This window comes from Bradyrhizobium sediminis (assembly GCF_018736085.1).
Taxonomy (GTDB): Bacteria; Pseudomonadota; Alphaproteobacteria; order Rhizobiales; family Xanthobacteraceae; genus Bradyrhizobium; species Bradyrhizobium sediminis.
Map to the genome: position 1 here is coordinate 5,400,780 of NZ_CP076134.1, position 56,154 is coordinate 5,456,933.

At 64.6% G+C, this 56,154-nt stretch carries 54 protein-coding genes (2 of these 54 running past the window's edge); 13 read left to right on the plus strand and 41 right to left on the minus strand.

The window, feature by feature from the left end; all coding sequences use genetic code 11:
• Nucleotides 1-389, plus strand: the 3' portion of a protein-coding gene (locus tag KMZ29_RS25855; protein WP_215624418.1) for a cupin domain-containing protein. The gene continues 37 nt to the left of window position 1, outside the view; the window shows 389 of its 426 coding nt (coding positions 38-426); the start codon falls outside the window, past its left edge; the stop codon is at nt 387-389.
• A 97-nt stretch (nt 390-486) separates the two neighbouring features.
• Here KMZ29_RS25855 and yddG read toward each other — a convergent pair whose 3' ends face one another.
• The 3 genes from yddG to KMZ29_RS25870 all read right to left on the minus strand — a co-directional run bounded on the left by yddG (nt 487) and on the right by KMZ29_RS25870 (nt 3,583).
• Nucleotides 487-1,359, minus strand: a complete 873-nt coding sequence (gene yddG, locus KMZ29_RS25860; RefSeq protein ID WP_215621814.1) for an aromatic amino acid exporter YddG — start codon at nt 1,357-1,359, stop codon at nt 487-489.
• A 148-nt stretch (nt 1,360-1,507) separates the two neighbouring features.
• Complete coding sequence (phbB, locus tag KMZ29_RS25865) at nt 1,508-2,233, minus strand: acetoacetyl-CoA reductase (protein ID WP_215621815.1); 726 nt, start codon at nt 2,231-2,233, stop codon at nt 1,508-1,510.
• A gap of 171 nt (nt 2,234-2,404) precedes the next feature.
• Entirely contained in the window at nt 2,405-3,583 is a 1,179-nt protein-coding gene (locus tag KMZ29_RS25870) for an acetyl-CoA C-acetyltransferase (protein WP_215621816.1), read from the minus strand.
• A 419-nt stretch (nt 3,584-4,002) separates the two neighbouring features.
• Between KMZ29_RS25870 and phaR the strand changes: the two genes are divergently transcribed.
• Nucleotides 4,003-4,614 carry a polyhydroxyalkanoate synthesis repressor PhaR gene (gene phaR, locus KMZ29_RS25875; RefSeq protein ID WP_215613807.1) on the plus strand — a complete coding sequence of 204 codons (612 nt, stop codon included), beginning with the start codon at nt 4,003-4,005 and terminating at the stop codon, nt 4,612-4,614.
• 324 nt (nt 4,615-4,938) lie between these two features.
• On the opposite strand, the gene KMZ29_RS25880 is transcribed toward phaR, so the two are convergent.
• Both KMZ29_RS25880 and KMZ29_RS25885 read right to left on the minus strand, forming a co-directional pair.
• Complete coding sequence (locus KMZ29_RS25880) at nt 4,939-5,979, minus strand: IS110 family RNA-guided transposase (RefSeq protein ID WP_215621526.1); 1,041 nt, start codon at nt 5,977-5,979, stop codon at nt 4,939-4,941.
• Nucleotides 5,980-6,173: 194 nt separating this feature from the next.
• Nucleotides 6,174-7,865 carry a bifunctional diguanylate cyclase/phosphodiesterase gene (locus tag KMZ29_RS25885; protein WP_249779790.1) on the minus strand — a complete coding sequence of 564 codons (1,692 nt, stop codon included), beginning with the start codon at nt 7,863-7,865 and terminating at the stop codon, nt 6,174-6,176.
• Nucleotides 7,866-8,193: 328 nt separating this feature from the next.
• Here KMZ29_RS25885 and KMZ29_RS25890 point away from each other — a divergent pair, with 328 nt between their 5' ends.
• The gene (locus KMZ29_RS25890) at nt 8,194-8,499 is read left to right on the plus strand and encodes a hypothetical protein (RefSeq protein WP_215621818.1); all 306 of its coding nucleotides are present in this window, start codon (nt 8,194-8,196) and stop codon (nt 8,497-8,499) included.
• 9 nt (nt 8,500-8,508) lie between these two features.
• Here the strand turns inward: KMZ29_RS25890 and KMZ29_RS25895 are convergent, their stop codons facing one another.
• The 3 genes from KMZ29_RS25895 to mtgA all read right to left on the minus strand — a co-directional run bounded on the left by KMZ29_RS25895 (nt 8,509) and on the right by mtgA (nt 10,293).
• Nucleotides 8,509-9,135 carry a hypothetical protein gene (locus KMZ29_RS25895; protein ID WP_215624419.1) on the minus strand — a complete coding sequence of 209 codons (627 nt, stop codon included), beginning with the start codon at nt 9,133-9,135 and terminating at the stop codon, nt 8,509-8,511.
• A 147-nt stretch (nt 9,136-9,282) separates the two neighbouring features.
• Nucleotides 9,283-9,468 (minus strand): 50S ribosomal protein L32, encoded by a 186-nt coding sequence (gene rpmF / locus KMZ29_RS25900; RefSeq protein ID WP_027540899.1) that lies wholly within the window; start codon nt 9,466-9,468, stop codon nt 9,283-9,285.
• 147 nt (nt 9,469-9,615) lie between these two features.
• A complete protein-coding gene (gene mtgA, locus KMZ29_RS25905; protein ID WP_215621819.1) occupies nt 9,616-10,293 on the minus strand; it encodes a monofunctional biosynthetic peptidoglycan transglycosylase in 678 nt (225 codons plus the stop codon).
• 242 nt (nt 10,294-10,535) lie between these two features.
• On the opposite strand from mtgA, the gene KMZ29_RS25910 reads away from it, so the two are divergent.
• Complete coding sequence (locus tag KMZ29_RS25910) at nt 10,536-11,459, plus strand: polyprenyl synthetase family protein (RefSeq protein WP_215621820.1); 924 nt, start codon at nt 10,536-10,538, stop codon at nt 11,457-11,459.
• Nucleotides 11,460-11,490: 31 nt separating this feature from the next.
• Here the strand turns inward: KMZ29_RS25910 and KMZ29_RS25915 are convergent, their stop codons facing one another.
• Entirely contained in the window at nt 11,491-13,263 is a 1,773-nt protein-coding gene (locus tag KMZ29_RS25915) for a caspase family protein (RefSeq protein WP_215621821.1), read from the minus strand.
• A 481-nt stretch (nt 13,264-13,744) separates the two neighbouring features.
• Here KMZ29_RS25915 and KMZ29_RS25920 point away from each other — a divergent pair, with 481 nt between their 5' ends.
• Nucleotides 13,745-14,119, plus strand: a complete 375-nt coding sequence (locus KMZ29_RS25920) for a nuclear transport factor 2 family protein (RefSeq protein WP_215604029.1) — start codon at nt 13,745-13,747, stop codon at nt 14,117-14,119.
• A gap of 154 nt (nt 14,120-14,273) precedes the next feature.
• On the opposite strand, the gene ispG is transcribed toward KMZ29_RS25920, so the two are convergent.
• The 3 genes from ispG to KMZ29_RS25935 all read right to left on the minus strand — a co-directional run bounded on the left by ispG (nt 14,274) and on the right by KMZ29_RS25935 (nt 17,335).
• A complete protein-coding gene (gene ispG, locus KMZ29_RS25925) occupies nt 14,274-15,560 on the minus strand; it encodes a flavodoxin-dependent (E)-4-hydroxy-3-methylbut-2-enyl-diphosphate synthase (RefSeq protein ID WP_215621822.1) in 1,287 nt (428 codons plus the stop codon).
• Nucleotides 15,561-15,870: 310 nt separating this feature from the next.
• On the minus strand, nt 15,871-16,812 hold the full coding sequence (locus KMZ29_RS25930; RefSeq protein WP_215621823.1) for a DMT family transporter: 942 nt from the start codon (nt 16,810-16,812) through the stop codon (nt 15,871-15,873).
• Between the two features lie 37 nt (nt 16,813-16,849).
• The gene (locus KMZ29_RS25935; RefSeq protein WP_215613816.1) at nt 16,850-17,335 is read right to left on the minus strand and encodes a Fur family transcriptional regulator; all 486 of its coding nucleotides are present in this window, start codon (nt 17,333-17,335) and stop codon (nt 16,850-16,852) included.
• Between the two features lie 236 nt (nt 17,336-17,571).
• On the opposite strand from KMZ29_RS25935, the gene KMZ29_RS25940 reads away from it, so the two are divergent.
• Genes KMZ29_RS25940 through KMZ29_RS25950 form a run of 3 tightly spaced genes read left to right on the plus strand, consistent with a single transcriptional unit; the run spans nt 17,572 to nt 20,779 of the window.
• Nucleotides 17,572-18,054, plus strand: coding sequence for a MarR family winged helix-turn-helix transcriptional regulator (locus tag KMZ29_RS25940; RefSeq protein WP_215621824.1), 483 nt, complete (start codon nt 17,572-17,574; stop codon nt 18,052-18,054).
• Nucleotides 18,047-19,213 carry an HlyD family secretion protein gene (locus tag KMZ29_RS25945; protein ID WP_215621825.1) on the plus strand — a complete coding sequence of 389 codons (1,167 nt, stop codon included), beginning with the start codon at nt 18,047-18,049 and terminating at the stop codon, nt 19,211-19,213. Before KMZ29_RS25940 ends, KMZ29_RS25945 begins: the two co-directional genes overlap by 8 nt.
• Nucleotides 19,214-19,219: 6 nt before the next feature.
• Nucleotides 19,220-20,779 carry a DHA2 family efflux MFS transporter permease subunit gene (locus KMZ29_RS25950; protein WP_215621826.1) on the plus strand — a complete coding sequence of 520 codons (1,560 nt, stop codon included), beginning with the start codon at nt 19,220-19,222 and terminating at the stop codon, nt 20,777-20,779.
• Nucleotides 20,780-20,782: 3 nt separating this feature from the next.
• On the opposite strand, the gene KMZ29_RS25955 is transcribed toward KMZ29_RS25950, so the two are convergent.
• The 13 genes from KMZ29_RS25955 to pobA all read right to left on the minus strand — a co-directional run bounded on the left by KMZ29_RS25955 (nt 20,783) and on the right by pobA (nt 33,167).
• Nucleotides 20,783-21,169 carry a FixH family protein gene (locus KMZ29_RS25955; protein ID WP_215621827.1) on the minus strand — a complete coding sequence of 129 codons (387 nt, stop codon included), beginning with the start codon at nt 21,167-21,169 and terminating at the stop codon, nt 20,783-20,785.
• Nucleotides 21,166-22,107: a branched-chain amino acid ABC transporter permease gene (locus KMZ29_RS25960; RefSeq protein ID WP_215621828.1), complete on the minus strand. Its 942-nt coding sequence runs from the start codon at nt 22,105-22,107 to the stop codon at nt 21,166-21,168. Before KMZ29_RS25960 ends, KMZ29_RS25955 begins: the two co-directional genes overlap by 4 nt.
• Nucleotides 22,092-23,006, minus strand: a complete 915-nt coding sequence (locus KMZ29_RS25965) for a branched-chain amino acid ABC transporter permease (RefSeq protein WP_215621829.1) — start codon at nt 23,004-23,006, stop codon at nt 22,092-22,094. The genes KMZ29_RS25960 and KMZ29_RS25965 overlap by 16 nt, the downstream gene beginning before the upstream one ends.
• Nucleotides 23,007-23,022: 16 nt before the next feature.
• Nucleotides 23,023-23,742: an ABC transporter ATP-binding protein gene (locus KMZ29_RS25970; RefSeq protein WP_215624420.1), complete on the minus strand. Its 720-nt coding sequence runs from the start codon at nt 23,740-23,742 to the stop codon at nt 23,023-23,025.
• 8 nt (nt 23,743-23,750) lie between these two features.
• The gene (locus tag KMZ29_RS25975; RefSeq protein ID WP_215621830.1) at nt 23,751-24,500 is read right to left on the minus strand and encodes an ABC transporter ATP-binding protein; all 750 of its coding nucleotides are present in this window, start codon (nt 24,498-24,500) and stop codon (nt 23,751-23,753) included.
• Nucleotides 24,475-25,404 (minus strand): branched-chain amino acid ABC transporter permease, encoded by a 930-nt coding sequence (locus KMZ29_RS25980; protein WP_215621831.1) that lies wholly within the window; start codon nt 25,402-25,404, stop codon nt 24,475-24,477. Before KMZ29_RS25980 ends, KMZ29_RS25975 begins: the two co-directional genes overlap by 26 nt.
• A 9-nt stretch (nt 25,405-25,413) precedes the next feature.
• The gene (locus KMZ29_RS25985) at nt 25,414-26,304 is read right to left on the minus strand and encodes a branched-chain amino acid ABC transporter permease (RefSeq protein WP_215621832.1); all 891 of its coding nucleotides are present in this window, start codon (nt 26,302-26,304) and stop codon (nt 25,414-25,416) included.
• A gap of 242 nt (nt 26,305-26,546) precedes the next feature.
• Entirely contained in the window at nt 26,547-27,746 is a 1,200-nt protein-coding gene (locus tag KMZ29_RS25990; RefSeq protein ID WP_215621833.1) for an ABC transporter substrate-binding protein, read from the minus strand.
• A 277-nt stretch (nt 27,747-28,023) separates the two neighbouring features.
• Nucleotides 28,024-29,463 (minus strand): 1-acyl-sn-glycerol-3-phosphate acyltransferase, encoded by a 1,440-nt coding sequence (locus KMZ29_RS25995; RefSeq protein WP_215621834.1) that lies wholly within the window; start codon nt 29,461-29,463, stop codon nt 28,024-28,026.
• A gap of 178 nt (nt 29,464-29,641) precedes the next feature.
• A complete protein-coding gene (locus tag KMZ29_RS26000; protein WP_215621835.1) occupies nt 29,642-30,583 on the minus strand; it encodes an alpha/beta fold hydrolase in 942 nt (313 codons plus the stop codon).
• Nucleotides 30,584-30,710: 127 nt separating this feature from the next.
• Nucleotides 30,711-31,550: a class III extradiol dioxygenase family protein gene (locus tag KMZ29_RS26005; protein ID WP_215621836.1), complete on the minus strand. Its 840-nt coding sequence runs from the start codon at nt 31,548-31,550 to the stop codon at nt 30,711-30,713.
• A gap of 3 nt (nt 31,551-31,553) precedes the next feature.
• Complete coding sequence (locus tag KMZ29_RS26010) at nt 31,554-31,907, minus strand: protocatechuate 4,5-dioxygenase subunit alpha (protein WP_215613825.1); 354 nt, start codon at nt 31,905-31,907, stop codon at nt 31,554-31,556.
• Between the two features lie 87 nt (nt 31,908-31,994).
• Nucleotides 31,995-33,167 (minus strand): 4-hydroxybenzoate 3-monooxygenase, encoded by a 1,173-nt coding sequence (gene pobA / locus KMZ29_RS26015; protein WP_215621837.1) that lies wholly within the window; start codon nt 33,165-33,167, stop codon nt 31,995-31,997.
• A gap of 90 nt (nt 33,168-33,257) precedes the next feature.
• On the opposite strand from pobA, the gene KMZ29_RS26020 reads away from it, so the two are divergent.
• Nucleotides 33,258-34,127, plus strand: a complete 870-nt coding sequence (locus KMZ29_RS26020; RefSeq protein ID WP_215621838.1) for a helix-turn-helix domain-containing protein — start codon at nt 33,258-33,260, stop codon at nt 34,125-34,127.
• Between the two features lie 762 nt (nt 34,128-34,889).
• Here the strand turns inward: KMZ29_RS26020 and KMZ29_RS26025 are convergent.
• The 12 genes from KMZ29_RS26025 to pcaF all read right to left on the minus strand — a co-directional run bounded on the left by KMZ29_RS26025 (nt 34,890) and on the right by pcaF (nt 46,354).
• Nucleotides 34,890-35,849 (minus strand): Gfo/Idh/MocA family oxidoreductase, encoded by a 960-nt coding sequence (locus KMZ29_RS26025; RefSeq protein WP_215621839.1) that lies wholly within the window; start codon nt 35,847-35,849, stop codon nt 34,890-34,892.
• A 1-nt stretch (nt 35,850) separates the two neighbouring features.
• A complete protein-coding gene (locus KMZ29_RS26030; RefSeq protein WP_215604048.1) occupies nt 35,851-36,705 on the minus strand; it encodes a class III extradiol dioxygenase subunit beta in 855 nt (284 codons plus the stop codon).
• Nucleotides 36,705-37,094, minus strand: a complete 390-nt coding sequence (gene ligA / locus KMZ29_RS26035; RefSeq protein ID WP_215604049.1) for a protocatechuate 4,5-dioxygenase subunit alpha — start codon at nt 37,092-37,094, stop codon at nt 36,705-36,707. The genes KMZ29_RS26030 and ligA overlap by 1 nt, the downstream gene beginning before the upstream one ends.
• A 13-nt stretch (nt 37,095-37,107) precedes the next feature.
• On the minus strand, nt 37,108-38,052 hold the full coding sequence (locus tag KMZ29_RS26040) for an amidohydrolase family protein (protein WP_305855081.1): 945 nt from the start codon (nt 38,050-38,052) through the stop codon (nt 37,108-37,110).
• Entirely contained in the window at nt 38,049-38,972 is a 924-nt protein-coding gene (locus KMZ29_RS26045; RefSeq protein ID WP_215621840.1) for a DUF1932 domain-containing protein, read from the minus strand. The genes KMZ29_RS26040 and KMZ29_RS26045 overlap by 4 nt, the downstream gene beginning before the upstream one ends.
• 6 nt (nt 38,973-38,978) lie before the next feature.
• Nucleotides 38,979-39,674, minus strand: a complete 696-nt coding sequence (ligK, locus tag KMZ29_RS26050) for a 4-carboxy-4-hydroxy-2-oxoadipate aldolase/oxaloacetate decarboxylase (protein ID WP_215621841.1) — start codon at nt 39,672-39,674, stop codon at nt 38,979-38,981.
• A gap of 1 nt (nt 39,675) precedes the next feature.
• Nucleotides 39,676-40,704 carry an amidohydrolase family protein gene (locus KMZ29_RS26055; RefSeq protein WP_215621842.1) on the minus strand — a complete coding sequence of 343 codons (1,029 nt, stop codon included), beginning with the start codon at nt 40,702-40,704 and terminating at the stop codon, nt 39,676-39,678.
• A 4-nt stretch (nt 40,705-40,708) separates the two neighbouring features.
• Nucleotides 40,709-41,845, minus strand: a complete 1,137-nt coding sequence (locus KMZ29_RS26060) for a 4-oxalomesaconate tautomerase (RefSeq protein WP_215621843.1) — start codon at nt 41,843-41,845, stop codon at nt 40,709-40,711.
• A gap of 348 nt (nt 41,846-42,193) precedes the next feature.
• Entirely contained in the window at nt 42,194-43,099 is a 906-nt protein-coding gene (locus KMZ29_RS26065; protein WP_215621844.1) for a LysR family transcriptional regulator, read from the minus strand.
• Nucleotides 43,100-43,105: 6 nt separating this feature from the next.
• Nucleotides 43,106-44,068: a Bug family tripartite tricarboxylate transporter substrate binding protein gene (locus tag KMZ29_RS26070; protein ID WP_249779791.1), complete on the minus strand. Its 963-nt coding sequence runs from the start codon at nt 44,066-44,068 to the stop codon at nt 43,106-43,108.
• Nucleotides 44,069-44,145: 77 nt separating this feature from the next.
• Nucleotides 44,146-45,039, minus strand: a complete 894-nt coding sequence (locus KMZ29_RS26075) for a dioxygenase family protein (protein WP_215621846.1) — start codon at nt 45,037-45,039, stop codon at nt 44,146-44,148.
• Between the two features lie 106 nt (nt 45,040-45,145).
• A complete protein-coding gene (gene pcaF / locus KMZ29_RS26080; protein ID WP_215621847.1) occupies nt 45,146-46,354 on the minus strand; it encodes a 3-oxoadipyl-CoA thiolase in 1,209 nt (402 codons plus the stop codon).
• A 205-nt stretch (nt 46,355-46,559) separates the two neighbouring features.
• Between pcaF and mutS the strand changes: the two genes are divergently transcribed.
• Nucleotides 46,560-49,289 carry a DNA mismatch repair protein MutS gene (mutS, locus tag KMZ29_RS26085; RefSeq protein ID WP_215621848.1) on the plus strand — a complete coding sequence of 910 codons (2,730 nt, stop codon included), beginning with the start codon at nt 46,560-46,562 and terminating at the stop codon, nt 49,287-49,289.
• 130 nt (nt 49,290-49,419) lie between these two features.
• On the opposite strand, the gene KMZ29_RS26090 is transcribed toward mutS, so the two are convergent.
• Nucleotides 49,420-50,217, minus strand: coding sequence for a hypothetical protein (locus tag KMZ29_RS26090; RefSeq protein ID WP_215621849.1), 798 nt, complete (start codon nt 50,215-50,217; stop codon nt 49,420-49,422).
• Between the two features lie 154 nt (nt 50,218-50,371).
• Nucleotides 50,372-50,881, minus strand: coding sequence for an OsmC family protein (locus KMZ29_RS26095; RefSeq protein ID WP_215621850.1), 510 nt, complete (start codon nt 50,879-50,881; stop codon nt 50,372-50,374).
• Between the two features lie 270 nt (nt 50,882-51,151).
• Between KMZ29_RS26095 and KMZ29_RS26100 the strand changes: the two genes are divergently transcribed.
• On the plus strand, nt 51,152-53,944 hold the full coding sequence (locus KMZ29_RS26100) for a [protein-PII] uridylyltransferase (RefSeq protein WP_215621851.1): 2,793 nt from the start codon (nt 51,152-51,154) through the stop codon (nt 53,942-53,944).
• A gap of 13 nt (nt 53,945-53,957) precedes the next feature.
• Here the strand turns inward: KMZ29_RS26100 and KMZ29_RS26105 are convergent, their stop codons facing one another.
• Nucleotides 53,958-54,491: a methylated-DNA--[protein]-cysteine S-methyltransferase gene (locus KMZ29_RS26105; RefSeq protein WP_215621852.1), complete on the minus strand. Its 534-nt coding sequence runs from the start codon at nt 54,489-54,491 to the stop codon at nt 53,958-53,960.
• 126 nt (nt 54,492-54,617) lie between these two features.
• On the opposite strand from KMZ29_RS26105, the gene KMZ29_RS26110 reads away from it, so the two are divergent.
• On the plus strand, nt 54,618-54,980 hold the full coding sequence (locus KMZ29_RS26110) for a DUF1304 domain-containing protein (RefSeq protein WP_215621853.1): 363 nt from the start codon (nt 54,618-54,620) through the stop codon (nt 54,978-54,980).
• Between the two features lie 69 nt (nt 54,981-55,049).
• On the opposite strand, the gene KMZ29_RS26115 is transcribed toward KMZ29_RS26110, so the two are convergent.
• Nucleotides 55,050-55,475 carry a DUF1330 domain-containing protein gene (locus KMZ29_RS26115; protein WP_215604064.1) on the minus strand — a complete coding sequence of 142 codons (426 nt, stop codon included), beginning with the start codon at nt 55,473-55,475 and terminating at the stop codon, nt 55,050-55,052.
• Nucleotides 55,476-55,616: 141 nt separating this feature from the next.
• Between KMZ29_RS26115 and KMZ29_RS26120 the strand changes: the two genes are divergently transcribed.
• A protein-coding gene (locus tag KMZ29_RS26120) for a transglycosylase domain-containing protein (RefSeq protein ID WP_215621854.1) crosses the window boundary here: on the plus strand, nt 55,617-56,154 show its start. It continues 1,718 nt past the right edge of the window; only the first 538 of its 2,256 coding nucleotides appear in the window; the start codon lies at nt 55,617-55,619; its stop codon lies beyond the right edge, outside the window.

Sequence of the window (56,154 nt, forward strand, 5' to 3'; positions counted from 1 at the left end):
TGAAGCCGCACCCCGAGGGCGGGCACTATCGCGAGACCTTTCGCGATACCCGCGTCGACGCCGACGGACGATCCGCATCCACCGCGATCTATTTCCTGCTGGCGCGCGGCGAACGCTCGCACTGGCACCGCATCGACGCGGTCGAGACTTGGCATTATTACGCCGGCCACGCACTGACCCTGCAGATCGCCGATAATGCGGATTGGCGCACCGTCCGGCTCGGCTCCGATCTCGCCGCCGGCGAGCTGCCGCAGGTGGTCGTGCCGGCGCAGACGTGGCAATCGGCGGAAAGCGCTGGCGACTGGACGCTGGTCGGATGCACCGTTGCGCCCGGATTCGATTTCGCAGCATTCGAACTGGCGCCGAAGGGCTGGATGCCCGCGGGCTAGAGCCTTTTCCCTTCCGATTGAATCGGAACGGGGCTCTACTTTTTGTTTCGACGCGCTTTCTTCACGCGAACCGGTATCCACTTCGCTTGAAAACGCTCTAACGTCGCCGCGCGAACATGTCCTTCGCCGCGATCAGACCGCCGCCGGCGATCAGGATTGCGGCGATGGCGATGTTCGCACTCGGCCGGGCAAAACCCGCCAGAATCAGAAACGCGGTCGAGAGCAGCGGCGTCGCGTAGGACGCCGCCCCCAGCACGCGGATGTCGCCGCGCTTCATCCCGATGTCCCAGGCATAGAATGCAGCGCCGACCGGGCCGACGCCGAGCGCTGCGATCGCAAGCCACTGCACCGTCGTGTCCGGCCAGACCGTGACCTCGACCAGCCCATGCACCGCAGCCGCAAGCAGCGCGGTCGCCGCGCAAAAACCCGCCACCGCATCGGTCGGCACCGCCTTGAGCTTGCGCGACATCACCGAATAGGCCGCCCACACGAAGGCCGCGACGAAGGCCGCGATCAGGCCGGGCAGTTGGCCGGGCGCGAAATCGACGCTGCTGTTTCCGACAAACAGCAGCACCGTGCCAGCAAGGCCGAGCAAGGCACCGATAATGTGGTGCGGCAAGAGCCGTTCGCCGGGGAGGACGGCGGAAAACACCACAATCAGGAGTGGCCACAGATAATTCAGGAGACCCGCTTCGGCCGGCGGCGCAAAGCGCAGCGCCAGGAAATACAGCGCGTGGTAGCCGAACAGGCCGCCGATCCCGACGAGCCACGCCGTGGACGGCTGCCGTAGCGCGCGCATCGCTTCCGGCCGCCCGATCCAGGTCAGCGCTCCGACCAGCGCGCCGACCGCAAACGTCATGGCGGCGAGCTGGAACGCGGGAATTTTCCCGGTCGCCACCGTCAGCACGGCCAGCAGCGACCACATCAGGATTGCGGTCAGTCCGATCAGGGTAGCGGTGCGTGGGGTCATTTATCTTGTCATTCCGGGGCGCGCGCGCAGCGCGAACCCGGAATCTCGAGATTCCCCGATGTGCAATTGCACATCTGAGGTCTGGTGCTGACGCACCATCCCGGAATGACGGCGCCTGGATGGCTTCCTCGCAATGACGGAAGTCACATCACACCATGTACTGGCCGCCGTTGACCGTCAGCGTCGAGCCGGTGATGCCGCCGGCCTCATCGGCGGCGAGGAACACCACGGCGCGGGCGATTTCCTCGGGCTCGCCGAGGCGGCCGGTCGGGATCAGCGGCAGGATGTTTTTCTCCAAAACCTCCTTCGGCACTGCCTGCACCATCTCGGTGTTGATGTAGCCCGGACAGATCGCGTTCACGGTGATGCCGCCCTTGGCATTCTCCAGCGCGAGCGCCTTGGTGAAGCCGATGTCGCCGGCTTTGGCGGCCGAATAATTGACCTGGCCGAACTGGCCCTTCTGGCCGTTGATCGAGGAGATGTTGATAACGCGGCCGAACTTGCGCGCGCGCATGCCCTCGATCACCTGACGGGTCATGTTGAACAACGAGCCGAGATTGGTGTTGATGACCGTATTCCACTGCTCCAGCGTCATCTTGTGGAACGCGCCGTCCTTGGTGATTCCGGCATTGTTGACCAGCACGTCGACCGGACCGAGCTCGGCCTCGACCTTCTTGATACCGGCGGCGCAGGCGTCGAAGGAACTGACGTCCCACTTGTAGACGGGGATACCGGTCTCTGCCTTGAATTTCTCCGCCGCCGCATCATTGCCGGCGTAGCTGGCGGCCACTTTGTAACCGGCAGCCTTCATTGCCTTGCTGATCGCAGCGCCAATGCCCCGCGTTCCCCCCGTCACCAACGCAACACGTGCCATGTCGAATCCTTCCCTTGGCGCTCTTTGACCTGCTTTTGTTTAGCTTCGAATTAAGCGGGCCGATTGACGAACATCAAGAAATAAAACGCCCGGCATCGAGGCCGGGCGCTTCATCTTAAGGATAAGCCACGCAATTGCGAGATGATCTTTTCATCACACTGCGCTGCAAGTCTAGTCGCGTGCGATGCACATCGCGATGCCCATACCGCCGCCGATGCACAGCGTGGCGAGGCCCTTCTTGGCGTCGCGCTTCTGCATCTCGTGCAGCAGCGTCACCAGCACCCGCGCGCCGGAGGCGCCGACCGGGTGACCGATCGCGATCGCGCCGCCATTGACGTTGACCTTGGAGGTGTCCCAGCCGAGGTCCTTGTTGACCGCGCAGGCCTGCGCCGCGAAGGCTTCGTTGGCCTCGATCAGATCGAGGTCGCCGATATTCCAGCCGGCCTTCTTCAACGCGGCGCGCGACGCCGGGATCGGGCCGGTTCCCATGATCTTGGGATCGACGCCGGCCTGGCCCCACGACACGATGCGGCCCAGCACCTTCTTGCCTTCCTTGGCCGCCTGCTTCGCGGTCATCAGCACCACGGCGGCGGCGCCGTCATTGATGCCCGACGCGCTGCCGGCGGTGACGGTGCCGTCCTTCTCGAACGCCGGCTTGAGCTTGGCCATCGCATCGAGCGTCGCGCCATGGCGGGGATACTCGTCATCGCTGACGATGATGTCGCCCTTGCGGGTCTTGATGGTGACGGGGACGATCTCGTCCTTGAACTTGCCGGCCTTCTGCGCGGCCTCGGCCTTGTTCTGCGAAGCGACGGCGAATTCGTCCTGCTGGTTGCGGGTGATCTGGTACTGCCGGGCGACGTTCTCGGCGGTATTGCCCATGTGGTAGCCGTTGAAGGCGTCCCACAAGCCGTCTCTGATCATGGTGTCGATGAACTCGACCGGGCCCATTTTGGTGCCGCCGCGCAGATACTGCGCGTGGGGGGCCATGCTCATGGATTCCTGGCCGCCGGCGACGACGATGTTGGAATCGCCGTTGAGCAGCGCCTGGTAGCCCAGCGCCACCGTGCGCAGGCCCGAGCCGCAGAGCTGATTGACGCCCCAGGCCGGGCTTTCCACCGGGATGCCGGCGGCGATCGAGGCCTGGCGGGCCGGGTTCTGGCCCTGCGCCGCGGTCAGGATCTGCCCCATGATGACCTCGGAGACGCGGCCCGGCTCGATCCCGGCGCGCTCCAGCGCGGCCTTGATGGCGACGGCGCCGAGATCGTGCGCGGGCGTGGTGGCGAAGGCGCCGTTGAAACTACCGACCGGGGTGCGGGCAGCGGCGACGATGACGACATCGTCTGACATGGACATCTCCTGAGGTTGAGCTTTTTGGGGCTTGAGGGCGTGGGTGGCGGACGCCGGATTGGCAGGCCAGTCTCCTAGCTCATCCTCTTAACGTAGTTGAGGCATGTCAATCGGCCAGAGGACGGAATCTTGCCGCGGCGCACTCAAAATGACGTCCGGGCATTTTCAGGCAAAGCGGAAGCCGGTTGGCCGTCAGAAAAATGGCTACCTTAGATTGCGCGTCGCCTAACCGCAAAACCGGCAACCGCGGACCAAGCGCTGCACATTCCTGAGCAGTGCCTATGCCTTGGAATTAACCGTGGCGCACAAAACGGTAGCCGAACCGCATTGAAAATGCTTACTTTGCTGCGATGCGTTGCTCGTCTGCCCTTCGGCGATGCCGTCGGGTTCCCTTGTCCTCGGTGTGCATTGTGTGAGCCATGGCGAAATCAGACCAACCCACCACGATCAAGAAATACGCGAACCGGCGGCTCTATAATACCGGCACCAGCACCTATGTGACGCTCGAGGATCTCGCAGCGATGGTGAAGGAGGGCGAGGACTTCCTCGTCTACGACGCCAAGACCGGTGACGACATTACCCGCTCGGTGCTGGCGCAGATCATTTTCGAGCAGGAAAACAAGGCCGGCCAGAACCTGCTGCCGACCACCTTCCTGCGGCAGCTGATCCGGTTCTACGGCGACAGCATGCAGATGGTGGTGCCGAAGTATCTCGAGCAGTCGATCGACACGCTGACCCGCGAGCAGGAAAAGTTCCGCAAGCAGCTGACCAATACCTTCAGCGGCACGCCCTTTGCTCCCTTGGAGGAGCACGTCCGCCGCAACATGGAATTGTTTCAGCAGACGTTCTCGATGTTCAAGCCGTTCGTGCCGCCGCGCGCCGGGGCCGCAGCCGAACCCGAGAAGGCGCCGGAGCCGGCGCCCGACGCAGACAATATCGACGACCTGCGCCGTCAGATGAAGGACATGCAGGAACGGCTCGAGCGGATGTCGAAAGAGCCGAAGAAGGAAGAGCCGAAGAAGGAAGAGTAGTTTCTTCCTTTGTCGTGTCTGCACGGGAATTTCTCCGCGTGTCGTCCCCGCGAACGCGGGGACCCATATGTGGACGGCCCCCGTGCCACAAGAGTTTTTTGAGGTCTGATCGGATCGCTTGCATCCATATGTCCGGCCTGTTGGTGCGGTCGCTTGGACCGCTGGCCAAGATGGCTTCCGCGACGCGAGTTCCAAACAACCACACGACCTGTCTTGGGCCAATGGGTCCCACGGATTGTCTCGCACCTCGGATCGATCGATCCTACCATCTGCTCCTCTTGCAGCTCCGGCTCAGCCGATAAGACGAACTTACCGGCTGATCTCTTAGGCGGCTGACGCCGATGCCTCAGACATCCGCGCGCCGTCGTAATTATCCCCCGTAACCATCAGTTTCCAGGCGATGCGGGCAATCTTGTTGGCGAGCGCCACCGCCGCGAGTTTTGGCGGCTTGCGCTTGAGCAAAGCGATCAGCCAGGGCGATGGATGGCCACGGCCGTACTTCGCCTGCTGAATCACGGCGGTCGCTCCTGCCACCAGCACGCTGCGCAACCTCTCATCGCCGGCACGGGTGATCTTGCCGAGCCGGGTTTTGCCGGCAGTGGAGTGGTCTTTCGGGGTCAGTCCGAGCCAGGCCGCAAAATGCCGGCCCGAGGAGAAGGCACGCGGATCAGGCGTCTTCATCACCAGCGCCGTGGCGCCGATCGGCCCGACTCCTGGAATCTTCGCCAAGCGCCGGCTATCGGCATTGCCGCGGTGCCAGGCCCTCAGCCTGGCTTCGATTGCCTTCAACTCTCCCTGCAACTGCGCGTACTCGCGGCCCTGGACCGCAAACGACTCGCGCGCCAGCGCCGGCACGCTGTCATCTTGCGCGATGCCAGCTAAAAGCGGTTCGATCTTGTCGAGGCCCTTGGCCACCGCAAGGCCGAACTCTGCCGCATAGCCCCGGATCATATTGCTGAGCTGGGTGCGACGGGCGACCATCTGCTCGCGGAGACCTGCCAGCATCAAAGCTGCCTGCTGCTCGGCCGTCTTCACTGGCACAAACCGCATCGTCGGTCGGCCCATCGCTTCACACAGCCCCTCGGCATCTCGCCCGTCGTTCTTGTTCCGCCTGACGTAAGGCTTCACGTGTTGCGGCGCGATCAGCTTCACCTCGTGGCCGAGCTTGCCAAGCTCGCGCGCCCAATAATGCGCCGCACCGCAGGCCTCGATCCCGATCACGGTCGGCGGCTGCTTGGTAAAAAATGCCACCATTTGCGCCCGGCCGAGCCGCCTGCGCAACACCGGCCGTTCGGTCGCATCAACCCCATGCAGCTGGAAAATATGCTTCGACGTATCCATGCCAATTCGGATAATCTGTTCCACGGACGGCTCCTTTGTCTGAGATTTGCAACAACCTCATTCTGGCACAACTGATGCCGTAGGGGGCCGTCCACCCCATCAACCACAAATCGGTGTTGTTGAGGGAAGGCGTCTACCACATCGCCTGACCGATGGGCCGCGGCGTATGGGTCCCCGCGTTCGCGGGGACGACGAAGTTTTCTTGGTGCCGGAAGGTTCTAACTCGCCGCCGGCAACACCGTTGCGCGCCGATCCCACGGCCGCTCCGATGACGCCAGCCCGATCAGCCGTCCCTGGATGTAGTCGCAACCCCATTCGCGCAGCATCACCGCGGACTCTTCGTCCTGGACCCATTCCGCGACGGTCCTGATTTGCAGCCGGCGCGCCAGATCGATCAGCGTCTGCACGAAGGCGCGATCGTCGGCCGAGCGCGCGATGTTCTGCACGAAGGCGCCGTCGACTTTAACAATATCGACGCCGAGCTTGCGCAGATTCCGGAACGAGGTGTAACCGGCGCCGAAATCGTCGATCGCGATCTTGCTGCCGAAGTTCTTCAGCCGCGTGACGAAGCCGCGGACGTCGTCGATATCCTGGATCGCGACGGTTTCGGTGATTTCCACGATCAGCCGCTCGGCCACGCCCGGATGGGCGCGCATCAGCGATTCGATCGAGGCCCACCAGTCCGGGTCCATCGTGGTGTCGGGCGAGATGTTGAGGCTGAGCTGCACCTGCGGCGAGTTTGCGAGTTCGGCCACGACGAGCTCGAGCACGCGGTGATCGACCAGCCGGATCAGGCCGAGCTTCTCCGCCACCGGAACGATGTCCGGCGCCAGCAGAACCTGTCCGTCGCCCTGCTCCATGCGGACCAGGCACTCGTAGAACGCCGCGTCCCGCGAACGCGCTTCGACCACCGGCTCGTATGCCATCACGATCCGGCGCTCGTTGAGCGCGGTGACGATCTCGTCGGTGACGCGGATATTGACGCGGCGCTGGGCGTCGCGCTCGACATTGGGACGCCACACCAGGAACGACCCGGCGCGGCGGCGCTTTGCCATGTCGAGCGTTTCATGGGCGCGGTTGATCGCCTCGTCGGCGTTGTGCGCATAGCGCGGCACGCTGACCGCGCCGATCGACGCGGTGACCGAGACCGGGCCGGACCGGGTCGGCACCACCTCGTCGCGGATGCCCGCCAGGAACCGCTCGGCGGCGACATTCATGTCGTCGACGGTGCAGTTCTTCAGGATCAGCCCGAATTTGTTGCCGGAGAACCGGCCGAGCACGTCACCGGCGCGCAGCCGCGCCCGGATGCGCTGCGCCACTTCGGAAATCACCGCGTCCGCAACGTCGAAGCCGAAGGCATCGTTGATGCGCGCCAGACGATCGATGCCGATCAGCATGAAGGCGCAGGCGGTGCGGAAGCGCGAGGATTCTTCGATGGCCTCGGCCAATGAGGCGATCAGATGGGTGCGATTGAGTTCGCCGGTCAAGGGGTCGTTGCGCGACAGTTTCAAAAGCTGCTCGTCGCGGGCGTGGCGTTCGTTGTTGACGCGGACGATGCCATGGGCGTGCGCCGGCCTGCCGTCGGCGCCGGCGAACCAGCAGCCGGTTTCCTCGATCCAGAGCACGGGGGCGGAGGTAGAGGTCCGCACGCCGTACTCGACCCGGTAGGGCACGCCGTCGCCGCCGCGCGCCGGCGGCGTATGGCCCAGCGCGTCGGACCGGATCGTGCGCGCCGGCTCGATCAGCTTGGAAAACTCGGCGCCGCTGGCCAGCGTCTCCGCCGGAATATCCGGAAAGACCGAGGTCAATTGATCGCTCCAGACAATGGCGTCGGTGGCGATGTCCCACGCGAACGCCGCCTGGCCGAGCGAAGCAAGGATGGTGGAAGCTTGCGGGGCAACGGGTTTCACGGACGCCTCGTTTCGGGACACTGCCGGGTGATTCGCTGCCTTAAGGATAGTGCCTGTTTTGCCCCCGGCCAGCGCGTATTCCGCAAAAGTGGGGACCGGTCTTGCGATCATGATACGCGCGAATCATTAAAGGGCAGCATTTTCCTGCGGCAAACCGGTTCCGGCTGTGCCGGAAAATGCTCCGCGCAAAGTTCATAAACAATTCGGAAACCACGTTGTGAGGCCGCCGGGAACCAATCGGCGAGCTCCGGCATGGCCCTTGCGATGAAGAGATCGGAACGGGCGTCGCGTCCCAGAACGCGACAGTTGAGCCGGATTTCGATTTGCGATGTCAAGCAACAGTCGACCAGAGCAGACGGCAAATGACGGCGGCGTTGCCGACGCCGGGCCCGCCTGTGTCGCGCTGGTGCCGATGGTCCAGCGCACCGAATGGACGAGGACCGCCACCCAGCCGCCCTCCCGGCCGACCTCGACCTTTGTCACCCAACTGCTGGCCACCGCCGAGTATGCCCCGCAGACCCGCGGCTTGCGGCGGGCAACAGCCGCCGACGCGCGGACCGCCTACAGCACGAGCCAGCGCCAGGTCCAGATTCAGGCCCGGGTAGCGGGCATCCGGACCAGGCAAACCATCTAAACCCGGGAGTTAGCGCGGCGCGTCCGGCGACGGGTGCGAACCGTCGCCCGGCTGCAATCCCGGAGACGTGACCGCCGGCGGGGGCGTGTGCGCAGCGACCTCCGGATGCACGATTTTCGGTTCGGCGCGATCGAGGGGCACGGATTCGGCGGCCGGCGCCGGCGCTGAAGGGGCCGGTGCAGACTGAGGTTCGAAGTGAGGTTCGGGCGCAGCCGTTTCGGCGTTTCGCGCGCCCCGCCGCGAGACCGCGGGAGCTGACGCCAGCTGCGTCCCGCGCCGCGCCCGCAGCGCAATGCCCGACAGGAAATCCACCAGCGCGAGCAGCGTCAGCAGGAAATAGGTCGAGGTACCGAATTTCGGCCACAGCAAGAACTCGGCGGCCGCGGCGCCGAACACGACCAGCGACAACAAATGATCGGTGAGATATTTCGCGCCCGGGCGCGCGCCCTTGATGACCTCGAACATGAGCATCAAGACGCTGAGAGCCAGCAGCATATCGCTGAGGTTCACCGGCCAATCGACGTCGGATATCAGCGTCAGCTTCAGAACCGGATCGGCGAAGGAAACGCCGGGCATCAGGAAGACGATGATATTGTAGATCGCGAGCGGAATCAGAAGAAGCGGAAAACCGATCATCGACATCGGCGAGGCCTTCTTTCCAGGCAAGAAAATCAAGGCGCTTTCAGGCGGACCGCCCGGTCCGCCGCAGGAAATCGTCTCACCTCACGCGTTGGCCGAATTCAGGCAGGCAGGACCATCTCGGCCTGCCGCCTGCCGCCCCGGTCAGGATTCCTTCTTGGCCTTCAGCACCTGCCGGCCCTTGTACATGCCGGTCTTCAGGTCGAGGTGGTGCGGACGGCGCAATTCACCGGAATCCTTGTCCTCGGCATAGGTCGGCTTCTTCAGCGCGTCCGCCGAGCGGCGCATGCCACGCCGCGAGGGCGATGTTTTTCTACGGGGAACGGCCATGTCGGTGTCCTCTAGGGGTGTTGTCGGAGGCATCGTCCGTGGGCGGACCGCTCAAGCGCTTTTGGGCCACGAGCTGAAATGCCGATAAGGCCGCGCTTATAGAGGAAGGGGTGCGCCAAAGCTAGGTTCAAAATACGCCCAATTGGCTCAAAAAGCGCGATTTTCGCTCCAGCATCGCTGCAGGGCGGGGGCCTGCGCCCGGGCCACATAGGTCCAGGCCAGACGGCGGACGCCTGGGCCGGGATTGCGGGCGCTGCGCCTGATGGGATTGGGCAGGATCGCCGCCAAAAGCGCGGCTTCGCGTGGCGACAGGCTGGAGGCGGAATGGCCGAAGGCGTAGGCAGCCCCTGCCTCGGCCCCGAACCGGCCGGACGGCCCCCATTCGGCGATGTTGAGGTAAATCTCCAAGATTCGCTGCTTCGGCAGCACCAGATCAATCCACATCGCCAGCGGGACCTCCAGAGCCTTGCGGACCACGCTGCGGCCCGGCCACAGGAACAGGTTTTTCGTCACCTGCTGGGTGATGGTCGAGCCGCCGCGCGCCACCTCGCCGTCCTCAGCGTCGTCGATCACGTCGCGTAGCGCGTCCCAGTCGACGCCGCGATGGCTGCAGAATTTGGCGTCCTCGGAGGCCACCACCGAGCGCGGCAGCGCCGACGAAATCGCCCTGAAATCGATCCATTGCCGCGACACCGGCGCACCTCTGACCCAGCGCCAGGCCATCAGCGTCGAGACCGGATGGCCGGCGCGATAGAACGGCGCCAGCAGGTACGGCAGCAACAAAACGGCCAGCACGATCAGCAACAGATTTCGGGCAATGCGCAAATCTGAGGTTTCTGGTTCAGCGCGTATTCCGCAAAAGTGAATACCGGTCTTGTGAGCAGAATACGCCAGGGGTTAGGGCAAAGGGCGGCGAAGGGGCCGGTATTGAGCATATCTCAATGATAAATCCCGGTTTTTCCAGCGCTATTAAGGCGCCGCGACCCCGCCGGTGGAATTGACGAAGCCGGTGCCATCAACGATTGTCCGGCCAAATCGACGTAAGACTATTCCCCGGAGCTTCCTTGATGACGACCGCCACTGCCACCGACTTTGCGAAACGACTGGACCAGACCGCGGAGGATACCGAAGCTCTGCTGGCGAAGCTGTTATCCGACACGCTCCTGCCCGACGAAATCGCGCGACCGAAGCGGCTGATGGAGGCCATGCGCTATTCCACCCTCGGCGGCGGCAAACGCTTGCGGCCGTTCCTGGTGGTCGAGAGTTCGGCCGTGTTCGGCGTCCCGCGCGAGGCGGCGCTATTGGCCGGCGCCGCGCTCGAATGCATCCACTGCTATTCGCTGATCCACGACGATCTCCCGGCGATGGACAACAGCGATCTGCGCCGCGGCCGGCCGACGCTGCACAAGAAGACCGATGACGCCACCGCGATCCTGGCCGGCGACGGGCTATTGACGCTCGCCTTCGACATCATCACCCGCGACGAACTCCACAACGACCCGACCGTGCGCCTGCTGCTCACCCGCGCGCTGGCGCGGGCGTCGGGAATCGGCGGCATGGTCGGCGGCCAGATGCTCGACCTCGCCGGCGAAGGCCGGTTCGGCGACCGCGAGCCGGTCGACGTCGCGCGGCTGCAGCAGATGAAGACCGGCGCGCTGTTGCGCTACGGCTGCATCGCCGGCGCGATCCTCGGCCAGTCCACGCCAGCGCAATACCAGGCGCTTGACGATTACGGCCGCGCGCTGGGCGAGGCGTTCCAGATCGCCGACGATCTGCTCGACGTCGAGGGCGACGCGGCCGCGCTCGGCAAGCAGACCGGACAGGATGCGGCACTGGGCAAGACCACCTTCGTCACCCAGCTCGGGATCGACGGCGCCAAGCAGCGCGTGCGCGATCTCCTGGCCAAGGCCGACTCCGCGCTTTCGATCTTCGGCGCCAAGGGCGACGTGCTGCGTGCGGCGGCGCGATTCGTCGCCGACCGCAAGAGCTGACCACGCGAAGACGCGCGTCCCGGAAGGACGTTCAGCGGCAAATCTGCACGTTACCGCCGCCGCCTTCATAAGGGCCGCCCTGCGCGGTGGTCCGGAACTCGATGTGGCAACCGGACGCGACCGGACGGCAGCCGACGCTGTCGCATACGACCTGCCCGCTGGAGGATCGCGGCTTGGCAGCGCTGGCTTCCGGACGAGGCGCTGCGCGCAGCGGACGCTCGGTGTCGTCGCGTCTCGCCGCCGGCTTGTTCGCGCGCCGCTTCTCGCATTCGTTGTCGTCGTTGAGGAACGAGCCCTCCGCGCAAGCGATCTTGCTGCAGCGGTCGCCGTCGGCCTTAAAGCCATGTTCGCAGACCAGCGGACAAACCCGCGACGACTTCAGCTTGATCGCATCGAGCGCATCGAGGCTTGCGAGCTTGACGTCGAATTTGGTTCGGGCATAGCGGTTGAACAGCGCCATCGAACGTTGCGACGCCGCGTTCCAATCACCGTCGGCCGTAGCGGTGAGACAGCCGACACGGCGCAGTTCGGTCTGCACGGATTTTGTCAGGTCGGCTGACGCCGGTCCGGCGTTGAGCGAGGCGAGGTTCGTCCCCTTGTCGGCTTGCGCCTTTTCGGCCGCCGGCGGGGTCCCTGCAGTTTTTTCGGTGGCGGCACGGTTGCGCTCGGCCTCGGCGGCCTGCTCCTGCGCAACCTGCTTGGCTTTTTCGGCGGCGATCCTGGCCTGCTCGGCCGCTTTGGCGTCCGCCTCGGCCTTGACCTGCTGAGTCTTTTGCGCGCCCTCGGCGGCCAGCCGCGCCCGCTCCTGTTCGGCCAGCCGCGCCTTCTCGGTGGCGGCGACGCGGGCTTCTTCCGCTGCAAACTTGGCGAGCTGGATCCTGGCGAGGCTGGCGTAGAAACCTTCAGGATATTGCACCAGGAAGGCGTTCAGCGCGTCCTTGTTGCCGATCTGCAGCGCCAGTTCGTAATCCCGGCGCGCTTCCGCCTGCGGATTGGGCACGGGAGCCGGGGCGGCGACGGGCTTGGCCGGCACCAGCGGCACGTCTTCGCCGCCGAGCGAGCCATAGACAAACGGCTCCTGCCGGTTGCTGGTATTCTTCAGCACATCGTCGCGAATGAAACCGAAGGCGCGGCGCACATCGAGCCCCGGCGTCGTCAGGTGCTTGGCCAGCGCCATCGTGAACGGGCTGTTCTTGCCGTCGCCATCCGCCGCCGTCGAGCCGGCCTTGGCCGAATAGGCGATCAGCATGTTCGGGCTGGTCGGCTCGATCTTGGCGAGCCCCTGCCCGATCGCGCGCGATGCCACGGTGCGTTTCATGTTGCGTGAAAACGGATTGTCCCGGCAGGCGTCGAGGATCACCAGCCGCAACCGCTTGGCGGGTTCGATCGCCACCAGCACGCGGTCCAGCGAAAGCGCCTCGTCGAAGACGTCGGTGTCGCGCTCCAGTTTCGCATCCACCGGGATCAGGTAATTGGTGCCGTCCACTTCCAGGCCGTGGCCGGCGTAATAGACCACTGCAATGTCGGAATCGCGCGCACGGTCGGCGAAATCGCGCAGCGCCCGGCGCGTCTCGGCTGCCGGCAGGTCATGGCGGGAATCGACGACTTCGAAACCGGCGGCCTTCAGCGTGGCCGCGATGGTGGCGCCGTCATTGACCGGATTGGTCAGCCGCGCCGCGTTTTGATAGGCCGAATTGCCGAGCACCAGCGCGACGCGCTTTTCGGCGAAAGCCGGCTGGCACACCAGCAGCAATGCTGCGGCGAGGAAAAACCGGCGCAATCTTGAATATCCAGGCGAATTCATCGCGACACCCTACAGCCATACTAGCACAGCTAAGCATCCCTACCAGAAGCCTGCCCCGGCCCTTGTGAGCCAGATCACGCTGCGGATGCCGACCGGCACCGGCGGCCGAGGCGAGGACAAGTGACGGAACTGCTTGTCATTAGTGCCGCCAGATCGCTATCGGTTCGCCCTTTGCCAATCACGTTTTTCCGTCCAATATCGACCCACAAGCAAGTACAAACGGAGCAGGCGATGCGCGGCGTGGTGTTTGCCGGGCGAACGCGAACTGGAACCGATGCAGTTCCCCGATCCTGCGCGGATGCTCACGATGTCGTTATCGAGATGGAAACGTCCGGCATATGCGGTGGTGACCTGCATCAATACCGCCGTCATTCCGGGGCGCGCGCAGAGCGCGCGAACCCGGAATCTCATAATTTCTGGATTCCGGGTCTGCGCTGCGCGCATCCCGGAATGACTATAATCAGCAAAGGGAGCACCCACCGTGAGTCATGACCGTTCCAGCGTCGAAGCCGTGGTCCAGCAGTATTTCGACGGTCTCTACGAAGGCAGCGCCGACAAGCTTGGCGCGATCTTCCACCCTTCCGCCGACCTGCGCTGGCTGGAAAAGGGCGAGTTGCAGGTCCTTACCGTGCCCGACTGGCTCGATCGCGTGCGCAAACGGCCGTCGGCGAAGGCAGAAGGCAAGCCGCGCGAGGATTTCATCGTGACCATCGACCGCTCCGACGATTCGACCGCCTTCATCAAGGTGCGCTGCCAGTTGCCGCCGCGCTATTTCACCGACTATCTGGTGGCGATGAAGCTCAACGACGGCTGGCAGATCGTCTCGAAATCCTATCGCTACGATCTGCGCGATTAGAGCCGCTCAGGCACGCACATTCGCCTCGGCCGGCTTTCCGCTGCCGCGCGAGCGCCGGAGAAGCAGGATGAGGATCTGTTATTGCTTCGGATAGCACATAGAGATGCGAGACTGCCCCGGATTTCGCTGGCGCTCCATCCGGGCTACGGGTGCTTTACTCCGCCGCCGTCTCCGCGGGCGCCTTCGCGCCCGCGCCGTAGCGCTGGTCGATATAGTCGATCACCAGCGCCTTGAAGTCGGCGGCGATGGTGGGGCCGCGCAAGGTGCGGAATTTCTTGCCGTCGACGAACACGGGTGCGGCCGGCGCCTCGCCGGTGCCGGGCAAGGAGATGCCGATATTGGCGTGCTTGGATTCGCCGGGGCCGTTGACGATGCAGCCCATGACCGCGACGTTGAGCGTCTCGACGCCGGGATATTGCGTCTTCCAGCCCGGCATTTCCTCGCGGATGAAATCCTGGATCGAGCGCGCCAGTTCCTGGAACGTGGTCGAGGTGGTGCGGCCGCAGCCGGGACACGCCGCGACCAGCGGCACGAAGGTGCGGAAACCCATGGTCTGCAGCAGTTCCTGCGCGACCTGGACTTCCAGCGTGCGATCGCCGCCGGGCTCGGGCGTCAGCGAAATCCGGATGGTGTCGCCGATGCCGTCCTGCAGGAGGATGCCGAGCGCCGCGGAGGAAGCCACGATACCCTTCGATCCCATGCCGGCCTCGGTGAGGCCGAGATGGATGGCGTAGTCCGAGCGCGAGGCCAGCGTCTGGTAGACCGCGATCAGATCCTGCACGGCGGAAACCTTCGCCGACAGGATCATCTTGTTCTTGGGCATGCCGAGCTCTTGCGCCCGCGCCGCCGACAGCAGCGCCGACTGTACCATGGCCTCGCGGGTGACCGCGCGGACGTCCCTAGGTGCTGCGATCAGCGCGTTTTCGTCCATCAGCTTGGTCAGCAGCTCCTGATCGAGCGAGCCCCAATTGGCGCCGATCCGCACCGGCTTGTCGTTCTTGTTGGCGATCTCGATGATGTCGGCAAACTGCGTGTCGCGCTTGTTCTTGAAGCCGACATTGCCGGGATTGATGCGGTATTTGTCGAGCGCCTCGGCGCAGGCCGGATGTTCGGCGAGCAGCTTGTGGCCGATGTAATGGAAATCGCCGATCAGCGGCGTGGTGATGCCGCGCTTGCGCAAGCCGTCGCGGATATGCGGCACGGCGGCAGCGGCCTCTTCACGGTCGACCGTGATGCGCACCAGTTCCGAACCGGCGCGCGACAATGCCGCCACCTGCGCGATGGTGCCATCGACATCGGCGGTGTCGGTGTTGGTCATCGACTGCACCACGATCGGCGCGCCCCCGCCGACGGCGACATTGCCGACCATGACCTGGGTGGTTTCGTGCCGGGCCCTGGGGCCGGCGACGTCGCTCGGAAGCTGTTTTTCGGGCTTGTTCATGGCGTCTCGAATATCAGGTTTTGGTGACATTCACCAAGGGGGCCGAAAAAGGGGCAGCGGCAGGTGCCGGCGCCTCATCTCAGGCGGAATTTTTCTCTTTTTGGTTCAATGGCTTATTCCGGCCATAGGGGCGAAAAGCAAGGCCCGGAGGCCGCGCCGTCGCGACCGGTATATCGGGCCGGAATCCGGGGATTAAAGGGCAAAGCCCGGATCTCCTTGTTTGAGCATGATCGCCGGGCAAACGCTTCGCGTTTGTCCCGGGGGTCAAGCCCGGCGCTGACGAACTTTCAGTGTCCCAGCCATCACCCCGTCACACATTGGGATCCGGCGCGATTTCCGCCCGTGCGGCTTCCGGCCTGTTCACCAGATAAAGCCCGGCGATCACCAGCAGCGCGGCGGCGCCGAAGGCCAGTGTCAGGGTGTCGTGCATGATGAAATAGCTGGCGACCACCCCGAACAAGGGCGTGATGAAGGTGAACGCCGACAGCTTGCTGGCGGAATAGGTTTTGACCAGCGCGAACCACAGCAGGAACGTCAGTCCGACCACCCAGACCGACTGATAGACCATCAGCGAGAGCGCCAGCGGGCCGGGCATCCGGGTGATGGTTTCCCCTGATATCCATGCCGCAAGCGAGAGAATCGGGATCGAAAGCGCCACCTGATATCCCAAGCCCTTTTCGGCGGGAGCCCTGAGCAATGCGGTTGTCTTCACGATCAGCGTGGTGGCCGCCCACAATGCGCCACCGGCGACGATCAGGAGATCGCCGAGCAGCACGCCGGCATCGACATTGGCCTGGGGCACGCCGATCGCGAGCGCGACGCCGGCGAAACTCAATGCCAGACCGCCCCATTGCGAAGCGCGCAGCCGCTCGCCGAGAAACACATAGGAGCCGAGCGCCACGAAAAACGGCGCGGTATAAAGAAACACCACGGCGCGCGACGCCGACGTCAGCAACAGCCCGCGATAGATCAGCACGAATTCGATCCCGAAGATGATGCCCGCGGACAAGCCCGGCCAGAGCGTGCCGTCGCGTTCGAACATCTTCACGCCGCGCAGGCGCGCAATCAGAAACAGCACCGGCAACGCGCCCAGGGAGCGGATCAGCGCCTGCAGCATCGGCGGAATGTCCGGCAACGCCAGCTTGACCGCGATCTGGTTGAAACCCCAGCTCAGGCACAGCATCAGCATCAGCGCCACGGCGCCCGGACTGAGCGGACGCCCGGCCGATGGGTTCACTTGCTTGGACGACATGTATCCTCGTGACCGGCTTTGGCGCCGTGTTGATTATTTATTTCTGGCAGTGAGCGCAGGTGCCTGTTATTTCGACGACGGATAGCTTTGGCGCAAAGCCGGACGCGCGCGCCGCGGCGTTGAGGCTTTGCGCCACCGGCGCGGCCGGAATTTCGCCGACCGAACCGCAGGCGTCGCAGATCAGGAACGCCACCATCGCCGCGGTGTCATGGTCGTGGGCGCAGGCGAGATAGGCGTTGCGGCTTTCGATGCGGTGGACGAGACCGTTCTCCATCAGGAAATCGAGCGCGCGGTACACCGTGATCGGCGCCGGCCGCGGCATCGATTTGGCGAGTTCGTCGATCACCTCATAGGCGCCGAGCGGCCGGTGGCTCGACAGCAGCGCCTGCAGCACCTGGCGGCGGATCGGCGTGAATTTCTGCGCCCTCAGCTGGCAGACCCGTTCGGCATGGTCGATCGCCTCCGCGGCGCAGCGGTCGTGATCGTGATCGGGCGAGGGAAAGGTCGGCTTGAGGGCTGTCATGGGGACGACCGTTTAACGCGGTTGCTCGATTTCGCCTATCGTTTCAGCGTCGTGCGGGCGGATTGCGCCGCAACATCGTCTAGCACTTCGGCCCCGGTTTCGAAATCCCCGCCCGAGCCATGTGCCGCCGGCGGGGCAGCCTTCCTGCCATCAGCCATGTCATTTTGACTTGTTAACTTGAAATACCCCATTCATAAGCTAGCTTATTATATCGCTAGCTTATGGAGATACCGCCGATGCCCCACGGTTCCGTGGATATGAACTTCCTGTTCACGCTCGGCGAAGTGCAGCGAATGGTGCGCGCCTATGCCGACAAGCAGGCGGCGCGCTACGGCATCACCCGCGCGCAATGGGCGGTGCTGGCCAAGGTCGAGCGCACCGAGGGGCTGAAGCAGTCGGAACTCGCCGAACAGATGGAAATGCAGCCGATCACGCTGACGCGGCTGATCGACAAGCTCTGCGACAACGGCTGGATCGAACGCCGCGGCGACGAGACCGACCGCCGCGTCAACCGCCTCTATCTGCGCAAGGCGGCGCGTCCGCTGCTCGGCAAGCTCGCCGGGCTGCGCTCCGAACTGACGGCGACCGCGCTCGAAGGCATCAATCCGGCCGATGCCCACCGCCTGCTCGCGCAGCTCGAGACCATCAAGGAAAACGTGCGCAACGCGATCCAGAATCCGGCCAGTGAACCGCCGGGGAAGGAGCAGCGCTATGGCTGATCCGGTCCTCAAATTCCCGCCCGAACAGAAGGGCGCGCCGCCCGCGAAACCCCGGATCAAAATCGCCGCGGAGCCGCGCCGCCGCCTGATGGCCGGGATGCGGCGTTACCGCCGCGTGCTGCTGCTCGTGGTCGTGCCGCTGGTGGCGCTGGTCGCCGGGATCACCTTCTATCTCAACGGCGGCCGCTACGTCACCACCGACGACGCCTATGTCGGCGCGCAGAAGGTACTGATCACGCCCGACGTTGCCGGCAAGATCGTCAGCGTCGCGGTGAAGGAGGGCCAGCAGGTCTCGACCGGCGACGTCATGTTCCAGATCGATCCGGTGCCGTTCCGGCTGGCGCTGGCGCAGGCGCGCGCCAAGCTCGACGACGCCAAGACCAGCCACGACAACCTGGTCGCCAATGTGAAGCTCTATTCGCAGACCATCGAACTGGTGAACGCCGGCATCGCCCTCAAGCAGAAGGACGTCGAGCGCAAGCATTCGCTGGTCAAGAGCAATGCCGGATCGCAGCTCGATCTCGACAACAGCGCCACCGCATTGGTCACCGCACAGGCCCAGCGCCAGATCGTCACGCAGCAGCGGTCGAACGCCCTCAACCAGCTGCTCGGCGACCCCGAGCTGCCGCTCGAGCAGTTTCCGGCCTGGATGCAGGCCAGGGCCGTGCTCGACGACGCCCAGCGCAACCTCGATTTGACCACGGTGCGGGCGCCGATGAACGGCATCGCGACGCAGGTCGAGCAGATCCAGCTCGGCCGCTTCGTCATCGCCGGCACGCCGGTGTTCTCCGTGATCGATACGGCGAACCCGTGGGTCGACGCCAATCCGAAGGAATCGGACTTCACCCATGTCGCGGTCGGCCAGTCCGTCACCCTCGAGGTCGACGCCTTCCCCAACCACGTCTTCAAGGGCACGGTCGGCTCGCTCTCACCCGGCACCGGCGCGCAATTCGCGATCCTGCCGCCGCAGAACGCCAGCGGCAACTTCGTCAAGGTGGTGCAGCGCGTGCCGGTGCGGATCTATTTCGACTCCAATGACAAATTTGTCCGCAGGCTGAAGGCCGGCATGAGCGTCTACGCCACCATCGACACCCAGCATCGCCGGTCGCTCGCGGCATTGTTCGGCTTCGCGCCGGCAGCGGCGTCGAAGGAGGACTGACCGGTCATGCCGACCTCCGCCGCAGCCCCCGTCGCCGTGCCCGGCCTGCGCCGGACCATGGTGACGATCTGCGCGATGACGGCGACCATCATGCAGGCGCTGGACACCACCATCGCCAACGTCGCGCTGCCCTACATGCAGGGCAGCCTGTCGACGTCGCAGGACCAGATCAACTGGGTGCTGACCTCCTATATCGTGGCGGCGGCGATCATGACCGCGCCGGTGGGCTGGATCGCCAATCGCTTCGGCCGCAAGCGCGTTTTCATCATCTGCTCCGGCGGCTTCACGATCGCGTCGGTGCTGTGCGGCGCCGCCCAGGACATCAACCAGATGGTGCTGTTCCGGCTGCTGCAGGGCGTGTTCGGCGCCGCGCTGGTGCCGCTGTCGCAGGCGGTGATGCTCGACTCCTACGCGCTGCACGAGCGCGCCAAGGCGATGGCGATCTGGGGCATGGGCGTGATGATGGGCCCGATCATGGGACCCTCATTGGGAGCGTGGCTGACCGAAACCTATTCCTGGCACTGGGTGTTCCTCGTCAACCTGCCGTTCGGCATCTTCACCGTGATCGGCCTCTTGGTATTCATGGACGAGACCCGAAAGGATCGCGAGCTGCGCTTCGACTGGTTCGGATTCACCGCACTCGCGGTCGGAATCGGGTCCCTGCAGATCGCGCTCGACCGCGGCGAACAACTGGGCTGGACCGAATCCAACGAGATCATCGCCGAGTTCATCCTCTCGGCCGTCGGATTCTACTATTTTTTCGCCCATTCGCTGACGACCGCAAGGCCGTTCATCCAGTTCGCGCTGTTCAGGGACAAGAATTTCGTCGGCGGCTGCGTGTTCATGGCGGTCATGGGGCTGGTGCTGTTCTCGACCATGGCGCTGGCGTCGCCATTCCTGCAGAACGTGATCGGCTACCCGATCATCACCGCCGGACTGTTGCTGGCGAGCCGCGGCTTCGGCACCTTCGTCGCCATGATGCTGGTCGGCCGGATGATGCGCTATATCGAGGCGCGCACGCTGATCATCGCCGGCCTCAGCACTACCTGCCTGTCGCTGTTCTGGATGACTGGCTGGACCGATCAGACCGGCGTCAACGAGATCCTGGTAATCAGCATCTTCCAGGGCTTCGGCTTCGGTCTGGTGTTCGTTCCGCTCTCCACGGTGGCGTTCCTGACGCTGCCCAATCATCTGCGCACCGACGGCACCGCGATGCTGACCCTGCTGCGAAACGTCGGGAGCTCGATCGGCATTTCCATCGTCATCTCACAACTGACCGAAGGATCGCGGCGGACCTACGCGTTGCTGTCGCAGCACGTCAATCCGTTCAACCATGCGATGCAGATGCCGGACGTGCGGGCCATGATCGACATGGGCACCGACAAGGGCCGCGCCATGATGGACGCCATGCTCAAGCTGCAGGCGCAGATCATCTCCTTTTCCCATGACTACCAGATGGTGATGATCTTCACGCTGTGCGCGATCCCGCTGACGATCATGATCGGATCGAGCAAGGCCACGCTGCGCAAGCAGTCGGTGGCGCCGGAACCTGCCGTCATCGAGTAGACTTCATCGCTTCGGCTCGAACCGCATCGACTTGACGATGCGGTCCCTGACCGGGCCGGCGAGATCGACCTTGACGGCCCAGTCGCCGTGCATCTCGAGGTCGATGCGGGCGCGGTAGGTCCCCGGCTCGCTGCCGGGGATGGCCTTGACGGGTTTCACATTGTGGGCCATCGGCATCGACGGCATATCGGCCCCAACCGTGACATCGACGCCGCCCAACGCCGCTCCGCTTCGCGAGTCCGACAGCTTGATGGTGCAGTCATATTGCAGCGGCTTCGATGCGGCGGAGCAACTCACCTCGGCCCTGGCTTTCACGTCGGCCGCCAGTCCAGTTCCGAACCAAACCATCACGATGAGGATCGACAGCAGCAAGTCCCGTGCGGCGATCATGGCGACTCCTTTCCGAGAATAGTGGCGGCGGCGGGCGCCGGCGGTGGCCGACGGCTGACCATACGCCGGATCAGGTGCACCAGCCGTTCGTCGAGCAGCCCGCGCGGGCGGACGATGAGGAGCACGGCAACGAGACCGCCAAAGACGATCATGCGATAGCCGGCAAACCAGCGCGTCGACTCCAGCAGGCCGATGTCGATGACAACGCCGAGCAGCGGCCCGAACGCGGTGCCGAGGCCGCCGATCAAGCCATATGCCAGGCTGTGAACTCCGAGCATCACGTCGAAGATGGCGGGCTCGACATAGGTCGTGAGATGCGCATAGAGCCCGCCGCCGAGACCCGCGATGGCGCCGGCAAGGCAAGCCGCCACCAGCTTGACGCGGATCACCGGGACGCCATGCATGGCGGCAAGCAGATCGTCCTCCCCGATCATGCGAAAGGCGGTGCCGAGCCGCGATCGCTCGAGAAGAAGAAATCCGAACAGCGTCGCGCCGAGCAAACCGTAGACGATCAGCATGAACTGCATCGCGCTCACATCGTTCTCGAAGATGTAGCGGATGTTGCGGAAGCCCTCGGTGCCGTTCGGCCCCACCGCTTCGCCGTCACGCACGACCTGATAGCGGAACAGCTCGAACAGGATCCTCACGGCCTCCGCAAATGCCAGCGTGGCGATGGCGAATTGCAGCCCGTGCAGCCTCAGCGTCGGCAGCCCGACGAACAAGGCGGCGGCGGCACCCGCTGCTGCGCCCGCGCCGAGGCCGAGCCAGAACGGCAACTGCGCCATCGCCGTGACGATGCCGGCCGTGTAGGCGCCGATGGCGAAGAAGGCCTGCTGACCGAAGGAGATTTCCCCGGTCAGCAGCAGCAGATAGGCCGACAGCGCGACGAAGGAGATCACGCCGATATTGGAGAGGATGCCGATCAGGTGGTCGTCCATCGATCACCTCCGCGCCGGCCCATGCTGCCGTGGATCGCCGTGGTGCCGAGGATTCCGCCTGGACGCAACACCAGCAGGACGAACAGCACGCCATAGGCGGCGAGATCGCGAACCTGCGGCCCGAACAGACCCTGGCTGTGAACCTCGATCACTCCGAGAACGAGGCCGCCGACAATCGCCCCGGGGATCGAGCCGAGCCCGCCGATCATCATGGCGATCAGCCCCTTCAGCGTCGCCCACATCCCGAGCATCGCCGTGACCTGCTGATTGGCCGACAGTACGAGGAAGCCGGCGACGCCGCCGATCGCCGACGCCAGCATAAAGGCCTTGAGCATCGTGCGCTGGACATCGATCCCGGAAAGACTTGCCGCGACGCTGTTTTCGACGATCGCGCGCAGCCCGAGCCCGAACCGGGTGCGATAGAGCAGCAGATTGAGGGCAGCCATGATCGCCAGCATCGCGGCGAGCATGATGAGGTAGTCGGGACGCACGGTGAACGGCCCCAGCGACAGCAGTTCGCCGCCGGTCAGCGACGGAAACGGATAGCTGTGACGCGGCAACATCAGGAGGCTCGCCTGTTCGAGCTGCATCCAGATTGCAAAACTCGAAACCATCGAGGCAACGCCGGCGCCGAGCCCGAGCGGCGCAAAACAAAGCCGCTCGACATAGACGCCGGCCATCACCGAGCCCGCGACCGCGACCATCGCCACGACGTAGGTCGGCGCACCGAACTGAATGTAGAGGAGCGTGCCGAGATAGGCGCCGACCATGATCGAGGGGCCATAGCTCAGATTGAGCCGGCGCATGACGCCGAAGATCAACGCAAAGCCGAGCGCGAGAAGCCCGTACGAGGAACCGACCATCAGACCGTCGAGCGTGGTCTGGATGAAGGGGATCATGGGCGCGCCAATCCGGTCAGCCGGCCGAGCGACGCGTGCCGAGATAGGCACGCTTGATGACTTCGTCCTCCGCCAGTTCGCCGGGATTTCCGGAGAACGTCACGCAACCCTGCTCCATCAGATAGAAGTGGTGCGCGACCTGCAGCGCCAGATGGGCGTTTTGCTCGACCAGGAAGATCGTCACGCCCTCGCGGTTCAGTTCGGCGATGATGCCGAAGATTTCCTTGACGACGATGGGAGCGAGGCCGAGCGACGGCTCATCCATCAGCAGAAGCCTTGGGCGCGACATCAGCGCGCGCGCCACCGCCAGCATCTGCTGCTCGCCGCCGGACAGCGTTCCGGCAAGCTGCTCACGGCGCTCCTTCAGGCGCGGAAAGCGCGCATACATCCGCTCGACATCGGCGGCGACCTCGCCGGAATCGCTGCGCTGGTAGGCGCCCGCCAAGAGGTTCTCGCGCACACTCATCTGGGGGAACACCAGCCGGTTCTCGGGGACCAGTGCTACGCCGCTGCCGACGATGCGGGCCGGCGAAAGGCCGACGAGTTCGCTCCCCTCGAGCTTGATCGAACCCCGGCGCGGTTTCAGGACTCCGGCGATCGTCAGCATCAGCGTCGTCTTGCCCGCACCGTTCGGCCCGAGCAGGCAGGTGATGCGGCCCTGGCTTGCGCCGAGCGAGACCCCTTTCAGCGCCTCGATCTTGCCGTAAGCCGTGACGACGTCGGCGATTTCGAGCATCGCCTCCATCACGCCGCCTCCGCCACGCCGAGATAGGCTTCCTGCACCAGCCGGTTGGCCTGCACTTCGTCCGGCGTGCCCTCGGCGATCTTCTGCCCGAAATTGAGAACCGCAATGCGATCCGTCACCGCCATCACCAGTTCCATGTGGTGCTCGATCAGCAGCACCGTCAGTCCATCCTGCTTCAGCTTGCGAATGCGGGCGTCGAGCTGGTCGATCTCCTCGGCGTTCATTCCGGCGGCCGGCTCGTCGAGCAGCAGCAAGGCCGGCTTGGCGACGATGGCGCGGGCGAGTTCGAGGCGGCGCTGTTCGCCGAACGCGAGATTGCCGGCCAGTTCGTCGCGCTTGCCCGACAGATCGGAAAATTCGAGGATCCGGTCGATTTCCTCGCGCGCGCGGCCGGGGCCGCCAAGCCACCGGCGCAGGAAGCCTTCGCTCCTATGTTCGATCGCGTTCTGCGCCACCCATAAATTCTGCCAGACGCTGAGTTGGCCGAACAGCCTGATGTTCTGGAATGTACGGGTAACCCCGCGCGCAACCCTCACATGCGAGGCAAGCCCGGTGATGTCTTCGTTGCGCAACAGAACCTGACCGGCCGTGACTGGAAACAGGCCGCAGACGAGATTGACGACCGTCGACTTGCCGGAGCCGTTCGGACCGATCAGGCCGAACACCTGCCCCGGCTGAACGTCGAGGTCGAGACCATCGACGGCGCGCACGCCGCCGAAATGCTTACTCAGCCCCTTGAGTTCGAGCATTGCCCGGCTCCCTGTTGCGAGTCCAGATGCGTTTGACGGCGGCGATCGTCGCCGCATCGATAAGTCCGCGCGGCCTGACATTCATGGCGAAGAGGATGAGGCCTCCGAACAGCAGGTTGCGCCAGTCGCCAAGGAAGCGCAGCCCCTCGACCAGAAAGCCCTGGACGAAGACGACCGCGATCAGGGTCCCGAACACGCTGGAGAGGCCGCCGAGGATCGGGTAGGCGATCGCGAACGTGGCGAGCGCCACGCCGAACTGGGCGTGCTCGATATGGGCGGTGTAATGGGCGAAGATTCCGCCGCCGAGACCGGCAATGAGGCCGCCGACCGTCATCGCCGCCACCTTGACTGCCGTCACATTGATTCCGGCGCTCTGGGCGGCGACCTCGTCCTCACCCACGGCGCGCAGCACGGCGCCGGCGCGCGAGCGATCCATCCACCACAACCCGCCCATCACCAGCGCGACAAACAGCCAGATGAAGATCAGAACGTCGAGCGTCGACCAGCCGTGCTCCGGGAAGAATCTGATCTGGCGGAAGCCCTCGCCGCCGGCCGGGCCTATCTTCACGTCGCCCTTCGCAACCTGATAGTCGAAGTTGAAGAAGAACAGCCGCACCGCTTCGCCGAACGCCAGCGTCGCGACCACCAGCATCAGGCCTTTGACGCGCAGTGCGGGGAAACCGACCGCGCAGGCGGTTGCGCCGGCGACCAACGAAGCGGCGATGATCGCAGGGACGATGTGCCAGCCGGCCAGCACCGTGAGCATCGCCCCGACATAGGCGCCGATGGCGAAGAAGCCGGCTTGCGCAAGGCTGACCTGTCCGGTCAGCAGAACGCAATAGGCGGAGAGCCCCAGCAATGTGTGGACGCCGACGATCTGGGCAAGCCCGAGATAAAAATCCATGCGGCCTCCTCAGTCCCGCCCGGCGGCGGGGGAGAAAATGCCGCCCGGCCGGAACACCAGAAACACAAACAGCAGCAGCATGACATAGAGGTCGCGTTCGGTGACGCCGCGGAAGTACTGAAACAGGTTCTCGAAGCCCCCGACCAGCAGGCCGGCGATGATGGCGCCTGGAATCGAACCCAGTCCGCCGATCACGGTGACGATCAGTCCCTTGGTGGTCAGCGGCAGCGACAGCAGCGGCGACAGCACGCCGATGGCGGCCCCGATCATGGCGCCGGCGATGCCGCCGACCACGCCGGTGATGACGAAGGTCAGACCGTTGATACGCGGGATCGAGATTCCGCACAACTGCGCCGCGACGGGCTGCTGCGCGACCGCCCGCGTCGCGATGCCGATCTTGGTGCGGTAGAGCAACGCCAGCAGCAGCAGCATCGACAGGCAACCCAGCGCGAACATGAACATCAGGTCGCCGCGCAGGGTGAAGGGACCGGCATCGATGATCACGTCGGAAAACAGCGCGGGATAGGGCACGGGAATGCCGACCGTCGCATGCACGATGATCTCGTCGATCAGCAGCAGCGCACCGACCGTCGACATCAGCGTGGCGAGCGGATTGGCCTGGGGGATGAAGCGGAAGCAGACGACATAGATCACGAAGCCGATGATGCCGCCGGAGAGGCCGGCCAGCAAGAAGATGAAGATCGCCGGCGCCTTGACGACCGACAGGACAATCAGGCTGGCGTATGCCGCACCGATCGACGCTGCGGCGTAGGACAGGTTGATCTTGTGCATCACGCCGAACACCAGCGTGAAACCGATCCCGAGCAGGGAATAGGTCGCGCCGAACAGCACGCCATCGGCGATGGACTGCAGCGTATCAATGAAGTGGAGGTAGGACATGCACTACGGATCCAGGCCGGTGAAGCGAGCCATTCGCGTCTGGAGCCGTATCGGTTCTGATTGAATCGGAACCGGGCTCCAGCCCTTTGTCTTGACGCGTTCTTCTTGACGCGAACCGGTACCCGCTTCGCTCGGAAACGCTCTAGCCACGGACCATCATGATCCCGCGACACATCGATAGCCCGTCGAGGCCGCAGGCGGGGCAAGCCGGACCAAGGCCGACTCGCCCCGCGTTGCAGCGGTCAGGATCCCGGCTTGTGCAGAACCTTCCAGGCGCTGTCCTTGGCGTGGACGAACAGGAACGGCTTGATCGCCTCCCGATCGGCCGTACGGCCGACCTTGCCGAGCAGGCCGTCGGTCTCCTTCAATGCCGCGAGCCCGGCACGCATCTTCTCGCGATCCGCGGCAACGGTGTCGGGCTTGCCCATGACCTTCTGGGATTCGATCACGTTCTTCAGGATGAAGCCGATCTCGTAGGCCGCAGCGCTGTGCAGATCGGCGCTGCCGCCGAACTTCGCAACCAGCTCGGCGGCCTTGACGGCTTCCGGGGTGACCGGCGCAAAGCTGGTCGGGATCACGATGCCTTCGGCCTGTACTCCGCAACCCTGCAGCGTTTCGATCGACGACGACGAGGTGAGGCCGATCAGCAGCTTCGGCTTGACGCCCTGGCGCTGCATTTCCTTGAGCACGCCGCATGTCGTGAACGGATGGGCTGAAATCGCCACCACGTCCGGGTTGGCGCGCTTCATCTCGCGCACCTGGGTCGAGAACGTCGTGTCGTTCAGGAGCCACTCGCCCTGCCCCAGCAACTGCAGCCCGCTGGCTTCAGCCTGCGCCTTGATGACGCCGAAGGTCGCGTTGGAATGCGCGAAATCCTTTTCCACGCCGCCGTAGATCGTCTTGAGGTCAGGGTACTGCGTCTTCACCCAGGCAAACAGCGACTTGTACATCTCGAACTCGCTCGGCACGTTGCGGAAGGCCCATTCCGAAATCTTGGCAAGGCCGCCCTTCGCCGCGACGTCGGCAATGATCGGGAACTGAAGTCCGGAGTCCGAGCTGTCGCCGACTTTCTTCTGCAGGATGCCGAACAGCGATTCGGCGACATTCGAGCAAGTCGGCCCGACGGCAATGATCGCTTCCGTGGAGGCGATGCGGCGCACGACGGAGATGCCTTCTTCGGCATTGCAGCGATCATCGTAGTATTCGAGGGCGATCTTGCCCTTGGCGCCGTCGCCGAGCGTAACGCCGCCGGCATTATTGATTTGCTCGAGCGCCGCCTTCAGCGCCGCTTCGCTGTTGATGCCAAAGACGCGCACGACACCCGACTTGGCACCGAACCCGGCTATCTTGACCGAACGCTCCTGAGCTACGGCAGGTGAAGTAACGACGAATCCGGCAATGGCGCCCAGAGTCGCAAATAGAGTCAGCGATTTCTTGATCATGACAATCTCCCTCCCGATCGGCGACCGCATCAATGGGCCGGCGATATCTGCAGTTATCCGGGACTTGGCGCCCGGTTGTAATGCGAGATTATCGTTGCATCGCAATACCATGATGGTTTCGCGAAACGATGTGATTGAGTGTCCGATACCGCTGTCCATACTGTCAAGCAAATTGGCCGGCCGGGCGACCGCCCACCATCGCCACGGGGCGCCCGTCAACTTCGCGCCATCTGGGTTCGCCGCAGCAAAGGCTCGACCTCGATGAACAGGGAGCGTCTTAGCCGGCAAGCGCCGGCTGCGGCGCATTCTCGAACAGATGCACGATGGCGTTGGCGTAATACTTCAACAGCATCAGTTCTTCCGGGTTGGCGCGATAGCTTCCGTCCTGCTCCAGAACAAGATGGCGCAGGGTCAGCATGCGCAACCCCACCGTGATCGCGTAATCGCGGTCGGCGCGCGGAATGTGGACATAGGTGCCGCGGCCTTCCAGTTCGCCGATCAGGCTCGACACCCTTTCCTTGATGTCGAGCAGGGAGAGCGGCCTTTCGCCGGCCTCCAGCATCGCGGCAGACACCAGCGACACCGGCAGCGCCGGAATCACGCGGCCGACCGCTTCCATCAGCTTGTTTCCCAGCTTCTCGATCTCGGCATGGCGCGGCTCGGGGGCCAGCAGACGAAAATCGATGTTCGCCTCAGCCGTGTGCTTTCGCAGCGAGACAGGCTCGCCGAAACTGACGCAGGTATAGCCGAAGCGATACCATTCACCGCGCAACGCCATCCAGACGTGATGGAAGAAGTGACGCGCGAAGACAGCTGCGTTGAATCCGAACACCGGCTTCTTCCCGGGCTCGGTATTGGCGGCGGAGGTCAGCATCCGATCCTCCAGCACGCGGTCGTAGTTGACCGCGACCGGGATGAACACCACGTCGCGCGGGCCGAGCGGATCGAAGCCTGCGACCATGTAGCTCAGAAGCCCGAATTTCGGCGGGCGCAACCTGCCATCGCGGCTCAGGCCGCCCTCCGGAAAGATCGCTTGGGTGACGCCCGCCGCGGTCGCCATGTGAACGTAGCGCGCGAGCACCTTGCGATAGAGCGGCTCGCGGGAATCCCGGCTGATGAAATAGGCCCCCATCGACCGGATCAGGCCGCGCAGCCCCCAGACCTGCGCCCATTCACCTACCGCGTAACTCAATGCCGACGACGTGGCAGCGACATAGGTCACCAGCACGTAGTCCATGTTGGAGCGATGATTGATGACGAAGATGACCGAGGACGCGGGATCCACCGCAGCGAGCGCATCGTCGTTGCGGTAGCCGATCCGGACGCGATAGAGCATCTTGGAGATGCCCCTGGCGATGCGCGTTCCCACGCGGAAGTAGGCATAGGCGCTGAACGAGGGAACGATTTCGCCGGCATAGCGCTTCACCTTCTCCATCGCGACTTCGCGCGGCACGCCGGCCTCCCTGGCGTACTCTTCGGCGGCGTGCAGCACTTCCGGATCGAACACCAGACGGTCGATCAGGACCTGGCGCTTGGTGAGCTTGAACGGCTGAATGTGAAGCCTGAGATGGGTATTGAGTTCTTCGATGGCGCGGTTGGCGCGGCGCCGCAGCGCCCAGCGCACGCTCGGCATCAGGATGCGGTCAACCACAGCCAGGACAGCCAGAACGGCCAGGATGACGACGGCCCACAGCGGCAGGGCAATTTGCGACCCCATGAGGCCTCCCATGTCGCCGCGTGTCACGGACCGTGGTCCGAGCCGCGGCGATCCCTCTTGATCGGCCAGGATACCATCCAGGCGTCGCTTGGCCGCAAGAGGCTTTTTGGGCGCCCGCTCCTAAATCGACGCTCCCGGGATGGTCCCGAGCCAATCCGTCGTTTACCAAATCCTCATTTCAGAGATGCGCACCCGGCACGAAGGCGTCGAACGCCGCCCACAGCCGTTCGCGATAGCCGTCCTGTTCCTGCAGAATTTCATGCCGGGCTCCCTCGATCACGCGATGCGATCCCGCAGGCAGGCGCGCGGCAAATCCCTTGATCGCTGCTCCCGATACGACGGTATCGCCACCCGCCGCCACCATCAGTATCGGCCGATCGATTTGCGACGGGTAATCCGCGGCGCGAAACGCGACGATCGTTTCAAACGCCGCATCCAGCCAAGCCACCGTCGGCGAACCAATTCCCACCGCTGGATCTTGCTCCAGAATCGAGGCGTTGCGGGCGTAGCGCTGGGGATCGGAGGTTAGCGGATTGCCGGCAAAGCCCGATGCCCGCATCATATCGACATTGCTGCCGGGAACGTAGCTCGCCCCGAAGCCGGCGAGGCGCAGCGCCCGCATCGGAATGCGCAACAGCAACGAGGAACGCGCGTAGGGCAAATCGATCAGCGGCGCGGCGAGAACCATGCGCTCGAACCACCGCCTGCCGGAATGCGCGACACGCAGCAGGACCGCGCCGCCCATCGAATGCGCCAGGGCGAAATAGGGCGGCGGGCAATCGGGAAGCACCACCCGCTGCATGAAGGTCTCGACGTCGAGCTCAAATTCCGAAAAGCTCTCGACATGTCCCTTGCGCGGATCGGGCAGTTGTCGCGACGAGTGCCCCTGTCCGCGCCAGTCCATGACAGCGACCGCAAAGCCGCGCCGGCGCAGGTCGCGCACCGTCTCGAAATATTTCTCGATGAACTCGCCGCGTCCGGGGAAGACGCAGACCGTTCCCTTGCCATTGGCCGGGGCATCCCAGCGCGCGAAGCGCAGCTCCACCCCGTCCGGCGTCCTGATCCTGCCGGTGACGGCATCGTCGGGACGTGGATTGCCGGGAGTGGAAACGAGCTTCATGGCGCAACCGGACAGGGGGAAACCGGCACGGATATCGACGCCTTTGATCCCTAGGGGACGTGAGCCATATCAGCTTCGTGCAGCTCCCTCCAGACCTGCACGATGGCACCGCCAACGGCGCCCGGTCTCAGCCCTGCGGCTCCAGCACCATCAGTCCCGACGCGGTGTTCGAGATCGGGATGTGATAATTGGCGTGTTGTTTGCGCACCTTTCCAGGCAGCGCGCCGCGCGCGACTACCCAGTTCAGGAGTTCGACGCCCTGGGTGCCCGACAGCTCGACCAGTTCGGTGGTCGAATACTGCGTCGCCCAAGCCGGGTTCGCGACCATGCTGTCCATGAATGCGAGGTCGAATTCCTTGTTGATGAAGCCGGCGCGCTCGCCATCGAGCTGGTGCGACAGGCCGCCGGTGCCCATCACGACTACCCGCTCGTCCCCCGGCCACGAGGCGATGGCGCGGCCGATCGCCTGGCCGAGCTTGTAACAGCGCGCCGCCGAGGGCAGCGGCCCCTGCACGGTGTTGACGCACACCGGTACGGTGCGGACCGGCCACTTCATGTCGGGCCAGCATAACGCCATCGGCAGGGTGAAGGCGTGATCGACCACCATCTCCTGGCAGGTCGTGAGGTCGAATTCCTCGGCCACCAATTGTTCGATCAGGTGCCATGACAGTTCCGGGTCGCCGCGGAACGGCGGCACCGTCGGAATCCCCCAGCCCTCGTCGGCGTTGCGGTATTCGCTCGCCGCGCCGACCGCGAAGGTCGGCATCTTGTCGAGGAAGAAGTTCAGTCCGTGGTCATTGTAGACCAGCACGACGACATCCGGCTTCACCCCGGCGAGCCATTCGCGCACCGGCGGGAAGCCGTCGAAGAAAGGTTTCCAGTAGGGATCGTTCTGCAAGCCCTTGGCGATGGCGCCGCCGATGGCCGGGACGTGCGAGGTGGTGATGGTGCCGACAATTCTGGCCATGGTCTATCCCCGTGCGGCCAGAAGCTTGGCCTTGAACTGATCCTTGGTCAGGCCGGTCTGCTGGGCGCCGATGTCCTGCATGTCGAGCCCGAAGATCCCGGCGAACTTGGCCAGATAGTAGGCGTTGCCGCCGGCTTCGATCAGCTGCAATACGTTGCGGTTGCGGATGGCTTCGCGCTGCTGCGGGTTCAGGCCGTATTTGGCGCAGTAGGCATCCTCGTCCTCGACGAAGGCGCGCCGGTTGGCGGCGTCATTGAACGAGTAGCACATCTTGTTCAGCGCATAGCCCTTGCGGGCCTGCTCGCCGTCGAAGATGGTGGTGCCGGGCACGGGTTGTCGCGGCTTGGAACTGGGCATGACCTCTCCCCTTTTGCGGCAATGCTATGTGGCCGCTGGCCGGCGCGAATTGTTCTGGATCAAATCGCGCCCGGCCGGACCGGGCCGTTAGAACGGCAGTCCCACATAGTTTTCGGCCAGCGACCGCTGGGCGGCCTCGGACGAGAACAGATAGGCGAGATCGGTTTCCTGCAGCTTGTCGTCGTAGGGGATATTGTCCGGAAAGCGATGCAGCAGCATGGTCATCCACCATGAAAACCGCTGCGCCTTCCAGATCCGCGCCAGTGCCTTCTTCGAATAGCCGTCGAGGCCGGCATCGTCGCCCTTTTTGTAGTGATCGACCATGGCGTGATAGAGGTAATAGATATCGGAAGCCGCGCTATTGAGCCCGCGCGCCCCGGTCGGCGGCACGATATGGGCGGCGTCGCCGGCGAGGAACAGGCGGCCATAGCGCATCGGCTCGGCCACGAAGCTGCGCAACGGCGCGATGCTCTTCTCGATCGACGGGCCGGTGATCATGCGGGCGGCGACCTCGCCCGGCAGACGGCGCTTGAGCTCGGCCCAGAACGCGTCGTCGGACCAGTCTTCGACCCGATCCGTCAGCGGCACCTGGATGTAATAACGGCTCAATACCTGCGAGCGCAGCGAGCACAGCGCGAAGCCGCGCTCGTGCTTGGCGTAGATCAGCTCGGGTGAAACCGGCTTGGTGCGCGACAGCACCCCTAACCAGCCGAACGGATAGACCCGTTCATATTCCCGCAGCACGTCCCTGGGGATCGACTTGCGGCTGACGCCGTGGAAGCCGTCGGCGCCGATCACATACTCGCAATCGATGCGGACGACCTTGTCGCCGTCGCGATAGGTGACATAGGGCGCATCCGAATTGAGGTCGTGAGGTGTCACGTCCTCGGCGTTGTGGATGACGTTGCCCTTCATCCGCTCGCGCGCCTCGTAGAGATCGCGGGTCAATTCGGTCTGGCCGTAGACCACGACCGAGCTGCCGCCGGAATATTTGAACAGGTCGACGTGATCCATCACGCCGTCATGGGCGATATGGAAGCCCTTGTGGATCTCGCCCTCGCGGTCCATGCGCTCGCCGCACTGGGCTTCGCGCATCAGCTTGGCGAAGCCGTGCTCCAGCACGCCGGCCCGGATGCGGGCCAATACATATTCGCGGCTGTATTTTTCCAGAACCACGGTTTCGATGCCCTGCAGATGCAGGAGCTGGGACAGCAGCAGCCCCGACGGCCCGCCGCCAATGATGCAAACCTGGACCTTCATTTCGAAATCCTCCCTTGATTTTGGACAAATCTACCGGATTCCTGGCCGCCCGGAATGGATATAGCCTTCATTGTCTTGTAGGATTCGAACATGAGCGCGACACCGGCGAGCCGCACCGTCCAGACCTACAATTTGTTCGGCGAGTCCGGCGACCTGCCCGACGTCGTGCATTGCGAAACCATCGCGGCACGCTCGGTGCTGCACGAATGGGAATTCGCACCCCACCGGCATCCGCGGCTGCATCAGATCCTGCTGATCGAACGCGGCGGCGGACAGGCCACGCTGGAAGGCCGGATCCATGCGCTGCGGCCGATGCGGGTCGTCAACGTGCCGGTCGGCGACGTCCACGGCTTCAGCTTCAAGCCGGGCACGCAGGGCTGGGTGTTGACGGTATCAGCGGAAATGCTGGACGAGGTGCTGACGCCATCGGAAGGCTTGCGGCGCGTTCTGGCGCATTCGACTGTGGTGCGCGGTACGCCCGAGATGCGCAGCGCGATGCAGCAGATCTTTTCCGAGTTCGCCGGGCGCCATTTCGCCAGGGCGCATCTGCTGCGAGCTTTGTCCGCAGCCCTGATCGGCCTGGTCGCGCGCGAGATGGCCGCCAATGGCAGGATGCCGGGCGGCATGGCGAAACCCGACCTGTTCCGGCGGTTCGAGACGCTGCTCGATCAACACTTCCTGCAGCACTGGACTGTGTCGGACTACGCGGCGGCGCTGTCGATCACGCCGACGCATCTGAGCCGCCTGACCCGTTCGGCGACCGGCCACGCCGCCTCGCATCTGATCCTCGACCGGGTGATCCGCGAGGCGCGGCGCAACCTCGTCTATACCAACCTGCCGGTCTCGACGATCGCCTACGCACTCGGCTTCAGCGACCCGGCCTATTTCAGCCGGCTGTTTTCAGGCGCAACCGGCCTGTCGCCGCGCAGCTTCCGCGACAAGGTGCACAGGGGCGATTAGGTGAGTCGATAGCGCGGCGGCAACGCAGCCAAGGGCCAGTACAACCGCGCGGATTTGGGAATCACCGCCGCAAAAGCCGCTATTGTAAAGGCGACATCGTGCGGCGGTTTGGGTATTGCTGTGACTACCAGCTATCTCTTGGTGTCCGTCGACGCTTCCGGATGGAATTTCTTCAGTTTCGTTCCTTTAGGATGTTGCACAGCCATACCCGCGATCTGGCAATTGTTATCGCCGTATGTCGCTCTACAAATCATGCAATCGGGATAATTCAAGCATATGTAGACAGTAATCGCATGGGCGGGCGTAGCAGTGAGCGCCAAAGAACCAAACGTGGCAATCGCGGCTGCACACGCGACCATTGTGATTTTGCGTAACATGATGTCTCCCATTGAGTGCGGAAACCGCACCCTACGCTCATAGCTGCAACAAAAGTGGGAAAAAGTTCACAGTCGTGCCGCGTTGCCAATATGCCGCGGCCGATAGCCGCTGAAATCGACTGACGGCTTCGCGATGCAGCGATTGTCCGGAGTTGGGAGTATACTGGTCTCTTCACCGACGGTCTCGATCAGAAAGTCCTCGGGCTTACGCCGACGTTCCCGTCTGATTCAATTCGCGTATTGGAGCGGGTATCAAGCGTCGGATTTCAACCCATTATGTGATTTCGAGCCTCTTCGTGGTCGATCTCGAGCAACATGGCGACGTCGTCGCCTGGCTCCATGACGGCGGCTGACAAGCACGCCATGCGGGGCATGGCGCTCCGTTTCAACCGGCGTCGAGCTGCTGCTCCAGGTCGTGCAGCACCTGATAGCACGGCAGCACCTGGGCGACGCTGGAGTTCGGCTCGCGGCCCTCGCGGATGGCGGCGAAGAATTCGCGGTCCTGCAGCTCGATCCCGTTCATCGACACGTCGACCTTGCTGACGTCGATCTTTTCTTCCTTGCCGTTGAACAGATCGTCGTAGCGCGCGATGTAGGTGCCGGTGTCGCCGATGTAGCGGAAGAAGGTGCCGAGCGGGCCGTCATTGTTGAACGAGAGGCTGAGCGTGCAGATCGCGCCGTTGGCCGCCTTGAGCTGGATCGACATGTCCATCGCGATTCCGAGCGACGGATGAATCGGCCCCTGCACCGCGTTGGCCTTCACGACCGGCGAGCGCGCCTGATAGGCGAACAGGTCGACCGTATGCGCGGCATGGTGCCACAGCAAATGATCGGTCCAGCTGCGCGGCTGGCCCAGCGCGTTCATGTTCGAGCGGCGGAAGAAGAAGGTCTGCACGTCCATCTGCTGGATGTTGAATTCGCCGGCGACGATCTTGTTGCGCACCCACTGGTGGCTGGGATTGAAGCGGCGGGTGTGGCCGCACATCGCCACCAGCCCGGTCTTCTTCTGCAGCTCGACGACGGCCTGCGCGTCGTGCAAGGAATCCGCGAGCGGAATCTCGACCTGCACATGCTTGCCGGCCTTCATGCAGGCGATCGATTGTTCGGCATGCATCTGGGTCGGCGTGCACAGGATTACCGCGTCGACTTCCCCAAGCGCGAGGCTGTCGGCGAGGTCGGTCGAGACATGCGCGATGCCGTATTTGGCAGCGACTTCCTTGGTCGGCTCGAGCCTGCGGCCGACCAGCGACACCACCTCGACGCCGTCGATATTCCTGATGCCGTCGAGGTGCTTGATGCCGAACGCGCCGGCGCCGGCGAGCGCCACTTTGATGGTCTTGGCCACGTCAGTTGTTCTCCAGGATCAGATGGCCCACCGCGGTGTTGCTGGCGGGCACATGGTAGAAACGGTGCCGGACGGTGGGTGGCTTGCCGCCATTGACGTCGCTCATGGCGCCGCGGGCGATCAGCCACATCACGAGCTCGATGCCCTCGCTGCCGGCCTCGCGGACGTAGTCGATATGCGGCATCGCGGAGAGCCCCTCGGGGTCGGCGATCAGGCGATCGAGGAAGGCGGTGTCGAACTCCTTGTTGATCAGCCCGGCGCGCGGCCCCTGCAGCTGATGGCTCATGCCGCCGGTGCCCCAGATCTGCACGTTGAGCGGCTCGTCGTAGGACTCGATCGCCTTGCGGATCGCCTTGCCGAGCATGTAGCAGCGCCGGCCCGATGGCACCGGGTACTGCACGACATTGACCGCGAACGGGATCACCGGGCATGGCCACGCCTGCGGCTGGCCGCACATCAGGCTCATCGGCACCGTGAGGCCGTGATCGACGTCCATCTTGTTGACGATGGTCAGGTCGAAATCGTCCTGGATCACCGATTGCGCGATGTGGCCTGCGAGTTTCGGATGACCGATCACCTTGGGCACCGGACGCGGGCCCCAGCCCTCGTCGGCCACCGCGAACTCGGGCGCCGTGCCGATCGCAAAGGTCGGGATGATATCGAGGCTGAACGCGTTGGCGTGATCGTTGTAGACCAGAAAGATCACGTCCGGCTTTTGATCCTTCAGCCACTGCTTGGAGAATTCGTAGCCCTTGAAGACCGGTTGCCAGTATGGCTCAGCGGTCTTGCCAAGGTCGAGCGCAGCCCCGACGGCCGGCACGTGCGAGGTGTAGACGCTGGCAGTGATACGGGCCATCACTTCTTCTCCCCAATGTAGCGATTGCCTTCGGCGGAGCGGCCGCCGCTGACCATCATGTTTCGGTATTCTTCCTCGCTCATGCCGGTCATGCTGCCGGCCATCTGCTGGAAGCTCTTGCCGTCGGTCGCGCCGATCTTGGCGAGGAAGTAGATGTTGCCGCCGAGCGCGATGCAGCGATTGAGGTCGCGCGCCAGCACCGCCTGCTTCTGCTCCTCGCTCATCGGCCATTCGTCGAGATAGGCGCGTTCATTGGCCTTGAAGCGGGCGCGGTTCTCCGCCTTCATCAGCGACATGCAGAACTGGTTCAGGTGATAGCCCTGGCGCGACATGTCGGCGTCGAAGATCGTGGTGCCGGGGACATCCTTGTAGGGTTTGTCGAGTGACATGGGATTAGCCTCCTCAGGAATGTTCGGGCCAGTACAGCCGCATCGGGTTGTCGACCAGCAGCTTGTGCTGCAGTTCGGGCGTGACCGCAATGTGCGGAATGAAATCGACCAGCAGGCCGTCGTCGGGCATGTGGTCCTTCAGGTTGGGATGCGGCCAGTCGGTGCCCCAGAGCACGCGATCGGGGAACGTCTCGACGATCCGCCGCGCGAACGGGATGACGTCGCGGTAGGCGTTCTGCTCGCCATTCAGCGCCGGCGGCCCCTTGACCGTCAGCCGCTCCGGACAGCTGACCTTGGACCAGACGTTGGGATGTTCCCGCATGAATTTCACGAACAGCTCGAATTCCGGACCGTCGACCGGCTTGCCGACGTCAGGCCGGCCCATGTGGTCGACGACGATGGTGGTCGGCAGCGCGGTGAAGAAATCCCACAATTCGGGCAGATCGACCGCCTCGAAATAGATCACGACATGCCAGCCCAGTTTCGCGATGCGGCCGGCAATCTCGATCAACTCCTCCTTCGGCGTGAAATCGACCAGGCGCTTGACGAAGTTGAAGCGCACGCCGCGCACGCCGGCGTCGTGCATCGCGCGAAGCTCGGCGTCGCCGATGCTGCGCTTGACGGTCGCGACGCCGCGCGCCTTGCCGCCGGAATGGGTCAGCGCGTCGACCATCGCGCGGTTGTCGGCACCGTGACAGGTGGCCTGCACCACGACGTTGCGCGCAAAGCCGAGATGGTCGCGCAGCGCATAGAGCTGCTGCTTGGAGGCGTCGCAGGGCGTGTATTTCCGCTCCGGCGCGAAGGGAAACTCGGCGCCGGGCCCGAACACATGGCAATGCGCGTCGACTGAGCCTGCCGGCACCTTGAACCGGGGTTTCGAGGGGCCGGCGTACCAGTCCAGCCAGCCAGGGGTCTTGGTAAATTGGGTCTTCTGCAATTCCATCGCGGTCTGTCTCATTCTTTTGACTTGAGCTTGCCGAGGATGCGGTCGGCCTCGGTGCGCCAGTCGGGGCTGCGCGCAAATTCCTTGGCGCCTTTCGGACCGAACAGGCCCTCGTCGGCGAGATCGGCGACCCAGGCCTGACGTTCGGCGGTACCCTGCGCCGACCACGGCGTCAGCCCGATCTCGCGGACGGTTTCCGCCACCTCGCGCACCTCTTCGGCGCGCCGCCGGCCGTGCTCGATGACGCGCTGGAAGAAGTAGGCGCCCTGCTTCTCCCAGTTGATGCTTGGGAAAGTCTCCGCCAGCGAGGCCAGCACCGCGTCCTCGACGCCGTAGGCGCGCGCAGTGGTGAAACTCTCGATCACCATGGCTTCCATGCCCTTGATCATGATGCTGCGGCACATCTTGACGGCAGAGGCAACGCCAAGCTGGTCGCTGGCGACCTTGGCGTCGAAGCCGAGTTCCACCAGCAACGGCGCAAGCTCGCGGGCGCCGGAGCCGCCGAGCAGCAACGGCACCTTGATGCGGTACGGCGGGACCGAAGTCATGACCGCGCCCTCGACATAGCGTCCGCCGGCGCCGTCGATCAGGGCCGCGGCGCGCCGCTTCGCACCCGGTGAGGCCGAGTTGAAGTCGAGGAACCAGGCGCCTTTCTTCACTGCCGGTGCGCAAGCCTGCGCCACCGGCACCGCCTGGCTCGCCGTGACCGCGGAAACGATGAAGTCGGCCTGCGCGGCGAGATCGGCATGCGACGACGCCAGCGCGACGCCGATGCCGGCGGCGTGATCCTGCAGCGGCTTGGCCCTGTTGTCGCCGAGCTTGATGTCATAGGCGCTGACCCGGACGCCGTCCTTGCGCAGATCTTCGGCCAGAATCCGGCCCACCTCGCCGTAGCCGACGAGGCCGACATGCCATTGGTTGGAAGCAACCGACATCGGCGATCAATCTATGTATCGGAGGCCGGCCTTCGCGAGCGGCTCCCGCATGTTGTACATGTCGAGGCCAAGCACGCCGGCCGCGAGCTTGGCGCGCTTGTCGCCTTCATTGGCCTCGCGCGCTTCGGCGGCATCCGCCGCCTGTTGGGCGATGGCGGCGGGAACCACGACCACGCCGTCCGGATCGGCGACGATCACGTCGCCCGGATTGACCTGCGCGCCGGCGCAGACCACCGGGATGTTCACCGAGCCCAGCGTTGCCTTCACCGTGCCCTTGGCGCTGATCGCCCTGGAGAACACCGGGAACTGCATTTCGGTCAGGTCCTTCACATCACGCACGCCGCCATCGATGATCAGGCCCTTGGCCCCGCGGGCGCGGAAGCTGGTCGCCAGCAGGTCGCCGAAGAAGCCGTCGGTGTTCTCGGCGGAGCAGGCGGCGACCACCACGTCGCCCGGCTGCAGCTGCTCGGCGACCACATGCATCATCCAGTTGTCGCCGGGATGCAGCAGCACGGTGACCGCGGTTCCGCAGGTGTGCGCGTCCGCATAGATCGGCCGCATATAGGGCTGCATCAGGCCGACGCGTCCCATCGCCTCGTGGATGGTGGCGACGCCGAAGCGCGACAGCTTCTCGACCGCCGCCTTGTCCGCGCGAACGATGTTGCGCTTGACGACGCCGAGATTGTTCAAGGGAACGCTCATGCTACTTGCCTTTCGCCTTCAACGCCGCGTCGAGGCGCGGAAACACCCGCCGCGCATTACCCTCGTAAACCTTCTGCTTGTCCTGCGCGCTGAGGATGGTCGAGGCCTCGATGTAGCGCTTGGTATCGTCGTAATTGAAGCCGGTTTCAGGGTCGATCCCCTTCACCGCGCCGATCATCTCGCTGGCGAACAGGATGTTGTCGACCGGGATTACCTTGGTCAGAAGGTCGATGCCGGGCTGGTGATAGACGCAGGTGTCGAAGAAGATGTTCTTCAGCAGGTGCTCCTTCAAGAGCGGCTTCTTCAGCTCCTGCGCCAGGCCGCGGAAACGGCCCCAGTGATAGGGCACCGCGCCGCCGCCATGCGGGATCAGGAACTTCAGCGTCGGAAAATTCCTGAACAGATCCGAGGTCAGGCACTGCATGAAGGCCGTGGTGTCGGCATTCAGATAATGCGCGCCGGTGGTGTGGAAGCAGGAGTTGCAGCTGGTGGAGACGTGGATCATGGCAGGGATGTCGAGTTCCACCATCTTCTCGTAGATCGGATACCAGTGCCGGTCCGACAGCGGCGGCGAGGTCCAGTGCCCGCCCGACGGATCGGGATTCAGATTGATGCCGACGAAGCCGTAGTCCCTGACGCATTTTTCCATCTCGGGAATGCACGTCTTCGGATCGACGCCCGGCGACTGCGGCAGCATCGCGGCGCCGATGAAACTGTCCGGAAACAGCCGGGCGACGCGCGCGCACAGCTCGTTGCAGATCGCCGCCCAGGTCGACGATACGTTGAAGTCGCCGATGTGGTGCGCCATGAAGCTGGCGCGCGGGCTGAAGATGGTGAGGTCGCTGCCGCGCTCCTGCATCTTCTTGAGCTGGTTGTTGACGATGCTCTCGCGCAGTTCGTCGTCGCTGATCCTGAGTTCGCTGGCCTTGGGCGCGGCCTTGGGATCGTTGATTTCGGCGATCTGGCGATTGCGCCAGTCCTCGAGCGCCTTCGGCGCGGTGGTGTAGTGGCCGTGTACGTCGATGATCATCGTTCTATCCTTGCCGCGCGCGACGGAGTTCGGGGGTTGCGCTGAAATCGCCGGCCCGACGGCCGGCCCAGACCGAAGCGGGCACCATCGCCTCGCCGCGCATCAACAGCCGCGCGGTGCGCAGCAGCGCGGCGCGGGTCACGTTTTGCGGGTTGGCGGGGTCGACCTCGATCTCGACGCTGAATTCGCCGGTCGGATGCTCGACCGAGATGGTCTTCACGTTCTGACCCGGCACGTCAGCGATGCCCTGCGTGGTCGAGCCGTCGAGCACGCAGGCGGTAGCCACCGTCACCGCCGCCAGCACGCCGATGGCGTCGTGGCAGACATGCGGGATGAAGCTGCGCGTGCTGATGGCGCCGCCGGCGCGCGGCGCCGCAATCAGCGTCATCTTCGGGTAATTCTTGGCTGTGACGTCGCCGAGTTTCATCGCGTGGCCGCAGGCGATCCGCAACCGCTCGATCCGCGCCTTCAACTCGGTATCGGCGTTCAACTGATCGACGCTCTCATAGCCGGTGCGGCCGACGTCGGCGGCCTTGAAGATCACCAGCGGCATGCCGTTGTCGATGCAGGTCACGGTGATGCCGTCGATGACGTCGCGGACATTGCCGGTCGGCAGCAGTCCCGGCGCGACCGAGCCGGCGGTATCGAGAAAGTTGATCGTAATCGGCGCAGAGGTGCCCGGCGCGCCGTCGATCCGGGCCACGCCTTCATATTCGACATGGCCGTTCGGCGTCTGCACGGTGATGTCGCATTGCATGTCGGTATTGAGCGTCAGCACGCGCAGGGTGGTGATGTCGCCTTGTGGCTTGACCAGGCCGGTCTCGAGCGCGAACGGCACCACCGCGGCGAGCATGTTGCCGCAATTGGGCGTGGTATCGACGGTGTCCTTGTCCGGCTGCAACTGCGCGAACAGGAAATCGAGATCGACGCCGGGCCGGGAACCCCTGGAGACGATGCCGACCTTGCTGGTCAAGGGATGCGCGCCGCCGAGCCCGTCGATCTGGCGCTTGTCGGGCGAACCCATCACCGCAAGCAGCACCTTGTCGCGGGTCGGGATGTCGGCGGGCAGGTCGGCGGCGTTGAAGAACGGACCTCGCGACGTGCCGCCGCGCATGAACAGGCAGGGAATGGCGGTTTGCATGGGACCCTCGCTCACTTACTGAATGGCAAGGCCGAGCCGACCGATCGGCGCGTTCGGCAACGCCGGCGCCGACATGGCGTCGACATGGCGGCGAATGTAGCACAGGTGAGAAATGTCCGTCTAAACATGCTGGCGTGCTCCCATTGTGCAATCCGGCTCGATGGACCGAGCATTTCCTGGCGCCGGCCGGGTCGGACTTTCCGCGGGCGCGGCGAGGCGGCCGTGACGGAAACGGGCTGTTCGCTGCCCTCACTGTGGCCAGCCGGCCGGCGCTTCGCCAGCGCCCGCTCCCTATAACAGCTATCGCAATCCGGCATGGCCTGCCGGCACGAGCGATGCGCAAAATGATCAGGCGGGAAGCTTCCGCACCAGCGCGGTCAAGAGCCGCATCGTGTGCTGGGTCAGCGGCGTGGGACGCCGGTGCGCCGAGATCGCCAGGCAAAGCACGCTGACGGGCGCCGGTTCGACCAGCCGGCGCACCGCCAATTCTCCCGCGCGCGGCGAAGCGGCAACGCCGCTGGCGGTGAGCACCGCGTGGCCATAGCCGGCGCAGACCAGTTCGATGATCGAGGGGACACTCGATACCTCCCAGGCAATGTCGAGCTTGATGCCGGCCAGGGCCGCCTGGGTCTCGAGCAGGCGGCGCATGGCGTGCACCCGCTCCGGAACGATCAGGGGGTAACGCGACAGCTCTTTCATCGGCAGCGGCGGCAATGCGGCCCGTTTCCGCTGGCCCTTGGCTGCACGACTCACCAGTCCAAGCGGCTCCTGAAGCAGCGGCGTGATCTCCAGCCCGGCCTGCGCCTCGGGGTTGTAGACCAGGCCGACATCGATGCGGCCGGTCGTCACCCATTCGACGATATGAGTCGACAGCCCTTCGACGACCGCCAGCCTGGCGGCGGGAAGCTCCTTCTTGAAGCGGTCAATCAGCGGAAGCGTGAGTTGACGGCCGATGCTCGGCGGCAGCCCGATGATTACCCGCCCGACCGGCTCGTCGCGGCTCGCCCCCAGATCCTCGCGCGCATGCGCCATCAGCTGCAGAACCGCCACGCTATGGTCGAACAGCCGCTTGCCCGCATCGGTCAACGCGACGCCCCGGCCGTTGCGCAGGAACAGTTGCTGGTGCAGCTCGGTCTCGAGGCTGCGCACCTGGCGGCTGAGCGCCGGCTGCGCGATGTCGAGCACCAGCGCCGCCTTGCTGAAGCTGCCCAGCTCGGCCACCTGCACGAAGTATTCGAGCTGCTTGAGGTTCATGGGTCCCTATTGCTTCTGAATCCCGGCCTTCTCGATCACCTTACGCCACTTCTCGATATCAGACTTCAGTCTGGCTGATATTTCTTCGGGTGTACTTGCCCTGGCCTCGATGCCGAGTTCGAGAAGCCGCCTCCTCACGTCCGGCTCGGCGAGTATTTCCTGCAAGGCCAGATTGAGGATCTTCACGATCTCCGGCGGCGTGCCGGCGGGCGCAAACAATGCGTTCCAGGAAACGACGTCGTAATCGGCGACGCCGGATTCCTGCACGGTCGCAATATCCGGCGCGCTTTCCGAACGTATCGGCCCGGTCGACGCCAGCGCCCGGATCTTCCCGTCGGCGAGATTGCCCTTCATCGCCGAGTAGCTGTCGATCATGAGGGCGAGGTTGCCCTGCATGGTGGACACCAGAACCTCGGGCGTTCCCCGATGGGGGATGATCACGAAATCGATGCCGGCCGCGGTCTTGAAGAGCTCCGCCGACAGATTCTGGGTGCTTCCGACATTGATGGTTCCGACATTGAGCGACCCGGGCTTCGCCTTTGCGGCCGCGATGAAGTCCGCCAGCGTCTTGAATGGCGAGTCCGCGTTGGCGGCAAAGACGAAATCGAAAAAGCCGAGACTCGAAACCGGAACGAAATCCTTCAGGGGATCGTAGGGCAACTTGCCGAACAGGGAGACGCTGATCGCGGTTCCGTTCGACAGCAATGCCAGGGTATGGCCATCGGGCGGAGAGGAAATCACCGTTCGAGCCGCGGCAATGCCGCCGGCGCCAGGCTGGTTCTCGACATAAAACCGGCCCCCAAGCTTGACGCCGAGCCGTTCTGCGATCACCCGCGCCGTGATATCGGCAACGCCGCCGGCAGCAAACGGCACGACGATCCGCACTGCCTTGCCCGGGTATTTGGTCTCGGCGCCGGCCTGACCTTGGGGAAGGACGAGCGCCAGCAGCACAAGCAAAGCGAGCGGCATCCGCGCAGAAATCCGGGAGACGCAATCGAGGAATATCATGGGCAGCCCGGATTCCCGTGGATGAACTCGTCGCAGTGTTACTTGATAGGCGGACGCGGAAGCACGGCCTCGCCTGTTTCCATCCTGTAGACGTACTCGAGAGAGTACCAGGGCGTGCCGGCATCGGCCTTCGTCGGATGGGGCTCTTCATGACGCACGAAATTGCCGATCAGCGCCTTGGTTACGCCGAACTGCACGTCGCTGTCGATGTGCGGGTCGGCGGGATCATAGACCTGGGAAATCAGAACCTTGAAACCCGGCTTGAAAATCAGCGCGTGGAGGTGCGCCGGCCGAAAGGGATGCCGGTTCTGCAGCTTCAACAAACGGCCGACGACGCCGTTGGCCGGAATCGGGTAACCCGTCATCATCACCGTGCGAAACCAGAAGCATCCGTCGGCGTTCGTCGTAAACTTGCCGCGGAGGTTCATCTCCGCCTGTTCGGGATCCTGGTTTTCGTAAAGACCGACCGGCGAGGCGTGCCACACGTCCACTTCGGCTTCAGCCACCGGACGGCCGGCAGGGTCCACCACGCGCCCGTTGACGAAGAGCGGCACACCCGGCGTATCGGACCGGACGATCGACCCGCCGTTCTCGACCCTGGGCGAATTCAGCCGCCAGAACGGCCCGAGCAGCGACTGCGCCGTCTCGCTATTGCCCTGATCGCCATTGTTCAGAAGGCAGACCAGCGACGAGACCCCGAGCGAACCGGCCATCAGCACGACTTCATTATGGGTGTCGGTCGTGAGCTTGCCCATCTCCGCCAGAATGGCGGTGGCTTCGCGGAATTCCGCCTCGGTCAGGCGGACGTCGCGGATAAAGCCATGCAGGTGCCTGACGAGGGACACCATGATTTCACGCAGCCGCGGGTCGGAAGTCCTCTCCATCACGGATGTTGCCGCAACCGTGACGGCCTGCTGACGCTCGATGATCATTCCGCACTCCCTGGACGACGGCGGCGCCGGCATTGCGAGCCAACGGGCCGACGCAAACCGCCGCCCGATGCCAGGCGTCTCGCAATGACGCTTTCGGTAGCCGCCGTCAGTTCAGCTTCTCGATCGCCATCGCGACGCCCTGGCCGACGCCGACGCACATCGTCGCCAGCGCGCGCTTGCCGCCGCGCTTTTCCATGCCGTGCACCGCGGTCATGGCGAGGCGCGCGCCGCTCATGCCGAGCGGATGGCCGAGCGCAATGGCGCCGCCATGCGGATTGACGAAATCGGCGTCGTCCTTGACGCCCAATTGCCGAAGACAGGCGATGCCCTGCGAAGCGAAGGCTTCATTGAGTTCGATCAGGTCGAAATCGCTGATCTTCAGCCCTAACCGCTCCATCAGCTTGCGGGTCGCCGGCACCGGGCCGATGCCCATGATGCGCGGCGGCACTGCGGCCGAGGCGAGGCCGAGAATGCGGGCCCGCGGCGTCAGCCCGTGCTTCTTCACCGCGGCTTCGGAAGCCAGGATCATCGCGGCGGCGCCGTCATTGACGCCGGAGGCATTGCCCGCCGTCACCGTGCCGGGATTGCGCACGATCGGCTTCAGTTTTGTCAAACCTTCGAGCGTGGTTTCGGGGCGCGGATGTTCGTCCTTGTCGATGCTGACCGGTCCGGCCTTGCCGCCGGGAACCACTACCGCCGTGATTTCCTCGGCGAAATAACTCGACGCGATCGCCGCACCCGCGCGCTGCTGCGAGCGGATCGCGAACGCGTCCTGGTCGGCGCGCGATACCTGGAACTCCTCGGCGACGTTCTCGCCGGTCTCCGGCATGGCGTCGACGCCGTATTGCGCTTTCAAGAGCGGATTGATGAAGCGCCAGCCGATGGTGGTGTCGAAGATTTCGGCGGAACGCGAAAACGCTTCCGATGCCTTGCCCATCACGAACGGCGCCCGCGTCATCGATTCGACGCCGCCGGCGATGGCGAAGTCGATCTCGCCGGCACGGATCGCGCGGCCGGCAGCGCCGACGGCATCGAGCCCCGAGGCGCAGAGCCGGTTGAGCGTGAGGCCGGGAACCGATTCCGGCAGCCCGGCCAGCAGCAGCGCCATCCGCGCCACGTTGCGGTTGTCTTCGCCGGCCTGATTGGCGCAGCCGAAATAGACCTCATCGACATCAGCCCAGTCGAGCCTGGGATGCCGCGCCATCAGGGCCTTGATCGGGGTCGCCGCCAGGTCGTCGGCGCGGACCTTGGCCAGCGAACCTCCGAAGCGGCCGATCGGGGTCCGTACGGCATCGCAAACAAACACATCGCGCATCTACTCTCTCCCTGAATGCCGCGTTTTCGGCGCTGATTGCCGGAATTGACGGCGAGTTTTAGGAGCGAGGCCGCGGCAGGTCAATTGACGGCTCTATCGCCCCTCTCCCGCTTGCGGGAGAGGGGCAGCGGAGAACGTGGAAAACGCGTAATGCAGGGCCAAACCGATAGGACCGCGGGCCAAAATTTTGTAGTTTCCGCACCCGATGACGATCCAGCAATCCATTCCCGTGCCACAAGACGCTCAGCCGCCTGCCGAGGCGGCGGCGCGCGTCACGCCGATGATGGAACAATATCTGGAAATCAAGGCCGCCCATCCCGGGCTGCTGTTGTTCTACCGGATGGGTGATTTCTACGAGCTGTTCTTCGAGGACGCCGAAATCGCCTCACGCACGCTCGGCATCGTGCTGACCAAACGCGGCAAGCACCAGGGCATGGATATCCCGATGTGCGGCGTGCCGGTGGAGCGTTCCGAGGACTATCTGCATCGGCTGATCGAGGCAGGACATCGCGTCGCGGTCTGCGAGCAGACCGAGGATCCGGCGGCGGCGCGGGCGCGCGGCAACAAGAGCGTGGTCCGCCGCGGCGTGGTGCGGCTGGTGACGCCGGGCACGCTGACCGAAGACACCCTGCTCGACGCCAAGGCCAACAACTACCTGCTGGCGATCGCACGCGCCCGCGGATCGGCGGGCGCCGACCGCATCGGGCTGGCCTGGATCGACATTTCGACCGCGGAATTCATCGTCACCGAATGTTCCACCGGCGAACTCGCGGCGACCCTGGCGCGCATCAATCCCAATGAGGCCATCGTCACCGATGCGCTCTATGGCGATCCGGAACTGGGGCCTGCTTTACGCGAACTGCCGGCGGTGACGCCGCTGACCCGCGACTTCTTCGACGGCGCCACCGCCGAGCGGCGGCTGTGCGACTATTTCGCGGTCGCCACCATGGACGGCCTTTCCGCGATGTCGCGGCTCGAAGCCACCGCTGCGGCCGCCGCGGTGACCTATATCGACCGCACCCAGGTCGGAAAGCGCCCGCCGCTGTCGCCGCCGTCGCGCGAGGCTGCCGGCACGACCATGGCGATTGATCCCGCCACCCGCGCCAATCTCGAACTGACGCGGACGCTTTCGGGCGAGCGGCGCGGATCGCTGCTGGACGCCATCGACTGCACCGTGACCGCGGCCGGATCGCGCCTGCTGGCGCAGAGGCTGGCGGCGCCGCTCACCGACAGCGCCGCGATTGCCCGGCGGCTCGATGCCATCGCCACCTTCGTCGCCGACAGCGCCGCGCGCGACGAACTCCGCGCCAGCTTGCGCGCGGCGCCCGACATGTCGCGCGCGCTGGCGCGGTTGTCGGTCGGACGCGGCGGCCCGCGCGATCTCGCCGGTTTGCGCGACGGTATTGTTGCGGCCGATGAGGCCTTGGCGCGGCTTGCACGGCTCGATAATCCGCCGCCGGAGATCGCCGGGATCATGGAGGCGCTGCGCCGCCCGTCGCGCGATCTGGCGCGCGAATTCGAGCGCGCGCTTTCGGAACAGCTGCCTCTGATCAAGCGCGACGGCGGCTTCGTGCGCGAAGGCTATGAGGCCGCACTCGACGAGGCCCGCAATCTGCGCGACGCTTCGCGCCTCGTGGTCGCCGCGATGCAGGCACGCTACGCCGACGATACCTCCATCAAGGGCCTGAAGATCCGCCACAACAACGTGCTCGGCTATTTCGTCGAGGTCACCGCGCAACACGGCGACAAGCTGATGGCGCCGCCCCTGAATGCGACCTTCATCCACCGCCAGACCCTGGCCGGACAGGTCCGCTTCACCACCTCGGAACTCGGCGAGATCGAAGCCAAGATCGCCAACGCCGGCGACCGCGCGCTCGGGCTGGAGCTGGAGATCTTCGAGCGGCTTTCGGCTGACGTGATGGCCGCCAGCGACGATTTGCGCGCCGCCGCGCACGCGTTTGCGCTGCTCGATGTCGCAACCGCGCTGGCCAAGCTCGCGGTCGACGACAACTACGTGCGGCCCGAGGTCGATGGCTCGCTCGGCTTTGCCATCGAAGGCGGCCGGCATCCGGTGGTCGAGCAGGCATTGAAGCGCGACGGCCAGCCGTTCATCGCCAACGCCTGCGATCTTTCCCCCGGACCGGCGCAAAAGTCCGGTCAGATCTGGCTGATCACCGGTCCCAACATGGCGGGTAAATCGACCTTCCTGCGCCAGAACGCGCTGATCGCTCTCTTGGCGCAGACCGGCAGCTTCGTGCCGGCGACGCGTGCGCGCATCGGCATCGTCGACCGGCTGTTCTCGCGGGTCGGTGCTGCCGACGATCTGGCGCGCGGCCGCTCCACCTTCATGGTGGAGATGGTGGAGACCGCCGTGATCCTCAATCAGGCCAGCGAGCGCTCGCTGGTGATCCTGGACGAGATCGGCCGCGGCACCGCGACCTTCGACGGGCTGTCGATCGCCTGGGCGGCGATCGAGCATCTGCATGAGGCCAACCGCTGCCGCGCGCTATTCGCGACGCATTATCACGAGCTGACCGCGCTCTCGGCCAAGCTGCCGCGGCTGTTCAACGCCACGGTGCGGGTCAAGGAATGGCAGGGCGACGTCGTGTTCCTGCACGAGGTGCTGCCGGGCTCGGCCGACCGCTCCTACGGCATCCAGGTGGCGAAGCTCGCTGGCCTCCCCGCGCCTGTGATCGCGCGCGCGAAGTCTGTGCTCGCAAAGCTCGAGGCGCAGGACCGCGGCCAGACCGCGCGCGCGCTCGCCGACGACCTGCCGCTGTTCGCGGTACCGTCCCGCGCCTCAGCCGAACCCGCGCCGCCGAGCGAGGCCGAACAACTGATCGAAGCCGTCAGGGCGCTGCATCCCGACGAAATGTCGCCGCGCGAGGCGCTGGAGGCGCTGTATGCGCTGAAGGCGAAACTGCCGAAGCAGTAACAGCCCTCATCCTGAGGAGCGCGCTCTTGCGCGCGTCTCGAAGGATGGATGCAGCGGGGCTCTCATGGTTCGAGACGCGCGCCGGACAGCGCAAGCGCTGCCGGGAAGATGCGCTCCTCACCATGAGGGTCTATTGGCGCACCAGCTTCCGCCGCCCCCACCACCACAAGCCGAGATTCCAGCCGATGCAGGTCGTCAGCGCCAGGCTGAGGGCGACCGTCGAGCCGAAGCGAAGTGCGGCGAGGTGCAGCACGGCAACCGCAATGCCAAATCCCATCAGGCCCCAGGCGCCGTTGGCGATGACAGCGGCGGTCGCCGGACCGCCGATGCGCGGATGCAGGATCAGCATCAGGCTGGTGAACACGATCGGGAACAGCGCGATGATGCCGCTGATCCTGGGGCCGACCCAGCCCGATGTCGTGACCACCGTCGCTACCAGCGTCGCGACCAGTCCGGCGCGCAACGGAACGTCGTACCAGCGCCGCGTGATCAGCGGCATTTTGACGTGGCGATAGCCCTGCAACAGCGGCACGCAGATCGCAAAGGTGACGGCATTGGCGATCAGTCCGGCGAGAAGCGTCCACTGGAACATGCGGATGACGGAGGCGAGCGCGATCCACACCGCGAGCGCAACCGCGCAGGAAACCAGCGCGCTCCGCCGCTGCGCCAGCACGACATAGGTCAGGCCGAGAAAGATCGTCGCGGCGTTGATCGGCAGGCTCGCCAGCGCGCCTTCGGCGATGAAATCAGCATCGTGGTCGAGCGCGAGAAAGACGTAGGATGGCCCCGCCGAAATCGGCAAGGTCGCGACCAGCGCGCCGATCACCGGCCCCGAACGTTCGGTGATGACGGACGCCGTGACCACGAACGCAGCCGTGATCGCCATGCGGAAGCCGAGCATAAGGATGAAAGCGAGATCGGGGGACATTTTCAAACCGTCGTCCCGGCCAAGCGAAGCGCGGGCCGGGATCCATAACCACAGCCGTTCGTATTGCACGAAAGCCGTCGAACAGCATTTCCTGGAATGAGAGAGCACGGAGTATGGGTCCCGGCGTTCGCCGGGACGACGATAGTTGGTTCGCTCACACTCTTTGCATCGACACCGAAACCTTCGGGCCGTTCTTGATGGTCTGATACACCACGCAATAGCGCTCGGTGAGTTTCAGGAGCAGATCGAGCTTGTCCTGCGGCGCTGATGTCTCGACCTCGAACTTCAGGCGAATCTCGGCAAAGCCGACCGGCGCCTCCTTGTCGACGCCGAGCGTGCCGCGGAAATCGAGATCGCCCTCGGCGGTGACGTCGCCCTTCCTGAGCGGCACCTCGATCGCGGTCGCCACCGATTTCAGCGTCACGCCGGCGCAGGCGACCAGGGCTTCGAGCAGCATGTCGCCGGAGCACAGTTCAAGTCCGGAGCCGCCGGTCGCCGGGTGCAGGCCGGCCACCGCCAGCGCGCGGCCGGTCTCGACCTTGCAGGCGATGCCCTCGTTTTCGATCGAGCCCCTCGCGGTCAGCCTGATCATCGCGGCCTTCGGATCGGATTTGTAACGCTCCTTGATCGGAGCCTGGGTGGCGCGGAGTTTGGCGGCGTCCATTTTTCTTCCCTCCCCGATATCATTGCCTGCTTGATGTACCGGGTCGGCGGGCGGATGTCACCATTCCCGCCGGCGGCACGATTTCCGCCAGCCTTGAAAATTCGTTTTGTTTCAATAAGTTAATTCGCGGCATGGCGCAAAGATGCATACACCCCGCGCCTGGTGGCGAGGGCGGCTTGGTCGAGAGCCGGAGCAAAGCAGCATGGACCTGCCGTTATCTCCTGGAATCTCCCGTGACAGCGCTGGCGTCGTCCGTTATCCGGTTAAGCCATGGACAGCGTTGTGACCCCGACCCCTTCTGTCGCCGACGACCGTTTCGATACCGCGAGGATCACGGCGGCGGTCGACGCGCTCGCCGCAAAGCATTCCGGCCGCGAGGACGTTTTCCGCACCAGTGTGGCGCAACTGCTGAAGGCCGAGATGGTCGAGGCGCGCGCGGTGGCACAGGCGGTGCTGCTGAAGGATCGTCACGGACGGCGCTGCGCCGAACGGCTGTGCTTCGTCCAGGACGAGATCATCCGCATCCTGTATTCCGCGGCTACCCGCCATCTCTATCGCTCACAGGTGCCCACCGGCGCCGAGCGCATGGCAGTCGTCGCCACCGGCGGCTATGGCCGCGGGCTGATGGCGCCGGAATCCGACATCGATCTGCTGTTCATCCTGCCCTACAAGCAGACCGCCTGGGGCGAGCAGGTCGCCGAGGCCATTCTGTATTGCCTGTGGGACATGGGATTGAAGGTCGGCCACGCCACCCGTTCGGTCGACGAATCGATCCGGCAGGCGCGCGGCGACATGACGATCCGCACCGCCATACTCGAGACCCGGTTCTTGACCGGGGACCAGCCGCTCTACGATGAACTGGTGGAGCGGTTCGACAAGGAAGTGGTGCAGGGCACCGCGGCCGAATTCGTCACCGCCAAGCTGGCCGAACGTGAGGAGCGGCACCGCCGCGCCGGCCAGTCGCGCTATCTGGTCGAGCCCAACGTCAAGGACGGCAAGGGCGGATTGCGCGACCTGCATACGCTGTTCTGGATCGCGAAATATGTCTACCGCGTGCGCGAGGTCAACGAACTGGTCGAACGCGGCGTGTTCGACGCCCAGGAATACCGCACCTTCCGCCGCTGCGCCGACTTTCTTTGGTCGGTACGCTGCAACATCCATTTCTTCTCGGGCCGCGCCGAGGAGCGGCTGTCGTTCGACATGCAGCGCGAAATCGCGATCCGCCTCGGCTATACCTCGCATCCCGGCATGCAGGATGTCGAACGCTTCATGAAGCACTACTTCCTGGTCGCCAAGGACGTCGGCGATCTCACCGCGATCCTGTGCGCCAAGCTGGAAGACCAGCAGGCCAAACCGGCGCCGGTGCTGAGCCGCGTGATGGCGCGCCTGCGGCCTTCCAACCACCGCCGGCGGGTGCCCGAGAGCGACGATTTCATCATCGACAACAACCGCATCAATCTCGCTGCGCCCGACGTCTTCAAGCACGACCCCGTCAACCTGATCCGGATCTTCCGGCTGGCGCAGAAGAACAATCTCGCCTTCCACCCGGATGCCATGCGCACGGTGACGCGGTCGCTGAAGCTCATCAACACGCCGCTGCGCGAAAATCCCGAAGCCAACCGGCTGTTCATGGAGATCCTGACGTCGAACGACGCGGAAATCGTGCTGCGGCGCATGAACGAGACCGGCGTACTCGGTCATTTCATCCGCGCCTTCGGCAAGATCGTGTCGATGATGCAGTTCAACATGTATCACCACTACACGGTCGACGAGCATCTGTTGCGCTGCGTCGGTTACCTGCAGGACATCGAGCGCGGCGGCAACGACGAGTTCACCGTCGCCAGCGACCTGATGCGCAAGATTCAACCCGAGCACCGCGCGGTGATCTACATCACCACGCTGCTGCACGACATCGCCAAGGGCCGTCCCGAGGATCATTCGAACGCCGGGGCCAAGGTGGCGCGGCGGCTGTGCCCGAGGCTCGGCTTCAGCGCCGCCGATACCGAACTGATCGCCTGGCTGATCGAGCAGCACCTGACGATGTCCACGGTGGCGCAGTCGCGCGACCTCTCCGACCGCAAGACCATCGAGAACTTCGCGGCCGTGGTGCAGTCGGTCGAACAGATGAAGCTGTTGACCATCCTGACCACCGCCGACATCCGGGGCGTCGGCCCCGGCGTCTGGAACGGCTGGAAGGCGCAGCTGTTGCGCACGCTGTATTATGAAACCGAGCCGGTGCTGACCGGCGGCTTCTCCGAGGTCAATCGCGCACAGCGTATAGAGATGGCGCAACGGGAGTTTCGCGCGGCCTTCACCGAATGGCCGGAGGAGGAACTCAACGCCTATATCGGGCGGCACTATCCCGCCTACTGGCTCAAGGTCGAACTGGCGCGCAAGATCCGCCATGCCCGCTTCCTGCGTGCCAGCGAACAAGCCGGTCACAAGCTGGCGATCAATGTCGGCTTCGACGAGGCGCGCGGCGTCACCGAACTGACCATTCTCGCCACCGACCATCCCTGGCTATTGTCGATCATCGCCGGCGCCTGCGCCTCGGCGGGCGCCAACATCGTCGACGCGCAGATCTACACCACCACCGACGGCCGCGCGCTCGACACCATCGCGATATCGAGGGAATACGACCGCGACGAGGACGAGGGCCGGCGCGCGACCCGGATCGGCGAGATGATCGAGGACGTACTCGAAGGCAAATTGCGCCTGCCCGAAGTGGTGGCGCGCCGCGCCGCCGGACGCAAGGTGCGCCCCTTCGTGGTCGAGCCGGAAGTCACCCTCAACAACCAGTGGTCGGACCGCTACACCGTGATCGAGGTGTCCGGCCTCGACCGGCCGGGCCTGTTGTATCAACTGACGACCGCGATTTCGAAGCTCAACCTCAACATCGCCTCGGCCCATGTCGCGACCTTCGGCGAACGCGCCCGCGACGTGTTCTACGTCACCGACCTGCTCGGCGCGCAGATCACCGCGCCGACGCGGCAGGCCGCGATCAAGAGCGCGCTGATCCACCTGCTCTCCAGCGAAGACGCGGTCGCCAAGCCCGCGGCGTAAGACGAATCCCCATCTACGGAGAGGCGCCGAGCACCACGCCTTCGTGCTCGAGCAGCCAGCGCTTGCGCTCGATGCCGCCGCCATATTTGACCAGCGCACCATTGGCTCCGATCAGACGATGACAGGGCACGACGACGCTGAGGGGATTGGCGCCGTTGGCGTGCCCGAGCGCGCGCACCGCCCTGGGCATGCCGAGTTTCGCCGCCAGCTCTCCGTAGCTCATGGTGGCGCCGGGCGGAATTTCGGGCAACGCGTTCCAGACCTTGCGCTGGAACGGGGTGCCGGCGACGCGCCAGTGGATTTCATTCAGACGAGCGAGGTCACCCTTGAAATAGCCTGCCAGCGCGGCCCTGGTCTCGGCAGGCGCCCGCGCCGCTTTCAGCACCACCGTCCCGTATTGCCGCCGCAGCAATGCCTTCATGCGCGGCTCGTGATCTTCCCAGTCGAGCGCGCGCAGAACCCCGTCGGCGTCGCTGACCAGCAACGCCGTTCCGATCGGCGTTCGCAACCGGTCGAGGCCGAAGATTTCGGGTGGCTTTGCGCGCATGGACTCCTCTCGCGGGTCTCGGGCGCCATCATTCCGGGCTGACGCAGCGATGGACCGTCGCATCTTTCATGACGAGCGTGTTAGCGTCCACCCGAAACCCGCGGTGGGTTGTTCGGGGGAGGCAACATGATCTTTATCGCCAATCTGCTGGTGGCGCTGGTCGCCGCGCTGCACGTCTATTTTCTGATCCTGGAGATGTTTCTCTGGCAGAAGCCGCTGGGCCTGAAGACGTTTCGGAATTCACCGGAGAAGGCGGCCGATTCCGCCGTGCTCGCCGCCAATCAGGGGCTGTACAACGGCTTCCTCGCCGCGGGACTTGCCTGGGGCCTGCTTCACGGCGCTCCGGCCTTCGCGTTCCAGATCAAGGTGTTCTTTCTGCTTTGCGTGATCGTGGCCGGCGCCTACGGCGCGGCTACCGTCAGCCGCCGGATCTTGTATGTGCAGGCGGCCCCCGCCGCGGTCGCATTGATCCTGCTCTGGCTGGCGTAAGTTCGTCCGCCTGCAGCCAGCATTGGCGATCGGCGGCCTTTCGGGGCCGCCGTTCGGTTTCTTGAGGTGTTACTTCGGAATTTCGCCGAAACTCTTTCCGACCGGCAGCACCGCGTGCCTGATCAGGCGCGAATCCTCGACCGCCGCCTGCCGGTGTTTCACCGCCTCCCGGTAGACCGGATCGCGAATCATCTCTGCGAAGGCGGCAACGCTGGGGTATTCGGCGATGAAGCAGTGGTCCCAGCGCTCGTCCGCCGGCCCGATCAGCATCAATTCGAACCGGCCCTGCCACACGATCCGGCCGCCCAGCCGTTCGAACACCGGCCCGCTTTCCCGGCCATAGGCCGCATAGGCTTCCGCGCCGGTGGCCTGGCGGCCGTCGGGATAGGCCGCCCGTTCCCGCAGCCGGACCAGGTTCAGCATGTGAATCGGACCCGGGCGATCATTGGCCCTGAACTGCGCAAATACTTCCTTGGTCGGATCGATATGGCCCATGCAGCTTCCCTTTTCGCTTGGCACTGGCCCACTTTTACCACGCGCCGCCGCACCTCCTAATCCCGCGTTAATCTTTGCGTAACCGGCCCTTAAATTCCGGCCGTTAGCGTGCGGCGGGACCGGTGCGAGCGGCGTTGGCGTATGGCGTGGGGACGAAAAAAGAGCGGCGGACGCAAGGAGCCGCAATTCGGGCTCGCCGCGGCGCTGTCTGAACTGCGCCTCAGCCCGCAGGATCGCGTCGCCCCCGACGACGACAAGCCGAAGAAGCCGTCTTCCAAACGCAAGGCCGCCGATGCCGGCGACGAGGCTCCGCGCGAGCGCAAGGCGCGGCCCGGCCGGGGCAGCGGCAAGCGCAAATCGAAGGCCCGTGCGCGCGGCGGCATCTCGCGCCTGTTCTACTGGGGGGCGGTGCTCGGCCTGTGGGCTTTCATCGCGGCGGTCGGCGTCGTCGTATGGGTCGGCGCACATCTGCCCGCGATCCAGTCGCTTGAAATTCCGAAGCGGCCGCCGACCATCCAGATTGTCGGCTTCGACGGCAGCGTGCTGGCGACGCGCGGCGAAATGGCCGGCACCAATGTCGCGCTGAAGGATCTGCCGCCCTATCTGCCGAAGGCCTTCATCGCCATCGAGGACCGCCGGTTCTATTCGCATTACGGCGTCGACCCGGTCGGCATCGCGC

Bases quoted from the DNA above. Each gene is read 5' to 3' on its own strand.
- yddG (WP_215621814.1), bottom strand. From the start codon at position 1,359: ATGACCCCACGCACCGCTACCCTGATCGGACTGACCGCAATCCTGATG.
- phbB (WP_215621815.1), bottom strand. From the start codon at position 2,233: ATGGCACGTGTTGCGTTGGTGACGGGGGGAACGCGGGGCATTGGCGCT.
- KMZ29_RS25870 (WP_215621816.1), bottom strand. From the start codon at position 3,583: ATGTCAGACGATGTCGTCATCGTCGCCGCTGCCCGCACCCCGGTCGGT.
- phaR (WP_215613807.1), top strand. From the start codon at position 4,003: ATGGCGAAATCAGACCAACCCACCACGATCAAGAAATACGCGAACCGG.
- KMZ29_RS25890 (WP_215621818.1), top strand. From the start codon at position 8,194: ATGTCAAGCAACAGTCGACCAGAGCAGACGGCAAATGACGGCGGCGTT.
- KMZ29_RS25895 (WP_215624419.1), bottom strand. From the start codon at position 9,135: ATGATCGGTTTTCCGCTTCTTCTGATTCCGCTCGCGATCTACAATATC.
- rpmF (WP_027540899.1), bottom strand. From the start codon at position 9,468: ATGGCCGTTCCCCGTAGAAAAACATCGCCCTCGCGGCGTGGCATGCGC.
- KMZ29_RS25910 (WP_215621820.1), top strand. From the start codon at position 10,536: ATGACGACCGCCACTGCCACCGACTTTGCGAAACGACTGGACCAGACC.
- KMZ29_RS25915 (WP_215621821.1), bottom strand. From the start codon at position 13,263: ATGAATTCGCCTGGATATTCAAGATTGCGCCGGTTTTTCCTCGCCGCA.
- ispG (WP_215621822.1), bottom strand. From the start codon at position 15,560: ATGAACAAGCCCGAAAAACAGCTTCCGAGCGACGTCGCCGGCCCCAGG.
- KMZ29_RS25930 (WP_215621823.1), bottom strand. From the start codon at position 16,812: ATGTCGTCCAAGCAAGTGAACCCATCGGCCGGGCGTCCGCTCAGTCCG.
- KMZ29_RS25935 (WP_215613816.1), bottom strand. From the start codon at position 17,335: ATGACAGCCCTCAAGCCGACCTTTCCCTCGCCCGATCACGATCACGAC.
- KMZ29_RS25940 (WP_215621824.1), top strand. From the start codon at position 17,572: ATGCCCCACGGTTCCGTGGATATGAACTTCCTGTTCACGCTCGGCGAA.
- KMZ29_RS25945 (WP_215621825.1), top strand. From the start codon at position 18,047: ATGGCTGATCCGGTCCTCAAATTCCCGCCCGAACAGAAGGGCGCGCCG.
- KMZ29_RS25950 (WP_215621826.1), top strand. From the start codon at position 19,220: ATGCCGACCTCCGCCGCAGCCCCCGTCGCCGTGCCCGGCCTGCGCCGG.
- KMZ29_RS25955 (WP_215621827.1), bottom strand. From the start codon at position 21,169: ATGATCGCCGCACGGGACTTGCTGCTGTCGATCCTCATCGTGATGGTT.
- KMZ29_RS25960 (WP_215621828.1), bottom strand. From the start codon at position 22,107: ATGGACGACCACCTGATCGGCATCCTCTCCAATATCGGCGTGATCTCC.
- KMZ29_RS25965 (WP_215621829.1), bottom strand. From the start codon at position 23,006: ATGATCCCCTTCATCCAGACCACGCTCGACGGTCTGATGGTCGGTTCC.
- KMZ29_RS25970 (WP_215624420.1), bottom strand. From the start codon at position 23,742: ATGCTCGAAATCGCCGACGTCGTCACGGCTTACGGCAAGATCGAGGCG.
- KMZ29_RS25975 (WP_215621830.1), bottom strand. From the start codon at position 24,500: ATGCTCGAACTCAAGGGGCTGAGTAAGCATTTCGGCGGCGTGCGCGCC.
- KMZ29_RS25980 (WP_215621831.1), bottom strand. From the start codon at position 25,404: ATGGATTTTTATCTCGGGCTTGCCCAGATCGTCGGCGTCCACACATTG.
- KMZ29_RS25985 (WP_215621832.1), bottom strand. From the start codon at position 26,304: ATGTCCTACCTCCACTTCATTGATACGCTGCAGTCCATCGCCGATGGC.
- KMZ29_RS25990 (WP_215621833.1), bottom strand. From the start codon at position 27,746: ATGATCAAGAAATCGCTGACTCTATTTGCGACTCTGGGCGCCATTGCC.
- KMZ29_RS25995 (WP_215621834.1), bottom strand. From the start codon at position 29,463: ATGGGGTCGCAAATTGCCCTGCCGCTGTGGGCCGTCGTCATCCTGGCC.
- KMZ29_RS26000 (WP_215621835.1), bottom strand. From the start codon at position 30,583: ATGAAGCTCGTTTCCACTCCCGGCAATCCACGTCCCGACGATGCCGTC.
- KMZ29_RS26005 (WP_215621836.1), bottom strand. From the start codon at position 31,550: ATGGCCAGAATTGTCGGCACCATCACCACCTCGCACGTCCCGGCCATC.
- KMZ29_RS26010 (WP_215613825.1), bottom strand. From the start codon at position 31,907: ATGCCCAGTTCCAAGCCGCGACAACCCGTGCCCGGCACCACCATCTTC.
- pobA (WP_215621837.1), bottom strand. From the start codon at position 33,167: ATGAAGGTCCAGGTTTGCATCATTGGCGGCGGGCCGTCGGGGCTGCTG.
- KMZ29_RS26020 (WP_215621838.1), top strand. From the start codon at position 33,258: ATGAGCGCGACACCGGCGAGCCGCACCGTCCAGACCTACAATTTGTTC.
- KMZ29_RS26030 (WP_215604048.1), bottom strand. From the start codon at position 36,705: ATGGCCCGTATCACTGCCAGCGTCTACACCTCGCACGTGCCGGCCGTC.
- ligA (WP_215604049.1), bottom strand. From the start codon at position 37,094: ATGTCACTCGACAAACCCTACAAGGATGTCCCCGGCACCACGATCTTC.
- KMZ29_RS26040 (WP_305855081.1), bottom strand. From the start codon at position 38,052: ATGAGACAGACCGCGATGGAATTGCAGAAGACCCAATTTACCAAGACC.
- KMZ29_RS26045 (WP_215621840.1), bottom strand. From the start codon at position 38,972: ATGTCGGTTGCTTCCAACCAATGGCATGTCGGCCTCGTCGGCTACGGC.
- ligK (WP_215621841.1), bottom strand. From the start codon at position 39,674: ATGAGCGTTCCCTTGAACAATCTCGGCGTCGTCAAGCGCAACATCGTT.
- KMZ29_RS26055 (WP_215621842.1), bottom strand. From the start codon at position 40,704: ATGATCATCGACGTACACGGCCACTACACCACCGCGCCGAAGGCGCTC.
- KMZ29_RS26060 (WP_215621843.1), bottom strand. From the start codon at position 41,845: ATGCAAACCGCCATTCCCTGCCTGTTCATGCGCGGCGGCACGTCGCGA.
- KMZ29_RS26065 (WP_215621844.1), bottom strand. From the start codon at position 43,099: ATGAACCTCAAGCAGCTCGAATACTTCGTGCAGGTGGCCGAGCTGGGC.
- KMZ29_RS26070 (WP_249779791.1), bottom strand. From the start codon at position 44,068: ATGCCGCTCGCTTTGCTTGTGCTGCTGGCGCTCGTCCTTCCCCAAGGT.
- KMZ29_RS26075 (WP_215621846.1), bottom strand. From the start codon at position 45,039: ATGATCATCGAGCGTCAGCAGGCCGTCACGGTTGCGGCAACATCCGTG.
- pcaF (WP_215621847.1), bottom strand. From the start codon at position 46,354: ATGCGCGATGTGTTTGTTTGCGATGCCGTACGGACCCCGATCGGCCGC.
- mutS (WP_215621848.1), top strand. From the start codon at position 46,560: ATGACGATCCAGCAATCCATTCCCGTGCCACAAGACGCTCAGCCGCCT.
- KMZ29_RS26090 (WP_215621849.1), bottom strand. From the start codon at position 50,217: ATGTCCCCCGATCTCGCTTTCATCCTTATGCTCGGCTTCCGCATGGCG.
- KMZ29_RS26095 (WP_215621850.1), bottom strand. From the start codon at position 50,881: ATGGACGCCGCCAAACTCCGCGCCACCCAGGCTCCGATCAAGGAGCGT.
- KMZ29_RS26100 (WP_215621851.1), top strand. From the start codon at position 51,152: ATGGACAGCGTTGTGACCCCGACCCCTTCTGTCGCCGACGACCGTTTC.
- KMZ29_RS26105 (WP_215621852.1), bottom strand. From the start codon at position 54,491: ATGCGCGCAAAGCCACCCGAAATCTTCGGCCTCGACCGGTTGCGAACG.
- KMZ29_RS26110 (WP_215621853.1), top strand. From the start codon at position 54,618: ATGATCTTTATCGCCAATCTGCTGGTGGCGCTGGTCGCCGCGCTGCAC.
- KMZ29_RS26115 (WP_215604064.1), bottom strand. From the start codon at position 55,475: ATGGGCCATATCGATCCGACCAAGGAAGTATTTGCGCAGTTCAGGGCC.